We start from the raw sequence: 55500 nt of genomic DNA, 5'->3' as shown, positions 1-55500 counted from the left end.
CGGCTACGCCGGCGCGAACAACGACAACGCCGCCGTCCAGGCGTTCGTCGCGACCGCGAACGCCGCCGGCGCCCCGACCGTCTCGGCCACCAACACCGTTGCGAGCGGGGGCGGCGGCTTCACCGGCGCCGCCTGCCCGTCCCTTCCCTGATCCAGGAGCACCTGTGGCTGAACCCTTCCTCGGCGAGATCCGCCTGATGTCGTTCGTCTTCCCGCCGCGCGGCTGGGCACTGTGCAACGGCCAGCTCCTGCCGATCAACACCAACCAGGCGTTGTTCTCGCTCCTCGGCACCATGTACGGCGGCAACGGGACGACGAACTTCGCCCTGCCCGACCTGCGTGGCCGGGTCCCGATCCACGTCGGGCAGGGGCACACCCAGGGCGAGCGGGCCGGCGAGCAGGCACACACCCTGACGATCAACGAGATGCCGCAGCACCTCCACCGGGTCCGGGCCTCGAGCGCGGCGACGGGTGGCACGGCGGCGCCCGCGGGCAAGTACCTCGGCGGCGGCAACAACGTCTACCGCGACGCCGGTGCGTCGACGACCCTCAGCGGCGAGACGGTCGCGAACGTCGGCGGCAGCCAGGCCCACCAGAACATGCAGCCCTTCGTGACGATCAGCTTCTGCATCGCCCTCGAAGGCATCTTCCCGAGCCGGGACTGAGGAGCACAGCGACGATGGCGCAACCGTACGTGGGCGAGATCCGCATGTTCGGCGGCAATTTCCCGCCCCAGGGCTGGGAGTTCTGCGAGGGTCAGCTGATCGCGATCAGCGAGTACGAGACCCTCTTCAACCTCATCGGCACGACCTACGGCGGCGACGGCGAGTCCACCTTCGCGCTGCCGGACCTCCGCGGGCGCGTGCCGATCCACCAGGGGGGCGGCTTCATCCTCGCCGAGACCGGCGGGGTCGAGGAGGTGACGCTCACCAGCGCGCAGATCCCCGTGCACTCCCACCCGCTGCGCGCGGTCAGCGGGCTGCCGGGCAACCAGGTGAGCCCGGCGGGCAACCTGCCGGCGATCTCCTTCAACGTCGTGCCCTACCTCAACGACGCCACGACGGGGGCCTTCGACCCCGCGGCCGTCACCCCGGCCGGGGGCAGCCAGCCGCACACCAACTTCCAGCCCTACCTGTGCATCAGCTTCATCATCTCGATGTACGGCATCTACCCCTCCCCGAGCTAGGAACGAGCCCCATGGCAGACCCGTTCGTCGCCGAGATCCGGATCTTCGGCTTCAATTTCCCACCCCGGGGCTGGGCCTTCTGCGACGGCCAGCTGATGCCCATCTCGCAGAACACCGCGCTCTTCTCCCTGCTCGGCACGACCTACGGCGGCGACGGCAAGTCCACCTTCGCGCTGCCGAGCCTCCAGGGCAGCGCCCCGATGCACCCCGGGCAGGGGCCGGGGCTGAGCCAGCACTACCTCGGTGAGCAGGGCGGGTCGCAGACCGTCACGCTGCTGGAGTCGGAGATGCCGGCCCACACCCACGCGCTGCGGGCGAACACGATCGACCCCGCCGACACCAGCACCCCCGGCACGAGCGCGACCTTCGCGCCCTCGACGGGCGGGACGCTCTACCAGGCCGCGGCCGACACCGAGCTGGCGCCCACGGCGCTCGCGCCGGCCGGCGGGAGCCTGCCGCACAACAACATGCAGCCCTACCTGACCCTCAACTTCTGCATCGCCCTGCAGGGCGTGTTCCCAGCGCGGCACTGACCGTGGGTTCCCCGACCGCCTCCGTCCTCGACCGGGTCGAGCTGCGTCCCGTCGTGGCCGGTGACCTGGAGGACCTCGTCGACCTGTACGCCGCCGGGCGGGCCGCCGAGCTCGACCAGGTCGCCTGGCCGCCGGGCCAGCGCGAGGCGTTCGTCCGGATGCAGCACGACGCCCAGGACCGCCACTACCGTGCCGCGAACCCGGACGCCACCTTCGACGTCGTCGAGGTGGAGGGCCGGTTCGCGGGGCGGATCACCCTCGACCGGCGGGTCGACGACATCCGTGTCGTCGACCTGGCCCTGCTGCCGCCGTACCGCGGGCGGGGGATCGGGGGTGCGCTGCTCACCCGGGTGCTCGCCGAGGCGAGCGCGACCGGGCGCACGGCGAGCATCCACGTCGAGGTGCACAACCCGGCGCGACGGCTCTACGCGCGGCTCGGGTTCCGGCCGGTCGAGGACCGCGGCGTCTACCTGCTGATGCGCTGGACGGCGTCAGGCGAAGGCGGCCTCGTAGCGCCCGGGGCCGACCGGGACCAGGAAGAGCGCGGTCTCGCCGATCTCGTCGTGGCGCACCTGCCAGGTCCCCTGGGCCAGTCCCTCGGGACCGCTGAAGACCAGCGCGAACTGCTGTCGGACGCGCCCGTCGGGCGCGGGGGCACCGGGCTCGGCACCGAGCGTCGCCTCGTCGAGGGTCAGCGCGACCCGCTCGCTGCCGGGCAGGCCGACGTCGAACCGGTCGCCGACGAGCCCGGCGAAGTCGTCATGGGTGAGCCACTCCACCCGCCCACCGTAGCGGGGCACGACGCCCCGAGCAGGAGGAGCTGATGTCCGACCTCACCCGCCGCACCGTGATCGGTGCGAGCGCGACCGGCCTCGCCGCGACCGTCGTCGCCGGCGCGGTCGCCGAGCCCGCGCAGGCCACGCCCGTGGGTGGCGCCGGGCCGGTGACGCGGCGCTTCACCTCCGGGCACGCGCTCTACCGCCGCGGCCGGTTCCTCAAGCGCCGCGGATCGGCCTTCTGGGTGACCGGCACCGGGGTGCGGCTGACCATGAAGCTGGTCAAGGTCAGCGACATCAGCGGCGTGAGCCGCGGCTCGCTGCGCAGCTTCGAGCTGACCTTCCGCGCCGCCCGCAAGGGTCCGGTGCAGGGCACCTACACGCTGAGCCGGAAGGGCTTCGCCGCGACGTCGCTGTTCCTCGTGCCCACCGGCGCCGACCGGCGGACCTACCGAGCGGTGGTCAACAACCGCTAAGCACTAGCCTTGGCGGGTGAGCACCCGGGCCCAGCAGCACACCGCCGACGTCGTCGCGCGGGAGCAGGTGACGCCTCACCTGGTGCGGCTCACCCTCGACGTACCGGGCTTCGTCTCGACGGGCATCGCCGACGAGTGGGTGGGCCTGGTGGTGCCCGGGCAGTTCCAGAGCCGCTACTACACCGTGCGCTCCCTCGCCGGCTCGACGATGGTGCTCGACGTGGTCGTGCACCCGGTCGGGCTCGTCACCGAGTGGGCCTCCGGGGACCCGGTCGGCCAGCAGGTGACGTTGACCGAGGCCAAGGGCTCCTTCCTGCCGCCGGTCGACGCGGGCTGGCTGCTGCTCGTCGGCGACCTGACCGCGCTGCCCGCGATGGCCCGGATCGCCGTCGAGCGCGGCGCCGCGACGCCGACCCGGATCGTGGCCGAGGTGCCCACCGACTCCCGCGTCGAGGGCTACTTCCCCGACGGGGTCGAGGTCACCTGGCTGCCCACCGACGGCGCGAGCCGGCTCGCCGAGGTGGTCGAGACGCTGGAGTTCCCCGAGGGCCCGGGCTACTTCTGGATGGCGGGGGAGTCCGCGCAGATGCGGGCGATCCGCAAGCACCTCATGCGCGAGCGCAAGCTCCCGAGCACCCACTACGACGTGATGGGCTACTGGCGCTCGGTCGCCCAGCGCCAGCCCCGCGCCGTGGACCCGGGCCCGATCTGGCGCGCGGGCAAGGCCGCGGGCAAGTCCGACGAGGAGATCTGGGCCGACTACGACGCCGCACAGGAGGCCGACCGGTGAGCGAGCACGACGACGACTTCGACGACGACCTGGACGACGAATTCGACGAGGACTTCGGGGCGCTGCCCCCGCCGGCGGCGCCGGTGTTCTCCGGGGGCGACGTGCCGGAGGGCTACCGCAGCGGCTTCGCCTGCTTCGTGGGCCGCCCCAACGTCGGCAAGTCCACGCTGACCAACGCCCTCGTCGGGCAGAAGATCGTCATCACCTCCGACAAGCCGCAGACCACCCGCACCGTGGTGCGCGGCATCGTGCACCGCCCCGACGGCCAGCTCGTCCTCGTCGACACCCCGGGCCTGCACCGCCCCCGCACCCTGCTCGGCGAGCGCCTCAACGACCTCGTCAAGACCACCTGGGCCGAGGTCGACGTGGTCGCCGTGTGCTTCCCGGCCGACGAGAAGATCGGCCCCGGCGACCGGTTCCTGGTCACCGAGCTGGCCAAGGTCCGGCGGACGACGAAGATCGCGATCGCCACCAAGACCGACCTCGCCAGCCCCGAACGGATCGGCGAGCACCTGCTCGACATCGCCGAGCTGGGCCGCGAGACCGGCACCGAGTGGGCCGAGATCGTGCCGGTGTCCTCGGTCGGCGGCGACCAGATCCCGCTGCTCGGCGACCTGCTGGTCGCGCTGATGCCCGAGGGACCGCCGCTCTACCCCGACGGCGACCTCACCGACGCCCCGGAGGAGGTCCTCGCCGCCGAGCTGATCCGCGAGGCCGCGCTCGACGGCGTCCGCGACGAGCTGCCGCACTCGATCGCCGTGGTCGTGGAGGAGATGGGCCTGCGCGAGGACCGTCCGGAGGACAAGCCGCTGCTCGACATCCACGCCAACCTGTACGTCGAGCGCGACTCGCAGAAGGGCATCATGATCGGCAAGAAGGGCGCCCGGCTGCGCACGGTCGGCACGGCGGCCCGGCAGCAGATCGAGGCCCTGCTCGGCGTGCCGGTCTACCTCGACCTGCACGTCAAGATCGCCAAGGACTGGCAGCGCGACCCGCGCCAGCTCCGCAAGCTCGGCTTCTAGCCGACCGGAGGCGCAGGGAGGCGATGCTCCGCGTGCCGGCGGGCTTGCCGCCAGGCGGAGGCAGGACCTACGCCAGCCAGCTGCGGCGCGGCAGCGCGGCGCGAGGCCCGAGCGACGCGCTCGCGCCTAGTCGGGAGCCCAGCAGCGGCCGAACGCCTGTCCCATGCCCCACTGCTCCTTGGTGGGCCACTCGTAGCCCCACTCGAAGGTGAGCGGGTCCTCGGCGACGTCGGCACCGGCGTCCTCGCACTGGGTCCGCCCGGCGGCACGGACCTTCTTCTCGCCCGGGTAGGCGCCCTCGGGGAAGACCACGACGTCGATCGCGCGCCAGGAGTGCTTGGCCGAGCAGAGCACCCGCTCGAACTTCTTGTCGTCGGGGGCGGCGGTGCCGCACATGGCGTAGCGGTCGCGGGTCGCGGGCTTGCCGAGCACGCCGCGCAGGCCGGCCTTGAGCTCGGCCAGGTTCGAGGTGCCGGCGAGGACGACGGCGTCGCAGCGGTACCAGTCGGCACCCGCGTCGGAGTCCTCGACGGTGGGGGTGAACCAGACCGGGCGGATCATCGACAGGCGCAGGCTCTTCACGCTCCCGCCGACGTACGACGTGAGGGCCTTCGGGCACGCCGTGGCGACCTGCTGCTGCACCCGGTCGGAGTCGACCGCGAGCAGGTGGCCGTCGACGAGGGCGTCGATCCGGCCCACGGCGACGGTCTCGCTGGTGTGCGCCGCGCCGCAGGCCACCGGCTTGCTCTCCGAGGTGGGGGCGACCGCGGTCTCGTAGGGGAGCTGGTAGCAGGCGCCGACCTTCGGTGCGGCCGGCGGCATCGGGGCCGGGGTCTGGGTGGCGCTCGGCTTGGTGTCCTTCTTCTCCGGCTCCTCGCCGCTGCACGCGACGAGCGTGGTGGCGAGGCCGAGGGTGAGCACGGCGAGCAGCCCGCGGCGCAGGGCCGTCGGGGTCGTCAGGTGGGGGGTGGAGCGCATCTCGGCTTCTCTACTTCGTCGTCTTGGCCCAGCACACCGAGCGCCGGATGCCGGCCTTCCACTCCGCCTGGTGGAAGAAGGTGAATCCGTACTCGAACTCCGCCGGGTAGTTCAGCCAGGCCTTCACCGATGCGGCGCAGAAGGAGCGGGTGCGGCTCTCCATCACCCGATCGCCGGGGTAGGCGTCGTCGGGCTGGCCGAGCTTGACCGTGGTCACCGCCCGCCACTCGTGCTTCTGCGAGCAGGGCACCTTCTCGCCCTGGGCGACGGAGGGCCCGGTGGCGCAGGCCAGCCAGCTGTTGTCGGGGCGGCCGGACAGCATGCCGCGCGCGGTCGTCGGCAGGGCCCGGTACGCCGGGCTGGCGGAGTTGCCGCCGATCACGTCGCAGCGGTACCACCGCGCGCCCTTGGACCACGCCTTCTCCGAGGGCCGGAACCAGGCCCAGCTCACCGTGGTGCGCAGCACCAGGCTCTCGTCGGCGCCGACGAACTCGGCGAACTTCGTCGAGCAGGTGCGGTAGGCGTAGGTGCCGAGGTCGGTGTCGTCGTAGTCGGCGTCGTCGTAGTCGGCGGGGAGCTCGCCGACGGCGTACGTCTCGGCGGTGTGCCGGCTGGTGCAGTCGATGGTCGCCGTGGCGTTGGCGGGCTTGGCGACGTCGTCGGGGGACAGGTCACGGCACACGCCGGTCGTCGGCAGGGTGGTCGCGTCGACCAGGTCGGGGTCGGTGTTGCCGCCCTGGTCCTCCGAGCCGCAGCCGCTCAGCGCGGCACCGAGGAGACCGAGGCAGACGACGGCGACGGCATGGCGCAGCCTCATCGTCGCCTCCCCTCTCGTCCCGCCCCCGGGTCTGCTCACGTCAGCAGTGCCGCGATCGTAGCGCCCAGCTCATAGGCGGCGGACCGCGAGGCGTCGTCCACCTCGCCGAGGACGCCGAGCACGTCGTACCCCTGCTTCCAGCCGAGCGCGCCGACGATCGACTGCACCGAGCGCTGCGCACCGGTGAGGTCGTAGCGCCCGTGCAACCAGAGGCCGTACGGGCGCCCGGCGGTCGCGCCGGCGCCGCCGGCCGGTGCGCCCGAGGGGTCGAGCGCACCGCCGACGGCGAGGAAGGTGGAGTCGAAGAAGTGCTTGAGCGCGCCGCTCATGTAGCCGAAGTTGGCGCTGGTGCCGAGCAGGTATCCGTCGGCCGCGAGCACGTCGTCGGCGCTCGCCTCCAGCGCCGGACGCACGACCACCTCGACCGTCCCGGCCGCCTGCACGTCCGGGTCGTTCGCGCCCGCGACCACCTGCTCCAGCAGCGCCTTCAACGAGCCGCTGGGGGAGTGGTGGACGACGAGCAGGCGGGCCATCGCTCCAGGCTAGACCGGACCGTCAGACCGCGGCGGGGAACCGCTCCCACACCCGGTGCGTGCCCATCAGGTCCTGCACCTGGGCGAGCACGGCGGGACCTTCGCTCCCCGTCACCACCCCGGGTACGTCGTCGGTGAGCCCCACCGCGGTGAGCGCGTCGATCCCGGCGCCCCACGCGCCGACCACCTTGGCGTGGCGGTAGGCCTCCTCGAGCAGCAGAACCACCCGCGGGTCGAGGCTCGACGTGCCGGCGGCACCGGCCTTGGCGTCGCGGGCCGGCAGGGCGTCCGGTGCGGGCGGCGGGCTGCCGGCGAGCAGCACGACGTCGAGCTCGACCGAGCGGACCGTCGCGAAGGTGCGCTGCACGTCCAGGTCGCCGACCTTGCCGCCGTGCGGCGCGACGAGGAGCGGCACCATGCCGGCCTCGTCGATCGCGGCACGCACCGCCTCGACGTCGGGCAGGTCGCCGGCCGGGTCCACGACGATGCCGACCACGCGGCCGTCGCCGGGCCACGGACCGCCGGCGAGCTGGGAGAGCACCGGGCTCGGCACCACCTCGCCGGCCTCCTCGGTCGGGTCCGGGGCGGGCAGGCCCAGGGCGGTGGCGACCTCGCCGCACAGCCGCTCGTCGATGTTCGCGAGCGCGAGCAGCTGGCGCTCCTTGATCGTCTGCTCGTAGCACTTGCCCAGCTCGAAGGCGTAGGCCCGGATGATGTGCTCCTGCTCGACCGGGCTCATGCTCGCCCAGAACAGCCGGGCCTGGCTGAAGTGGTCCTCGAAGCTCGCGGGGTTGGCGCGCACCTTCGCCCCCTCGACCGCGCGGGCCACCTCCACGAAGGCCCGGGCCTGCTCGTCGCCGAGGTCCCCGCCAGCCATGAAGGGACAGCCGCCGTCGAGCGAGTTCGGGTGGTACGGCGCCACCCCGGCATGGACCGCGTGCTGGTGGAAGCCGTCGCGGAGCATGTCGTTGACCGGTGCGTGCGTGCGGTTGACCGGGAGCTGGTTGAAGTTCGGGCCGCCGAGACGGCTGAGCTGCGTGTCGACGTACGAGAACAGCCGGGTCTGGAGCAGCGGGTCGTCGGTGACGTCGATCCCGGGCACGAGGTGACCGACGTGGAAGGCGACCTGCTCGGTCTCGGCGAAGAAGTTGGTGGGGTTGCGGTCGAGGACCATCCGGCCGATCGGCTGCACCGGTGCCAGCTCCTCCGGCACGATCTTGGTCGGGTCGAGCAGGTCGATGCCCTGGAACACCTGCTCCTCGGTGTCCTCGAAGACCTGGATGCCGAGCTCCCACTCGGGGCGGGCGCCCGCCTCGATCGCGTCCGCGAGGTCACGGCGGTGGAAGTCGGGGTCGAGGCCGCCGATCAGCTGGGCCTCCTCCCAGGTGAGGGAGTGGACACCGAGCTTGGGCTTCCAGTGGAACTTCACCAGCGAGGTCTCGCCCTCGGCGTTGGTGAGCCGGAAGGTGTGCACCCCGAAGCCCTCCATCATCCGGTAGGAGCGCGGGATGCCGCGGTCGGACATGTTCCACAGCGTGTGGTGCTGGGCCTCGGTGTGCAGTGAGACGAAGTCCCAGAAGGTGTCGTGCGCGCTCTGCGCCTGCGGGATCTCGCGGTCCGGGTGCGGCTTGCCGGCGTGCACGATGTCGGGGAACTTGATGCCGTCCTGGATGAAGAAGACCGGGATGTTGTTGCCGACCAGGTCCCACACGCCCTCGTCGGTGTAGAACTTCGTGGCGAAGCCGCGGGTGTCGCGCACGGTGTCGGCCGAGCCGCGGCTGCCGAGCACGGTCGAGAAGCGCACGAACACCGGTGTCCGCTTGCCCTCGGCGAACAGGCCGGCGTACGACACGGTCGAGGCGGTGCCGTAGCCCTCGAAGTAGCCGTGCGCCCCGCTGCCGCGCGCGTGCACCACGCGCTCGGGGATCCGCTCGTGGTCGAAGTGGGTGATCTTCTCGCGCAGGTGGTGGTCCTGCAGCAGGGTCGGGCCGCGCTCGCCGGCCTTGAGCGAGTGGTCGGTGTCGCGCAGCCGGGTGCCGGTCGAGGTCGTCAGCCAGCGCCCCTGCTGGGCGCGCGCCGAGGGTTCGGCGCCGGTGTCGGCACCTGTCGCCGTACGCGCCGCGGGTGCGCCCTGGTCGGGCTTGGGCGGCAGCGGCTCGACCGGCTCGGTCGGCTCGGCGAGGTCGGGGGCCTGCGCGGCGGGTACGCCGGGGATCGTGCTCATGGAGGATCTCCTCGAGGTGGGGGTCACCGGCCGGTACCCGTGGCCCGGCGGTGGAGTCCGGGTCCTGTTAGAGTGATCTCGTCATGATGCGAGCCCTGCTTCTTAGCGGCCGCAGCGAGGTCTGACCAGCCGGACCCCCTCGCTGCGGAGGAAGTTGCGCGCCCGGCGCTCCGTCTCATTCCTGAACCAGCCGAGGTAGTCATGACCCACCAGCGCGTCACCGTCCCGCAGCAGAAGCCCAGCGGGATGCCCTTCCACCGCTACACCGCCTTCGAGCCCGTCACGGTGCCGGACCGGACCTGGCCCGACCAGAAGATCACCCGCGCCCCGCGGTGGCTCTCCACCGACCTGCGCGACGGCAACCAGGCGCTCATCGACCCGATGAGCCCCTCGCGCAAGATGAAGATGTTCGAGCTCCTGGTGAAGATGGGCTACAAGGAGATCGAGATCGGCTTCCCGGCCGCGAGCCAGACCGACTTCGACTTCGTGCGCCAGCTCGTCACCGAGGACCGGATCCCCGACGACGTACGGGTCTCCGTGCTGACGCAGGCCCGCGAGGACCTCATCGCCCGCACCGTGGAGTCGCTGCAGGGCGCCGACAAGGCGACCGTGCACCTCTACAACGCGACCGCGCCGCTGTTCCAGCGGGTCGTCTTCAACGTGACCGAGGCCGAGTGCATCGCGATCGCGACCCGCGGCACCGAGTGGGTGATGAAGTACGCCGAGCAGCTGCTCGCCGGCACCGACTTCGGCTACCAGTACAGCCCCGAGATCTTCACCCAGACGCCCACCGACTTCGCGCTCGAGGTGTGCGAGCGGGTCTCCGACGTGTGGCAGCCGGAGGAGGGCCGGGAGATCATCCTCAACCTGCCCGCCACGGTGGAGATGTCCACCCCGAACACCTACGCCGACCAGATCGAGTACTTCGGCCGCCACCTCTCCCGCCGGGCGCACTCGGTGATCAGCCTGCACCCGCACAACGACCGCGGCACGGCGGTCGCGGCCACCGAGCTGGCCCTGATGGCCGGCGCCGACCGGGTCGAGGGCTGCCTGTTCGGCCACGGCGAGCGCACCGGCAACGTCGACCTGGTCACCCTCGGGATGAACCTGTTCAGCCAGGGCATCGACCCGCAGGTCGATTTCTCCGAGATCGACGAGATCCGCCGCACGGTGGAGTACTGCACCCAGCTGCCCGTCCACCCGCGCCACCCGTGGGCCGGCGACCTGGTCTACACGGCGTTCTCGGGCTCCCACCAGGACGCGATCAAGAAGGGCCTGGAGGACCTCGACCGGATCGCCGCCGAGCAGGGCAAGCCGGTCAACGAGGTGGCCTGGGAGGCGCCGTACCTGCCCATCGACCCCAAGGACGTGGGCCGCACCTACGAGGCCGTCATCCGGGTCAACAGCCAGTCCGGCAAGGGCGGCGTGGCCTACGTGCTCAAGGCCGAGCACAGCCTCGACCTGCCGCGCCGGGCGCAGATCGAGTTCAGCCGGGTCATCCAGCAGCACACCGACGCCCAGGGCGGCGAGGTGACGCCGGAGGCGATCTGGGACATCTTCCGCAAGGAGTACCTCGACCGCGAGGAGCCCTACTCGCTCGTCGCGTTCTCCTCTACCACCGACCAGGACGGCGACGACCGCCAGGAGGTCAACCTGCGCGTGCGTGGTGAGGAGCAGACCTTCACCGGCATGGGCAACGGCCCGGTGGCGGCCTTCGTCGACGGGATGCGCCAGGCGGGTGCCGACATCCGGGTGCTCGACTACGCCGAGCACGCGCTGTCCTCGGGCGGCGACGCCCTCGCGGCGGCGTACGTCGAGGCGGAGATCGCCGGCGAGATCGTGTGGGGCATCGGCATCCACCACAACATCGTCACGGCCTCGCTGCGTGCGGTGGTGTGTGCGGCCAACCGGGCGCAGGCGATCACGATCCCCTCGACGGGCCGCTGAGCATGGGTCGCGCCGCGCTGGCCTCCGAGCAGGTCGGGCAGGTCCTCGTCGAGGGCCGGCGCGGCCGCGACCGCCTCGAGTTCACCGAGTACGGCGCCGGGGAGGCCTGGGTCGTCCTGCTGCCGCCGCTGCTGGTGCCGCGCAGCGTGCACGACCACGCGGCGCGCACGCTCGCCGCGGCGGGCCTGCACGTGCTCGTGCTCGACCCGCTCGGCCACGGCGGCTCGGACCGCCCGGCCGACCCGCTGTCGTACTCGATCACCGCCTTCGCCGAGCAGGTCGTCGCGCTGCTCGACGCCGTCGGCGCCGCCCGTGCGGTCGTCGGGGGCAGCTCGCTGGGCGCCAACGTCGCGCTGGAGGTGGCCGTCCGCGCGCCCGAGCGGGTCGCGGGGCTGCTGCTCGACGGGCCGGTGCTCGACAACGCGCTGACCGCGCAGCTGGCCGTCCTCGGCCCGGCCATGTACGCCGCCCGCTTCGCCCCGCTCCCGCTCAGCCTGCTGCGCCTGGCCAGCCGGCCGGTGCCCTCCCGGCTGCTGCCCGCCTGGCTGCGGCTGGCCCGCGAGACGCTCGACCAGCGCCCCGGGACCGTCGCGGCGGTGATCCACGGCGTGCTCTTCGGCCGGCTCGCTCCGACGCCGGCGGAGCGGGAGGCGATCACCGCGCGCACGCTGGTGCTCTCGCGCCCGCGCGACCCGTTCCACCCGGCCGGCGACGCCGAGCAGCTCGCCCGCGAGATCCCGGGCGCGGTGCTGGAGCGGGCCGAGATGCCGCTGGAGTGGCGGCGCCGGCCCGAGCGCCTGGACCTGGTGGTGGCCCGGTTCGCCCGCGAGTGCTCGCGCGGCTCGCTCCGGGCGCGTCGTACCCGTAGTTCCTGATCTGACAACTCCTGGCAGCGCGCCGGCCCGTCCTGGCGTAGGGTCCGCGCCATGACCACGCTCCGTCGCCTCGTGGCGACCCTCGGACTCGTCCCGTCCCTGCTGCTCGGCACCGCCGGCCTCGCCTCCGCGCAGAGCTGGTCGGGCGGTGACGCGAGCGGCGACGTGCTGCGGGTGACCGGCGACAACTCGCTGCTGGCCGTCGTGCGGCCCGAGGGCCGGATCGCCGAGCCCGGCCGCGTGCGCGGTGACGTGGTGCGCACCTCGGTCAGCCACACCCGCACCAAGGTCGTCATCCGGATCACGATGCGCGCCGTCCCGACGGGGGACTGGATGGGCATGACCACGATCCGCACGCCCAGCACGTCGTACGACCTGTTCCACATGCGCTTCGACCGCCACAGCTGGACGTCGCTCACCAAGACCCACGGCAACGGCCGCGAGCTGTCCTGCAAGGCAAAGTCGTCGCGGCTCGACGGGCGCGCGCTGATCCTCACCGTCTCGCGCGCCTGCCTCGGCAAGCCGCGCGTGGTCCGGGTCGGGGCCGGCGTCGCCGCCGTCGCGCCCGGCGTCCGGCTGGCCTACGTCGACGACGCCAACCGCCGGGGCGCCTACGCCGACATCGCGCACCTGCAGCTCTCCCCGGTGCTGCGTCGCGGCTGATCTCCGATCTGACAACTCATGTCAACTCGCCTGCTGAGATCGGTTAAGGTGCGGCCCATGAAGAGCATCCGTCGCCTCGGCGCGACCCTCGGCCTGGCCACCGCCCTCCTCGTCTCCTCCGCCGGCGTCGCGTCGGCCCAGAGCTGGTCCCTCGCCGACCCGGTCGGCGACGTGGTCACCATCCACGAGGACAACTCGGTCAGCTACGCCCCGAGCCGGGCCCAGGGCGACGTGGTGCGCACCACCGTCAGCCACACCCGCACCACGCTCGTCGTCCGGCTCCGGATGCGCGCCCTGCCGCGCGGGGACTGGAGCGCCTTCGCCGTCGTCCGCACGCCCAGCACCTCCTTCGACCTGACCCAGGTCAAGATCGGCGGCACCCGCGGTTTCGTGCTCACCAAGACCAATGGCGGCAAGGTGGTCCGCTGCGCCGGCAAGTCCGCCCGCTTCGACCGCACCGCCCTCGTGCTCACCGTCCCGCGCTCCTGCCTCGGCAAGCCGCGCACGGTCCGGGTCGGGGCCGGAGTCGCGCTCTTCGAGGGCGAGAGCGTGGTCCACGGCGACGACGCCCTGCGCCGCGCGCTCGGCGAGGACCTCCGCCTCTCCCCGCCGATCCGGCGAGGCTGAGCCGGCCGGGAGCCACCCCTGCCACCGGGGTGGCTCCCGGATCTCCCACCGCCCGGGCGGCACAATGGGCAGGTGGTTCTCTACCGTGACGAGGCGATCGTGCTGCGCACCCACAAGCTGGGTGAGGCCGACCGGATCATCACGCTGCTGACCCGCGAGAACGGCCGGATCCGGGCGGTGGCCAAGGGCGTGCGTCGCACGACCTCGCGGTGGGGGTCGCGGCTCGAGCCGTTCACCCACGTGGACCTGCAGCTCGCGCACGGGCGCAACCTCGACACGGTCACCCAGGCCGAGACCCGGGGGTCCTACGCCGCCCCGATCGGCTTCGACTACGACCGCTACACCGCCGGCACCGCGATGCTGGAGACCGCCGAGCGGCTCGTCGTGGAGGAGCGGGAGCCGGCCCGTCAGCAGTTCGCGCTGCTGCTCGGTGGGCTGAACGCGATGGCCGCGGGGGAGCGCCGCCCCGGCCACGTCCTCGACTCCTACCTGCTCCGCGCGCTCGCCATCGCCGGCTACGCCCCGGCGTTCGTCGACTGCGCGCACTGCGGGCGCCCGCCGGTGACCGCGACCGGTGAGCTGGGCAGCCACCGGTGGTTCAACCCGTCGATGGGTGGCGTGCTGTGCTCGACCTGCCGGATCCCCGGCTCGGCCACACCCGCGCGGGAGACGCTGACCCTGCTCGGTGCCCTGCTGGCCGGCGACTGGCCGGTCATCGAGGCCGCCGAGCCGCGGCACGTCAAGGAGGCCAACGGCCTGGTCGCGGCGTTCGTGCAGTGGCAGCTGGAGCGGGGCCTCCGCTCGCTGGCGTACGTCGAGCGCTGACACAATCGGCACCGTGAGCCGCTCCTCCCGTCGTACCCGTGCCGAGGCCGCGCGCCGCGCCACCCCGCTGCCGCCGACCCCGCACCCCTCGGGCGCCCGTCCCCCGGCGCTGCCGCCGGAGCTGGTGCCGCACCACGTCGCGATCGTGATGGACGGCAACGGCCGCTGGGCCAAGGAGCGCGGCCTGCCCCGCACCCGCGGGCACGAGGAGGGCGAATCCAGCCTCTTCGACGTCGTCGAGGGCGCGATCGAGATCGGCGTGAAGGCGGTCTCGGCGTACGCCTTCTCCACCGAGAACTGGTCGCGCAGCCCCGACGAGGTGAAGTTCCTGATGGGCTTCAACCGCGACGTCGTACGACGCCGCCGGGAGGAGATGCACGAGCGCGGCATCCGGGTGCGGTGGGCCGGGCGGGCGCCCAAGCTGTGGAAGTCGGTGATCGACGAGCTGCGCACGACCGAGGAGCTGACCCAGCACAACGACGTGCTGACCCTCACCATGTGCGTCAACTACGGCGGCCGCTCCGAGCTCGGCGACGCCGCCCGGGCCCTGGCCCGCGACGTGGCCGCCGGCCGGGTCAACCCGGACCGGGTCGACGAGCGCACCCTGGGCCGCTACCTCTACGTCCCCGAGCTCCCCGACGCCGACCTGATCTGGCGGACCTCGGGGGAGCAGCGCCTGTCGAACTTCATGCTCTACCAGGCGGCGTACTCCGAGCTCGTCTTCACCGACGTGCTCTGGCCCGACGTGGACCGGCGGCACCTGTGGCAGGCGATCGACGAGTACGCGCGCCGGGACCGGCGCTACGGCGGAGCGGTCCCCAACCAGGTCTGAGCCCGACCGTGCGCTGACGGCAGGCCGGGAACGGCCCCGGCCCGGAGCCGGAGGGAGCGAGGCACGAGCGACCGGAGGCGGAGGGGGGCCGTCCCCGGCGCCGTCCGGCCTGCCGCCAGGCGGACCCGCCTGCTACGCAAGCCAACAGCGAGCGCGGCAGCGCGGCGCGAGGCACGAGCGACGCGCTCGCGCCATCAGCTCAGTGCTCGTCGTAGTGCGAGCCGTGGGCGGCGTGGCGGTGCCCGTCGTGGACGTAGTCCACGTGGTCGTCGTGCGGTACGGCGAGGTGACCGCACCCCGGTCCGTGGTCGTGCGGGTGCTCCGCGCAGGCCTCGTGCGCGTCCGGCTCCCCGGTGGGGAAGGGCTCGCGCAGGCGCGCCCGGTGGCGGGTCCAGATGCCGATCGGCCAGGCCACGGCGTAGCAGGCCAGGGCGAGCAGGACGATGGTCGGACCCGGCGCCACCGTCGCCTTGTACGACGCGAAGGTGGCCACCACGAGCCCGCCGACCGAGGCGAGCACGCCCAGCGCCATGGCGGCGGCGATGGTGGCCCGGAAGGAGCGGGTGAGCTGCTGGGAGGTGGCGACCGGGACGACCATCAGCGCGGAGACGAGGAGCAGCCCGACCGTGCGCATCGCGACCGTGACCGAGACGGCGGCGAGCACCGCGACGAGCACGTTGTAGGCGCGCACCCGCAGTCCCGCGACCCGGGCGAACTCCTGGTCCTGGGCGACGGCGAAGAGCTGGGGGGCCAGGCCGAGGCACAGCGCGATGACGGCCGTGGCGAGCACCATCGTGGCGATCACGTCGGAGACGGACATCGTGGTGAGCGAGCCGAAGAGGTAGGTGTTGAGCGAGGCGGCGCTCTGGCCGCCGAGGCCGCTGAGGAAGATGCCACCGGCGAGGCCGCCGTAGAAGAGCAGCGCGAGGGCGACGTCGCCGTTGGTCTGGCCGCGCTCGCGGATCAGCTCGATGAGCAGCGCGCCGAGCACGGCGACCAGGACCGCCGTCCACACGGGGGAGGCGCCGGTGAGCAGGCCGAGCGCGATGCCGGTGACGGCGACGTGACCGATGCCGTCGCCCATCAGGGCCAGGCGGCGCTGGACGAGGAAGGTGCCGATCGCGGGCGCGGCGAGGCCGGTGAGCAGCGCGGCGATGAGCGCGCGCTGCATGAACGGCAGCGAGAACAGCTCGATCGGGCTCATCGCTCGCCTCCGCGGTGGTCGACGCTCCGGTCGACCGGAGACGCGACGCCGGGGACGTGGTCAGCCGGCCGCGGCGCGTGGTGGTGGTGGTGCGTGTGCGGCTCGCCGAGCCAGGGCTGGTGCACCTCGTGGTCGCGCAGCGGCGGGCCGTCGTAGACGACCCGGCCGTCGCGCATCACGACCGCTCGGTCGACGAGGCGCTCCAGCGGCCCGAGCTCGTGGGCGACCAGGACGATGGTCGCGCCGCGCTCCTTGAGCCGGGCGAGGGTGTCGGCGAGGACGTGCTGGTTGGGCAGGTCGACGCCCGCGGTGGGCTCGTCGAGGAAGAACAGCTCGGGCTCACCGGCCAGGGCGCGCGCGATGAGGACGCGCTGCTGCTGGCCGCCGGACAGGTTGGTGACGGCGTCGCGGCGCCGGTCGGCGAGGCCGACGACCTCCAGCGCGTCCTCGATCGCGGCCCGGTCGGCGCGCGAGAGCGGGCGGAGCAGGCGGCGCCGGGTCAGCCGGCCGGCGGCGACGACCTCCCACACCGACGCCGGTACGCCGGCCGCGGCCGTCGCGCGCTGCGGCACGAAGCCGACCCGGGACCACTGGCCGAAGTCGTCGAGGGGGGTGCCGAACAGGCGCACCTCGCCCGCGACCAGCGGGCGCAGCCCGACCAGGGTGCGCACCAGGGTGGACTTGCCGGAGCCGTTGGCGCCCATGAGCGCGACGAACTCGCCGGGCTCGACGGCGAGGTCGATACCGCGCAGGACCGGCCGGCCGCCGAGGGCGACGGTCCCGCCGGTGAGGGAGACGGCCGCTGTCATCGGCACCCGTTGGCGGTCTGCAGCGCCTTCAGGTTGGCCTGCATCAACGACAGGTAGTCCTCGCCGGAGGACGCGTCGGAGAGTCCCTCGATCGGGTCGAGGACGCCGTTGGTCAGGCCGAGGTCGGAGGCGATCCCCTTGCCGAGGGCGGGCTTGAGCGGCTCGCTGAACACCGTGGTGATGCCCTCCTCCTTGATCAGGTCCTGCAGCTTGCCGAGCGCGGCCGCCGTCGGCTCGGCGTCGGGGGAGAGCCCGACGATCGAGGCGAGGTGGAGGCCGTACTTCTCGAGGTAGCCGAAGGCGTCGTGCGAGACCACGATCGTGTCACGCGCGCAGTCGCGCAGGCCAGCGGTGTACGACGCGTCGAGCGACTCCAGCCGCGTGCGCAGCGCCGCGGCGTTCTTCTCGTAGTCGTCGGCGTGGTCCTCGTCGAGGCCGGCCAGCTCCTTGGCGACGGCGTCGGCGACGGTGGCCACGCGCAGCGGGTCCTGCCAGAAGTGCGGGTCGAGGCTGCCGTGGTCGTGCTCGTCGTGGCCCTCCCCCTCGCCGTGCTCGCCGTGCTCCTCGTGCTCCTCGGCGGACTCGTCCACCGGGCGCAGGCTGGCGAGGGCGGCGACGTCGAGGGTGTCGCCCTGGGCGTTCTGCGCGACGGCGTCGTCGACGGCGGGCTGGAAGCCGGCCTGGTAGAGGACGAGGTCGGCCGAGGCGATCTCGGCGGTCTTCTTCACGTCCAGCTCGAGGTCGTGCGGCTCGGTGCCGGGCTGGGTGAGCAGCTCGACCTCGGTGCCGGTGCCCTCGGCGACCTGCTCGGTCAGCCAGGCCAGCGGGTAGAAGGCGGCGGCCACGGTGAGGTCGCCGCTGCCGCCGCTCGCCGAGCCGCTGTCCTCGCTGAACGCCGAGCACCCGGAGGCGAGCACGGCGAGGGCGGACAGGGCGGCGAGACCGGAGAACGAGCGCATGAGAATCATTCTCAACTGCGCTCGCCTCCCGGTCAAGTCGGCGGCGTCACCCCGCGACGGGCTCCAGGCGGGCGGGGACGTACTTGTGCCACGGCGTGCCGGCCAGCCAGTCGCGGTGCCGGGTCGAGGTGAGCTCGTTGGGCGCGACGCCGGGCGTGCCGTCCGGGTGCGCGATGCCGAGGCCGTTGGGCAGCGAGACGTGCCCGCGCTGCAGGCTGTCGGTGACCTCCACGGTCGCGACCGCGCTGCCCGCCTCGGTCACCACGCGCAGCACGTCGCCGTCCGTCACCGACAGGCTCCCGGCGTCCTCCGGGTTGATCCGCAGCGCGCCGCCGGCGTCCCGCCGGCGCCAGGAGGGGTCGCGGATGATGGTGTTCGCGGTGAACGCGCGTCGTTCGCCGGCCGACAGCACGTACGGGAACTCCGTGGTGGTCCACGAGCTCGGCTCGTCGGCCAGCGCCCGCATCCGGTCGATCAGCTCGGGGATCTCCAGGGTGAAGCGGCGGTCGGGACGACGGACGTAGTCCCACGCCTGCTCGTGGTCGTCGCGGGTGAACACCACCGCCTCGCCGGTCAGGATCCGCTCGAAGAGCGCGTTGCCCGGCTCGAAGCCGGTGCCGGTGAAGCCGGCGCGCGCCACCGAGGCGGGCTGGTTCATCGCGCAGAGCTGGGCCACGCCCCACAGCGCTGCCGTGCCGCGTGCGGTTCCGAGCGTCGGCCCGAGCGTCTCGTGGAGGACGAAGCCGGCCAGGCCCATCAGCCGCGGGTCGGCCGTCACCGCGGCGAAGAACGCCTCGGCGTACGACGTCAGGCCGGCCCGCGCCGCGGTCCGCAGCGGAGCCAGCGTCGACTCCTCGACCGCGTCGAGCGCGCGCAGCACCCGGGCGTAGACCTCCGGCTCCGCGAGCGTGCCGGGCAGCGGGTCCATCAGCGGGGCCCGCAGGTGGAAGACGTTCTCGGGGAAGTCGACGTTGAAGAAGGTGCACTCCCACTTCTCGAACTGGGTGGCGGCCGGCAGCACGTAGTCGGCCTCCTGCGCGGTCTCGGTCATCGCGATGTCGATGACCACGCTCAGGTCGAGCGTGCGCATCGCCCGCCGGAAGCCGGCCGAGTCGGCCAGCGAGTGCGCCGGGTTCGTGCTGTCGAGCCAGAGTGCCCGGAACCGGTCGGGGTGGTCGGTGTCGATCTCCTCGGCGATCGAGTTGCAGGGGACCAGCCCGGAGATGATCCGCGCCCCGGTGACCGGGGTGACCTTCGCGCCGCCCCCGCCGCCCCCGCCCGCGAGCGCCGCGAACGTCGAGTGCAGGAACATCCCGCCCTTCTTGGCGAAGTTGCCGGTGAGGATCCACAGCATCTTGTTGAGGTAGGAGCTCAGCGTGCTGTGCGGTGCCTGCTGGATGCCGAGGTCCTCGTAGGTGCAGGCGCTCTCGGCGCTCGCGATCCGCCGCGCGGTGGCCCGGATCAGGTCCTCCGCCACCCCGCACCGCTCGGCGTAGTCGGTCACGTCGACGGCGCGGTACGCCGCGAGGACCGGCTCCGCGCCGGTGGTGTGCTCCTCGACGAAGGCGTGGTCGACCAGGTCCTCCTGCACGAGCACCGCGCCGAGGGCGGCCAGGCACCAGGCGTCCGTGCCGGGCCGGACCTGGAGGTGGACGTCGGCCATCGCGGCGGTCTCGCTGCGCCGCGGGTCGATGACCACCATGCAGCGGCCCGGGTCGGCGGCCATCTCCTTGAGCACCGGGCGGGTGCGCGGGAAGGAGTGCGACTGCCAGGGGTTCTTGCCGACGAACACCACCACCTCGGCGTGCTCGAAGTCGCCCTTGGTGTGCCCGCCGTAGAGCCGCCCGTCGACGTACATCTCGCCGGTCTTCTCCTGGGCGAGCGCGTTGGACCTGTAGCGCACGCCGAGCGCGGCCTGCAGGGCCTGGCCGTAGCCGGCGCCGAGGTGGTTGCCCTGCCCGCCGCCGCCGTAGAAGAAGATCTTGTCGCCGCCGTGCTCGTCGCGGATCGCCGCCAACCGCGCCGCGATCTCGGTGATGGCGGTGTCCCAGTCGATCTCCTCGTAGCCACCGTCGGCGCGGCGCCGCAGCGGGCTGGTCAGCCGCGGCGTGCCGTTCTGGTAGCGGTCCAGGCGCAGCGGCTTCTCGCACGTGTAGCCGGCGGAGGAGGGGTGCTCCTTGTCGCCGCGGATCTTGACGAGGCGCCGGTCCTCGACCTGCACCTCGATCCCGCAGTTGCACTCGCAGAGGATGCAGGCGGACTTCTGCCAGGTCGCGGTCACGGGTGCTCCTGTCGCCGGATTATGATGACCTTCATAATCCGGGTCGGCGGGGGAGCCGTCAAGGGCGCCGCGCCTGCGTAGAGTGCGCGACGTGCTCGTCGTGAACCGCTTCCGTGCCGGGGAGGACCCCGCCGCCCTCCGTGCCGACCTCGAGACCGTCCACGCGCTGCTCGCCGCCGCCCCCGGCTACGTCGACGGCCAGGTCGGGCGCAACCTCGACGACCCCGATCTGTGGCTGCTCAGCACCCGGTGGGAGAACGTCGGCGCCTACCGGCGCGCCCTGTCGTCGTACGACTTCAAGCTGCACGGGATGCCGCGGCTGGGCCGGGCGATCGACGAGCCGGGCGCCTACGAGCCGGTCGAGCCGAATACGGTGCTGAACGTGGCCGGGTCTCGCGTAACCTAGGAGACTGCTCCCGCGAGTCAAGACACACCACGCCCGACAGCCAGCCGGGCTCGTCCCATAAAGGATCCTTCCGTGGCCAAGCCGCCCCCGTCCACCGTCGACCACGTCGTCTCCCTCGCGAAGCGCCGAGGCTTCGTCTACCCCTGTGGAGAGATCTACGGCGGCACCCGCTCGGCCTGGGACTACGGCCCGCTCGGCGTGGAGCTGAAGGAGAACATCAAGCGCCAGTGGTGGCGCTCGATGGTGCAGAGCCGCGACGACGTCGTCGGCCTCGACTCCAGCGTCATCCTGCCGCGCCAGACCTGGGAGGCATCGGGCCACGTCGCGACGTTCAACGACCCGCTGACCGAGTGCCTCTCGTGCCACAAGCGCTACCGCTACGACCACCTGCAGGAGCAGTACGCCGAGAAGAAGGGCATCGACGACCCGGACACGGTCGACCTCAAGGACGTCGCCTGCGCCAACTGCGGCACCCGCGGCGCGTGGACCGAGCCGCGTGAGTTCTCCGGCATGCTCAAGACCCACCTCGGCGTCATCGAGGACGAGTCGGGCCTGCACTACCTGCGCCCCGAGACCGCGCAGGGCATCTTCCTCAACTTCGCCAACGTGGTCACCTCGCAGCGGATGAAGCCCCCGTTCGGCATCGCCCAGATCGGCAAGAGCTTCCGCAACGAGATCACGCCGGGCAACTTCATCTTCCGCACCCGCGAGTTCGAGCAGATGGAGATGGAGTTCTTCGTCAAGCCGGGCGAGGACGAGGAGTGGCACCAGTACTGGATCGACACCCGGACCGCCTGGTACACCGACCTCGGGATCGACCCCGACAACCTGCGCCACTACGAGCACGCGAAGGAGAAGCTGTCGCACTACTCCAAGCGGACCGTCGACATCGAGTACCGCTTCCAGTTCGCCGGCTCGGAGTGGGGTGAGCTGGAGGGCATCGCCAACCGCACCGACTTCGACCTGTCGACGCACGCGGAGCACTCCGGCAAGGACCTGTCGTACTTCGACCAGGCCAACAACAACCGCTACGTGCCCTACGTCATCGAGCCGGCAGCCGGTCTCTCGCGCAGCCTGATGACGTTCCTCGTCGACGCCTACGCCGAGGACGAGGCCCCCGACACCAAGGGTGGCGTCCGCAAGCGCACCGTGCTGCGCCTCGACCCGCGCCTGGCGCCGGTCAAGGTCGCCGTGCTGCCGCTGAGCCGCAACGAGGACCTCAGCCCCAAGGCCCGCGCCGTGTCCAGCGAGCTGCGCGCGCTGTGGAACATCGACTTCGACGACGCCGGCTCCATCGGCAAGCGCTACAGCCGCCAGGACGAGATCGGCACGCCCTACTGCGTGACCATCGACTTCGACACCCTCGACGACCAGGCGGTCACCGTCCGCGAGCGGGACACCATGTCCCAGGAGCGGGTCGCGCTCGACAAGCTCACCACCTACTTCGCCGAGCGGCTCGTCGGATGCTGAGGGACCGCATCCGGCCGGTGCTCGCCGTGGGCGTGGCGCTCGCGGTGGCGAGCGGGCTGGCCGGGTGCGGTTCGGGCGACGAGGACGCGGCCACGTCGAAGCCGAAGCCGTCGGCGTCCACGAGCGCGCCCGCGACCTACCTGGAGGTTCCGGACGGGGTCACCCTCACCGAGCCGGGCACCGCGCTGACGCTCGGCCAGGCGGGGGTGGTCGCCTTCGAGCGCCGCCAGGACCAGGTCGGCGTGCTCTCGGTGGTCGTCGAGCGGATCGAGCGGACGTCCTTCGCCGAGTCCTTCCCGGGGTGGAACGTCGACGCGACGACGGCGGCACGCACGCCGTACTTCGTCCGGGTGAAGGTCACCAACACCGGCGACACCGACCTGGGCGGGATGCGCCTCGACAACGTGCTGTGGGCCGACGACGGCACCACCCGCGAGGCGCCGAACTACTACACCGCCCAGCAGCAGCCGTTCTGCAACGGCGGCCCGCTGCCCACGGCCTTCGCGGCCGGCGCGACCGCGCAGCTGTGCCAGGTCTACTTCCTCGCGCCCGGGCGGACCCTGCAGCACATCTCGTTCCTGCCCTTCGGCGGCCTCGACGCGGTCACCTGGAGCGGCCCGGTCGGCAAGGTGACCAAGCCCGCCACCAAGAAGCCCGGGAAGAAGCCCGCCAAGAAGGGCGGCCGGCCGGTCGTCCCCCGCTCCACCCCCTCCGCGTCGTGACCGGGCTGCGCCTGGGCTCGCTGGAGGTGCCCACGCCGGTGGTGCTGGCGCCGATGGCCGGGATCACCAACGCGGCCTATCGCCGGCTGTGCGCCGAGCACGGCGCCGGGCTCTACGTCTGCGAGATGATCACCAGCCGCGGCCTGGTGGAGGGCGACGAGACCACGAAGCGGATGCTCGTCTTCGACGAGCTCGAGACCGTCCGCTCGGTGCAGCTCTACGGCACCGACCCGGTCTACGTCGGCCAGGCCACCAAGATCCTCTGCGAGGACTACGGCGTCGCGCACGTCGACCTCAACTTCGGCTGCCCGGTCCCCAAGGTCACCCGCAAGGGCGGCGGTGGTGCGCTGCCTTGGAAGCGCAACCTGCTCGGCCGGATCCTCCAGGAGGCGGTGGCCGCCGCGGCGCCGTACGACGTCCCGGTGACCATGAAGACCCGCAAGGGCCTCGACGAGGACCACCTGACCTACCGCGACGCCGGGCGGATCGCCCAGGACACCGGGGTCGCCGCCATCGCGCTGCACGGGCGGACCGTCGCGCAGGCCTACTCCGGCGAGGCCGACTGGGACGCCATCGCCGACCTGGCCGCGTCGGTGGACATCCCGGTGCTCGGCAACGGCGACATCTGGGAGGCCGCGGACGCCGTACGGATGGTGGAGCAGACGGGCGTCGCCGGCGTCGTCGTCGGCCGTGGCTGCCTGGGCCGGCCGTGGCTGTTCCGCGACCTGGCCGCCGCCTTCTCCGCCGACGGGCCGGCGGAGACCACGTTGCCGACCCTCGGCGAGGTGAGCGCGATGATGCGCCGGCACGCCGAGCTGCTGTGCGAGCACATGGGGGAGGAGCGGGGCTGCAAGGAGTTCCGCAAGCACGTCACCTGGTACCTGAAGGGTTTCCGGGCGGGCGGCGAGCTGCGTCGTTCGCTCGGCCTGGTCGACTCCCTGGCCGCGCTCGACGGGCTGCTCGCCGAGCTCGACCCGAGCGAGCCGTTCCCGGTCTCCGAGCTGGGCGCGCCCCGCGGACGGCAGGGTGCGCCGCGGCACAAGGTGGTGCTGCCGGAGGGGTGGCTCGACGACACCGACGGCCTGTGCGAGGGCGGATCCGTCGTCCTGGAGGACGCGAACGAGACCACCGGAGGGTGAGCCGTCTCACCCCTCGGCGCGGGTTGTTGATTCGTTGACGACTCTCGGGGTGTGCTTCACTCGCACGATGCCCCGGCTCCGGCCGAGGCTCTCGGGACGACCTGCAAGCAACAGCAAAGGAATCAGCGCGTGGCCACCAGCCACAAGCGGGAAACCGCGCGACGTACGCCCCGAGCCGCCGTCCTGGCCGGCTCGCTGGCCGTCCTGGCGACCGGTGCGGTCGTCTCCGCCGGAGTGATGAGCTCCCCGGCCCCCGACCGCGACCTGCTCGCCGTCGACGGCAACCGCGCGGCCGGCTCCGTCCAGGACGCCGCCCCGCGCGAGCTGCCGATCATCTCGCGCAGCAGCGATCGCTCCGCCGACGCGATCGGCAGCAAGGTCGACCGCCTGATGGCGAGCACCGCCACGGCCAAGGCCGTCGCCGGCGCCGACGCCAAGCGGTGGACGACCGACGCCCTCAACCTGTGGACGCGCCCGGACAAGTCCGGCAAGAAGGTCGGCGAGGTCGAGGAGGGCGAGAAGGTCTTCCTGACCGGCCGCACCTACGGCGGGCGCGAGGAGATCGTCGTCGGCGGCAAGGCCCGCTGGGTCACCACCGGCCACCTCTCCGACGAGAAGCCGCTGGCCATCGACGCCTCCTGCACCAACGGCACGAGCGTGCCCGCCGGCGTCAGCCCGAACATCAAGAAGGTCCACCAGGCCGTCTGCGCGAACTTCCCCGAGGTCTCGACCTACGGCACGTTCCGCGGCGACGGCGAGCACTCGCAGGGCCTCGCGGTCGACATCATGACCTCCGGCGCCCGGGGCTGGGAGATCGCCGAGTTCGTGCGCGCCAACTACGCCGCGCTCGGCGTCAACTACGTGATCTACTCGCAGAAGATCTGGTCGGTCGACCGGTCCGGTGAGGGCTGGCGGGGGATGTCCGACCGCGGCTCCACCACGGCCAACCACTACGACCACGTGCACGTCACGACGTACTGACGCTGCCAGGCAGCCCACTCGATAGGGTCGCCGGGTGGACCAGGTGGAGGCGCGCTACGACGAGCACGCCCGCGAGCGCGTCGTCCCCGAGCCGCCGAAGCGGGTCGAGGCGCCCGAGCGGCTCGCGTTCGAGCGGGACCGGGCGCGGGTGGTGCACGCGGCGTCGTTCCGGCGGCTGGCCGCCAAGACCCAGGTGGTGGGACCGCAGAGCGACGACTTCGTCCGCAACCGGCTCACCCACAGCCTGGAGGTCGCCCAGATCGCGCGCGACCTCTCCCGCGCGCTGGGCACGCACCCGGACATCACCGAGACCGCCGCGCTGGCCCACGACCTCGGGCACCCGCCGTTCGGGCACAACGGGGAGCGGGCGCTGGCGGCGCTCGCCGCGGACTGCGGCGGCTTCGAGGGCAACGCGCAGACCCTGCGGCTGCTGACCCGGCTGGAGGCGAAGACGACCGACGCCGGGCTCAACCTGACCCGGGCGACCCTCGACGCGTGCACGAAGTACCCGTGGGGCCCGGAGGCGGCGAAGGACGGCAAGTTCGGCGTCTACGACGACGACCGCCCCGCCTTCGACTGGGTGCGCCGGGGCGCGCCCGCCGGCCGGCGGTGCGTCGAGGCGCAGGTGATGGACCTCGCCGACGACGTGGCCTACTCGGTGCACGACGTCGAGGACGGCATCGTGGCCGGCAAGATCGACCTCACCCGGCTGGACGAGGCGGGGGTGTGGGAGACACTGCGGTCCTGGTACGACCCGGACGCCACCGACGACGCGCTCGACGCGGTGCTCGCGCGGCTGCGGTCGGTGGGCAGCTGGCCCGCGGCGTCGTACGACGGCCGGCGGGCCGGGCTCGCTGCGCTGAAGAACCTGACGAGCGACCTGATCGGCCGGTTCTGCGGGGCGGTGCAGCAGGCGACCTTCGCGGCGTCGCAGGGGCCGTTCGTGCGCTACGCGGCGGACCTCGTCGTACCGGAGGAGACGTGGGCGGAGATCACCGTGCTGAAGGCGGTGGCGGCCCACTACGTCATGCAGGACGCCACCCGGGTGGCGCTCCAGGTGCGCCAGCGCGACCTGCTCGCGGAGCTGGTCGCGGCGCTGCTGCGGGACGAGGGCACGGACCTCGACGAGGCGTTCGCGGAGGACTGGAAGCAGGCGCGCGACGACGCCGCCCGGACCCGGGTCGTGATCGACCAGGTGGCCTCGCTGACCGACGCCAGCGCGGTGGCCTGGCACCGGCGTCTCGTTGTCACCGGATCCGAGAACCCCTGACAACGAACGACCGGCCGCAACCACGAGGGTTGCGGCCGGTCGGTTGCCGACAAGCGGTGCGGCGAAGGGTCAGCCGGTGACCGGGACGTGCGACTCGACCGGGGTCGGGGTCGGCGCGTCGGTCTCGGTCGGGGTGGTCGGACCGGTGTCCGTGGTGACGTTGCCACAGGTGGCCGAGGAGACCGTCAGCTCGACCTGGTCGAGCAGGTTGACGTAGAGCGCGTCGACGGTGAAGGTGCCGTCGGCGTTCTTGGTCTGGCGGTTGGCCGTGATGGTCAGCAGGCCCGGGATGGAGACCGAGGCGTTCGGCTTGGTCACGTCGATGTCGACGGGCAGGCCGAGCGCGGTGAGGTCGGTGAGCTTGGTGGTGCCGGTGTCACCGTTGCACTCCGCGATGACGGCGCCGGCCGCGACCAGCTTGTCCTTGCCAGCGAGGACGTCGCACAGACCCAGCAGGTCGAGCGGAGCGAGCTTCGAGAGGTCGATCGCGCCGAGCAGGCTCAGGTCGAGCGGGGTGCCGTCGGTGGCGTTGCTGACCTGGCCGAGCAGGCCACCCAGGGTGGAGAGCACCGGGGTGAGCACGCCGTTGACCGCGCCGGTGACGGGGTCGATCGCCTGGACCAGCGTGGTGCACGCGGCGCCGAGCTGGGTGGTCAGGGCCGGCGGCAGCTGCGAGAGCAGCCCGTCGCCCACGCCGAGGTCGGTCACGCTGGAGGTGGCCTTGCCGTTCTCCGCGCTGACGTTGATCACGCCGCCGCTGGCGACCGGGTTGCTGGGCAGCCCGATCAGCGAGTCGGTGACGACCTTGCCGTCGGTGGACTCGACGGCGGGGAGCGGCTCGATCACGGCGTTGTCCGCGATGTTGAGCTCCAGGCCGAACGCCGACGACGGCTGGCCCGCCGCCGTCGCCGAGCCGCCGCCCAGCACGGCAAAGGCGGTGGCGCCGGTGACCAGCACGACCGCGCCGGTGGCCGAGGCCAAGATCCTCGTCTTCTTCATGGGGTTTCCCTTCATCTTCATCTCTTGTCGGCAGAGCGAGTCTGGCGTCTGGGGTCAGGCCTTGTCGACCATGACGGTGGTTCCGGTCGGGATCGTGCGGAGCAGGGCGAGCGCGTCATCGGGCACCCGCACGCAGCCGTGGCTGATCGACTTGCCGAACACCGAGGCGTCCGTCCAGCCGTGCAGGGCCACCGTGCCGGGGCCGCCGCCGTAGGAGTCGAGGGTGTCGCTGTGGCTGCCCAGCGGCAGGATCACCGGCGAGAAGGGCTGCTTCTCGTCCGAGATCTGCCCGAGCACGAAGGTGCGTCCGACCGGGGTCGGCGTCGCGGGCGCGCCGATCGCCACCGACCAGGTGCCGACCTTGCTGCCGCGCTCGAAGAGCTCGAGGGTGTGCGACTCCAGGTGCACCTTCACCAGGAACCGGCTGTGAGCCTCGGTCAGGTCGCGCGAGCGCAGCCAGCCGGTGGAGCCGTTCGGCTTGGAGGGCAGCAGCACCTGCACCCAGTCCTGGTTGCGGGTGATCACCGGCAACCAGGTGTCCCCGAACTGCTTCGGGCCGATCTTGGCGAACGCCGTGCCGTTCGGGCCGTCGTAGAGCGCCTGCATCCGCTTCGGATGCACCACCGTGCCCTTGGGGATGCGGTCGGGGCGCGGGTCCTTGGGCGCGGCCTTGATGACCGTCTTGGTCGAGCTGAGCTTGAGCGCCGTGAGGTCGACCTTCTCGGCGACCTTCGCCGGCTCGGCCGGCTTCGGCTTGTCCTCGTCGGTGTCGCGGAACACCAGGAACAGGGCCGAGATGGCCAGCAGTGCGGCGATGACCGGCACGGGCCAGCTGGCGCGCGTGCGCGCAGACGGCTGCTCCACTCCCGGTCCCTCCCCGTACGTCCATGCTGGTTCCCACTCTCCGGCTGTCACACCGCTCCCGTGTGCCAAACGACCTGAGTGGGACTTAGGTCACGCGTGAGAATAGGGGAACCTGACAATTTGTGGCGAACGGTCTCCCCGCGTGGACGCCGCGGGGTCGTCAGTAGGATCCAGGGCATGGCCGGACGGATCCGTGACGAGGACATCGCCGCGGTCCGGGAACGGGCCCGGATCGACGACGTGGTCTCCGGCTACGTCACCCTCCGCAACGCCGGCGGCGGCTCGATGAAGGGGTTGTGCCCCTTCCACGACGAGAAGTCCCCGTCGTTCCACGTGACGCCCTCGCGCGGATTCTTCCATTGCCTGGCCGGCGAGACCCGGGTGCTGACGTGGGACGGGCCTCGCGAGATCCGCGAGCTGGCCGGCGGCACCCACCGGATCCTGGGCGCGCGCGGCGACTGGATCGAGGCGCCGTTCCGGTCCTACGGCGTGCAGCGGCTGCACCGGATCGTGGTCACCCGCAACCGGCAGCGCAAGGAGCTCTACGCCACCGACGGGCACCGGTGGTTCATCCGTGCCGGCGCGGGCGACCGCGGCTCGCGCGAGGTGCTCACGACCGATCTCAAGCGTGGCGCCCGGTTGGTGGCGAAGTTCCCCCGCTCCCGGATCCGCCGTACGACGCCCTCGCCGTTCGGCATCGCCCACGGGTTCACCTACGGCGACGGCACCCGCAACGGCACCGGCTCGATGGCGCTCATCTGCCCGCCCAAGGACGCGGCGATGCTCAAGTGGTTCCCCAACAGCCACACCTCGGACCGTGGCGACGGCAACCTGCTGGTCCACCACCTCCCGAAGTTCTTCAAGGAGCGCCCCTCGCTCGACGAGTCGGTGCCCTACCTCTACGGCTGGCTCGCCGGCTACTTCGCCGCGGACGGCTGCGTGGCCGCGGACGGCACCGTGATCATGAACTCCGCCGACCGCGAGGACCTGGAGTACTTCCGGACCGTGTGCACCCGGCTGGGCATCGCGACGTACGGGATCACCGCCCAGACCCGGCTCGGCCTGGGCCGCGAGCCGTCCGAGCTCTACCGCATCCATCTCGTCAACGAGGACCTCGAGGAGGACTTCTTCCTGCTGGACGCCCACCGCGAGCGGTTCTCCGGCAACGCCAAGGCGTTCGCCCGGCGCGGATGGGTCGTCGAGAGCGTCGAGGAGACCGACCGCGTCGAGGAGGTCTTCTGTGCCGAGGTCGAGGACGGGCACGCCTTCACGCTCGAGGACAACATCCTCACCGGCAACTGCTTCGGTTGCCAGGAGGGCGGCGACGTCTTCACCTTCTTGATGAAGATCGACGGCCTCAGCTTCGGCGAGGCCGTCGAGCGGATGGCCGACAAGTACGGCGTCCACCTCCGTCGTGACGAGACCGGGCACGACGACCGGCCCAAGGGCCCGCAGCGGCGGCGGCTGGTCGAGGCGCACGCCGTGGCCCAGGAGTTCTACGCCGAGCAGCTCGGCACGCCCGACGCCCTGCAGGCCCGGCAGTTCCTGGCCGAGCGCGGCTTCGACCAGCAGGCGGCGCTGCACTTCGGGGTCGGCTTCGCGCCGCGGGACGGCGAGGCGCTGTGGCGCCACCTGAGCGGCCGCAAGTTCACCTCCGAGGAGGCGATCGCCGCGGGGCTGGTCGCGATCGGCCGGTCCCACTACGACAAGTTCCGCGGCCGGCTGTTGTGGCCGATCCGGGAGACCAACGGCGACACGATCGGCTTCGGCGCGCGCCGGATCTTCGACGACGACCGGATCGAGGCGAAGTACCTCAACACCGGCGAGACCTCGATCTACAAGAAGAGCCACGTCCTCTACGGCATCGACCTGGCCCGCAAGCCGATCGCGCTCAGCTCGCAGGCCGTCATCGTGGAGGGCTACACCGACGTGATGGCGTGCCACCTCGCGGGCGTCACGACCGCGGTGGCCACCTGTGGCACGGCCTTCGGCGACGACCATGCCCGGGTGCTGCGCCGCTTCCTCGACGACCACGCCGAGCTGCGCAGCGAGGTCGTGTTCACCTTCGACGGCGACGAGGCCGGCCAGAAGGCCGCGCTGCGCACCTTCGAGGGCGACCACCGCTTCGTCGCCCAGACCTACGTCGCCGTCGCGCCCGAGGGGATGGACCCGTGCGAGCTGCGGATCAAGGAGGGCGACGCCGCGGTGCGCGAGCTGGTCGCCACCCGCCGCCCGCTCTACCGCTTCGTCCTCGAGAACGTCATCGGCCGCTACGACCTCGACCGCGCCGACAGCCGCGTCGACGCGCTGCGCGCCGGCGCCCGCCTGGTGGCGAGCGTGCGCGACAGGTCCAAGGTCGACGCCTTCGCCCGCGAGCTCGCCGGCATGGTCGGTGTCGACATGGAGCAGGCCCGGGCCGAGGTACGACGTGCCGCCGCTCGCGGCAACGCGCCCGAGCGCTCCACCTCGCGCGAGCGCGGAGGCCCGCCGCCGGCGGAGGCACCGGCTCCGCGCACCAACGTCCCCGACCTGCGCGACCCTCGCTTCGGCATCGAGCGCGACACCCTCAAGCTCGTGCTGCAGCACCCGATCGCGATCGGCCGCACCAGTGCGGACATCGGCGCCAACGACTTCACCCACCCGACGTACCGCGCGGTGTGGGAGCTGGTGGCGGCCGCGGGCGGTGCCGCTGCCGGGCAGAGCGACCCGGGCTGGGTCACCAAGGTGCGCGACGGCGCGACCGACCCCGCGGTGTCCTCGGTCGTCAGCGCGCTCGCGGTGGAGCCGATCACCACCAACCGGGAGATCGACGCGACGTACGTCGCCACCCACCTGTTCAAGCTGCAGGAGCTCACCGTGCTGCGCCGCATCGACGAGGTGAAGTCGCGACTGCAACGCACCAACCCGGTGGAGAACGAGGCGGAGTTCAACCGGATGTTCGGCGAGCTGGCGGCGCTGGAGCAGCACCGCCGGACGCTGCGCGAGAAGATCGTGGGCTCCGGCTCGTGAGCCCGCTGCGCCGCCCACGGGTCGACGTGGCGCCGGGGGAGCGGGTGCTGGCCGCGGCCGGCCCGGTCGCGGGCACCCGCGACGCGCTCTACCTGCCCACCCGGGTGCCGTGGGAGCAGGTCGCCGCCGCCGACTGGGACGCCGAGCAGCGCACGCTCACCGTCACCGAGGTCGGCCGCTTCGGCGAGGAGCAGCCCGTCCACGTCGTCGCGCTGGAGGAGGCGGGGCGGCTGCTGCAGCTGGTCCGCGAGCGGGTGACGGCGAGCATCGCGCTGCAGCGGCACGTGCCGGTGCGTGAGCGGGCCTCGGTCCGGGTGCTCGCCCGGCAGGCGCCGGGCCGGCGCGGGGAGCTCGCCTGGTTCGTCGAGTACGACGCCGCGCTCGACCCCGCCGACCCCGAGGTGGATGCCGTGGTCCAGGCCGCCCTGGCGGTCGCCCGGGCCGACATCGGCGGCTGACCACGTTCCGGGGCACCTCGATTTCGGGCCGCCGGTGCGGCCTTGCTAGTGTTTCCCCGCTGCACGACCCCCGGGTCGGCGCCGGCATTCCCCCGTAGCTCAACTGGCAGAGCATGCGACTGTTAATCGCAGGGTTATTGGTTCGAGTCCAATCGGGGGAGCCACCAAGCCCCGTCGGTCCTACCGGCGGGGTTTCGTCGTCTCGGTGACCACGCGCAGGCGCAGCCCGGGGTGACGGGCGCCGACCGCGCGGAACAGCCCGACCGGGTCCTGCGGCCCGGGGCCGAGCCGTACGTGCACGGTCAGGCCGCCGTCGTCCCGCTCCAGCCGGACTGGCTCCATGCCGGCCTCGCGCGCCAGCGCGCGCACCGAGCGTCGTACGGCCCACCCCCCGAGGATCTGCACCCGGCAAGTCTAGACAGGGCCGCCCTGCCCCGCCATCTCCGGCCGGGGGCGCCAGGAAAACCCGCGCAGCGCGGACGGAAGCAACCGAAATGCCGTTTCGAGCGTCTGTGAAACGTAGGGTGACGCTTCGGTCATCGGGAGAGGGAGTGCATGCGCGCGTCGGTCGGAAGGGCGTGGGGAGCGGCCGTCGCCATCGGGGTGGTCGCCTGCCTCGCGCTGGTGCTCATCGCCCACGCGGGACGGTCCCACCCCTCGGGCAAGCCGGCGGAGCCCGAGTTCTCCGGGCCGGTGCCGACGGCCGTCGCGACCGGCACGAGCACGCAGCCGACGACGCTGCCGAAGCGCCCGAACGTCGTGCTCGTGATGTCCGACGACATGCGCACCGACGACCTGGCCTTCGCGCCCAACCTGCGCAAGCTGATCGCCCAGCACGGGGTGACCTTCGAGAACTCCTTCTCGCCCTTCCCGCTGTGCTGCCCGGCGCGCGCGTCGTTCATGACCGGGCAGTACGCCCACAACCACCACGTGTGGTGGCACGACCCGCCCTACGGGTACGGCGCCTTCGACGACTCGCGCACCATCGCCACCTCGATGCACGACGCGGGCTACCGCACCGGGTTCATCGGCAAGTACCTCAACCGCTACGGCCTGGCCCGCTCCAAGGTCACCGACGAGCCGTCCGCCCGCTACGTCCCCAACGGCTGGGACGACTGGCGCGCCGCGGTGGAGCCGCCGGGTGACTCCGACATCCACGGCAACACCTACGACTACATGGACACCCCGTTCAACGTGAACGGCGAGATCGACAACCGCTATCGGGGGGTCTACCAGAGCGACGTGATCGGCGACTTCTCCGTCGACATGGCGAAGCGCTTCGCACGGCGCCAGCAGCCGTTCTTCATGTACGTCAACTACGTCGCGCCGCACCACGGCGTGCCCAACGCCCCCGACGAGCCGGACGTGGTCCACGACGAGGACGGCCACGAGCTGAGCGTGGTCACGCCCGCCGTACCGGACTGGGTGAAGGGCAAGTTCGACAAGCGGATCACCCGCGCCTCCGGCATCGCCAAGACCGGGGAGCCGGTCGAGACCGACGTCAGCGACAAGCCCAAGGCGCTCCAGCAGCGCTACCAGCCCGAGGGCGAGGAGGCGAAGGACGCGCTCCTGTACGCCACCCGCCGCCGTGCCGAGGCGGTCTACGTGATGGACCGCAACATCGCCCGGCTGGTGGCCGAGCTCCAGCGCTCGGGGGAGTGGGAGAACACCGTCTTCGCCTTCACCTCCGACAACGGGATGCTCATCGGCGAGCACGGCCTGGGCATGACCAAGGTCCGGGCGCACGAGCCGTCGCTGCGGGTGCCGATGCTCGTCACCGGTCCGGGCCTGCGCACCGCGCAGAAGAGGTACGACCCGATCACCACGGTCGACCTCACCGCCACGATCCTCGACCTCGGCGGCGCCAAGGCCCCGCACCTGGCCGACGGCACCAGCCGGGTGAAGACCCTCGTCGACGGCGACCAGGGCTGGACCACGCCGGTGGTGACCGAGGCGGTCTTCACCGCGCGGGGCCGCGACCCCCTCTTCACCGACCTCCGTACGACGATCGGGATCCGGACCAGCCGCTACTCCTACACCCGCTACCGCGGCGGGGACGCCGAGCTCTACGACCTGGCGAAGGACGCCCGCGAGGACACCAACGTCGCCGACGACCCGGCGTACGCCGCCGTGCGGAAGGCGCTCGACGACCTCTGGCCGCGGGTCAAGGACTGCAAGGGCCGCCAGTGCGTGCCGAGGATGGCGCCCGAGCTGTCGGCCGCGCCGCCGCAGAACGCCCGGGACACCGACGCGTACTGGACCGCCTTCGAGGCGGCCTACGGCTGGTAGGTCAGCTCGACGAGCCCTGGCTCGGCTGGTCTTGCTGCGGGGCGTCCTGCTGCGGCGCCTGCTGCTGGGGACCGGGGCCGCCGTCCCGACCGCCGCCGGGGCCGGGGAAGCCGCCACCGGGTCCGGGCCGCCGGTCCATCCAGTGCTGCCTGGGTCCGTCGTCGTGGCCGTCCGTGGCGAGCAGCGTCGTACCGACACCGGCGCCGGCCCCGACGATGAGGCCGGCCAGTGCGACCGCGAGCACCGCGCGGAGGTTGAAGGCGCGTTCGCGCCAGCGGACCTTCGTCGGGACGGGTCCGGCCGCCGGCAGCGGTGCGGCGGGGGCGGCCGTCGCTGCCGGCGGGGCAAGGGGGGCGGTCTCGGCGGCGGGGTCGGCCGGGTCCGCGGGCGAGCCCGGCACGGGGTTCTGGTTCTCGCTCATGTCCCGAAGCGTCCCGCGCTCGGCTGTGGGGAGCCTGTGGCGCAGCGATGGAAGTCCTATCCGTGTGCACAAGCGGCACACAGCAAGGTCACAGGTTGGTGGCAGAGTGTGAAGCCATGACCGAGACCGCCACCCGCCCCGACGGAACCCCGCTGCGTGCCCTCGTGGTCGATGACGAGGTGAACATCGCCGAGCTCGTCGCGATGGCGCTGCGCTACGAGGGCTGGGCCGTCGAGACCGCGCACACCGGCGGCGAGGCGGTCGCCGCGGTCCGCGGGCAGGGGCCGGACGTCGTCGTGCTCGACATGATGCTGCCCGACTACGACGGCATGGAGGTGCTGCGCCGGATCCGCGCGGACGACCCGAGCGTGCCGGTGCTCTTCCTCACCGCGCGCGACGCCGTCGAGGACCGGGTCGCCGGTCTCACCGCCGGCGGGGACGACTACGTGACCAAGCCGTTCTCGCTGGAGGAGCTGGTCGCCCGTCTCCGGGCACTGGTACGACGCGCCGGCACCGCTGTCGAGCAGAGCCGCTCCACCCTCGTGGTCGGCGACCTCGTCCTCGACGAGGACAGCCACGAGGTCACCCGCGCGGGCACCGAGATCAACCTGACCGCGACCGAGTACGAGCTGCTGCGCTACCTGATGCGCAACCCGCGCCGGGTGCTGAGCAAGGCGCAGATCCTCGACCGGGTCTGGAACTACGACTTCGGCGGCCAGGCCAATGTCGTCGAGCTCTACATCTCCTACCTGCGCAAGAAGATCGACGCGGGCCGGGAGCCGATGATCCACACCATGCGGGGCGCGGGCTACGTGCTCAAGCCGGCGCTCTGATGCGTCACCTCGTCCCGCGTTCGCTCACCTCGCGCCTGGTGGTCACCGCGGTGACCCTGGTCGCGGTGGTGATCCTGCTGATCGGCGTGGTGACGACGCTGGCGATGCGGTCCTACCAGATGGACCGGCTCGACCGGGACGTGAGCGAGGCGGTCCGGCGTGCCGACGGCCCGGCCGGCGCGGGCCTGCCGGTCGTCCCGCCGGGTGACGGGGGAGCCGTGCAGGGACGGCCCCGCTTCGGCCAGCCCGGCCAGGTCACGCTGCTCTACGACGACGCCGGCTCTGCGCTCGGCTGGATGATCCCGACCGGTGCCGAGTCCGCCGAGGCGACGCTGTCCGCGAAGGTCGCCGAGGTGCTGCGCGAGGACGGCGCCGCGACGCCGCACACCGTCGACCTGCCCGGCCTCGGCAGCTATCGGATCGTCGCCGACGAGACGCGCTCCGGCGTCACGGCGGTGGTCGGCCTGCCCACCGAGGACGTCGACGACGCCACCACCTCCCTCGTCCGGTGGGAGGCGGCGCTGGCCCTGCTCGGCATCCTCGCCGCCGCGGCGGCCGGCACGGCCGTCGTACGACGACAGCTGAGGCCGCTCACCGAGGTCGCCGCCACCGCGCACGCGGTCGCGGAGCTGCCCCTGGAGTCCGGGGAGATCGGGGTGACCGAGCGGGTGCCCGAGCACCTGACGGACCCGCGCACGGAGGCCGGCCAGGTGGGCCTGGCGCTCAACCAGCTGCTCGCGCACGTGGAGTCCTCGCTCTCGGCGCGGCACCGCAGCGAGCAGCAGGTGCGGCAGTTTGTGGCCGATGCCTCGCACGAGCTGCGCACCCCACTGACGACGATCGCCGGCTACACCGAGCTCGCCCGGCGCCAGGGCGACGCGGAGACCGCGTCGGTGGCGTTGGCGAAGGTCCAGGAGGAGGCGGTCCGGATGACCGCGCTCGTCGAGGACCTGCTGCTGCTCGCCCGGCTCGACGCCGGCCGGCCGCTCGCGGAGGAGCCGGTCGACCTCACCCGGCTGCTGCTGGAGGCGGTCGACGACGCCCGGGTGGTCGACCCCGGGCACCGCTGGCAGATCGCGCTGCCCGACGACGGGGAGCCGATCGAGGTCGCCGGCGACGGTCACCGCCTGCATCAGGTGGTCACCAACCTGCTCGCCAACGCGCGCAAGCACACCCCCGCCGGCACCACCGTCACCGTGACCGTCCGCCCCGACGGCTTCGACGTGCACGACGACGGCCCGGGCTTCCCGCCGGACCTGGTCGGCACCGCCTTCGAGCGGTTCACCCGCGGCGACGCCGCCCGCCACCGCTCCGACGGCATCGGGCTCGGCCTGGCCCTGGTGCAGGCGATCGTCGCGGCCCACGGCGGCACGGTGGCCTTGGCGAGCGAGCCGGGCGACACCGTCGTACGGGTCCGGCTGCCGCGCTGACGCCGCTCACAGGCAGCTCATAGGGCAGCCAGACGGCCGGCACAGACCGGGCCGACAGGGTCGGTCCCGTGATCAGAAAGCTGATGTCCCGGGTGCGCCGCCCGCGGCGCCTCGTGCTCGTCCTCTCCGCCCTCGTGCTGCTCTCCGCGGCCTCCGGCGCGTGGTTGCTGCTGCGCGGTGGCGAGCCCGCCGCGGCGGCGTCCACCACGGCCACCGTCTCGACCCAGACGCTCAAGCAGACGGTCACCGCGAGCGGCACCGTCGCCGCGGGGACGACCGACGAGCTGTCCTTCGACGTCAGCGGCACGGTCACCCACGTCTACGTCGATCCGGGCGACACCGTGAAGAAGGGCCAGCGGCTCGCGGCGGTCGACGACGACGTGCTCCAGGCCCAGCTCGACGCCGCCGAGAGCGCGCTCACCGCGGCCCGGACGGCGCGCTCGGAGCACCTCTCCGACGGCGCCTCCGACGAGCAGGAGGCCGCGGACGAGGCCTCCGTGCTGGCCGCCGAGTCCAGCCTCGCCGAGGCGCAGGAGGCCGTGGACGGTGCCGTGCTCCGCGCGACCATCGCCGGCACCGTCACCGACGTCGGCCTCGAGGTCGGCGACAAGGCCGGCTCCGGCTCGGGATCGACGGGCGGCAGCAGCCAGCCCAGCGGCTCCGACACCTCCGCCAGCACCTCCAGCGGAGCGATCACCGTCGTCTCCACCGGCCGCTACGTGGTGGACGCGACCGTCGCCAGCAGCGACGTGGCGAAGGTGAAGAAGGGCATGCAGGCCGAGATCACCGTCAGCGGCATGGACGACACCGTCTACGGCACGGTCACCGAGGTGGGCCTGGTCGCGGAGACCGACTCCTCGGGCGCCGCCGCCTTCCCGGTGACCGTCACGGTGACGGGCAAGCGCGACGACCTCTTCGCCGGCACCTCCGCGGACCTGGCGATCGTGACCAGCCAGCGCGCCGACGTGCTGACCGTCGACAGCCGGGCGCTGAAGACCGACGGCGACACGACGTACGTCGACAAGGTCACCGACACCGCGTCCGGCGCCACCACGAAGACCGTGGTGAAGACCGGCGAGGCCGCCGGGATGGTCACCGAGGTGACCTCCGGGCTGGCCGAGGGCGACGTCGTGGAGGTGCCCGGCTTCGCCGGCCCCGGCGGCAGCGGTGGCGACCAGGACATGCAGCAGCGGATGCAGGAGCGGATGCAGGACGGCGGGGGCTTCCCCGGCGGCGGCACCCCGCCGGGCTTCTCGGGCGGTGGCCGGTGAGCGCCATCATCGAGCTGGAGGGCGTCCGCAAGACCTACCGCTCCGGCACCGTCGAGTTCGAGGCGCTGCGGGGGATCGACACCACGGTCCGCGCGGGGGAGTACGTCGCCGTGATCGGCCCCTCCGGGTCGGGCAAGTCCACGTTGATGAACCTGCTCGGCTGCCTCGACGTCCCCACCGAGGGCCGCTACGTCCTCGCCGGCGACGACACCTCCCGGCTCGACGAGACCGCGCTCGCCGCGATCCGCAACCGCCGGATCGGGTTCGTGTTCCAGCAGTTCCACCTGCTGTCGTCGATGACCGCGCTGCGCAACGTCGAGCTCCCCCTCGTGTACGCCGGCGTCGGCCGCGCCGAGCGCCGCGACCGCGCCGCCGCGGCCCTCGCCAGGGTCGGCCTGGCCGACCGGCTCGACCACCGCCCCGGCGAGCTCTCGGGTGGCCAGCAGCAGCGCGTCGCGGTGGCCCGTGCCCTGGTCACCGAGCCCGCCCTGCTGCTCGCCGACGAGCCCACCGGCAACCTGGACTCCCGCTCGACCGGCGACGTGCTCGGCCTCTTCGACGAGCTGCACGCCGCCGGGCGCACGATCGTGCTGATCACGCACGAGCCCGACGTCGCCGCTCGGGCCGGGCGCAACCTCGTCATCGACGACGGCCTGATCACCGAGGACCGGCTGACGGCCGCGGTGACTGCCCGATGAGCTGGTGGGAGACGGTCCGCTCCGGCCTAGCCGCGATCCGGGCGCACCGGCTGCGCTCCTCGCTGACCGTGCTCGGCATCGTCATCGGCATCTCGTCGGTGATCCTCACCGTCGGCCTCGGTCAGGGCGCGCAGCAGGAGGTCGAGGACCAGATCGACGCCCTCGGGTCGAACCTGCTCATCGTCTCGCCCGGCAGCAGCACCGACAGTGCCGGCCAGCGAGGCGGCTTCGGCTCGGCCTCGACGCTGACCTTCGCCGACGCCTCCGCGATCGCCGACCCCTCGGTGGTCCCGGACGCGGCCGCGGTGGCGCCGACGACCTCGTCCTCGGTCTCCCTGGTCAACGGCAGCACCAACTGGACCACCTCCCTCGTCGGTACGACGACCGCCTGGCTCGACGTGCGCAGCCGCGACCTGTCCGCCGGCCGGTTCTTCACCGCCGACGAGGCCGCCTCGGGCGCCGCGGTCACCGTGATCGGCGCGGACACCGCCTCCGAGCTGTTCGGCCGGCAGAGCCCGGTCGGGCAGCAGGTCACGGTCGACGGCACCCGGCTGACGGTGATCGGCGTGCTGACCTCCTCCGGCGCCTCGTCGAGCGGCACGAGCGAGGACGACCAGGCCGTCGTACCGGTGGGGACGGCGAGCCGGCTGACCGGCAGCACCACCGACACGGTCTCGACGATCTACGTCGAGGCGCGCAGCGAGGAGACCCTCGCGGCGGCGTACCAGGAGGTGCAGGCGCTGCTCGCCAACCGCCACGACGTGCCCACCGCCGACGCGGACTTCTCGATCGCCACCCAGGACTCGCTGGTGGAGACCGCCAACGAGACGAACCGGACGTTCACCGTGCTGCTCGGCGGTGTCGCCGGCATCTCGCTCCTGGTGGGCGGCATCGGCGTCATGAACATCATGCTGGTCTCGGTCACCGAGCGGATCCGCGAGATCGGCCTGCGCAAGGCGCTCGGCGCCGCACCGCGGGTCATCCGCCGGCAGTTCCTCGTCGAGGCGTCCCTGCTCGGGCTCACCGGTGGCGTCGTCGGCGTGCTCGTCGGCGTCGTCGGCGCGCAGGTCCTGCCGCACTTCATCGACCAGACCGTCGCGATCTCGGCGCTGGCGACCGTCGCCGCCCTCGCCACCTCGCTCGCCCTCGGCGTCGGCTTCGGGGTCTACCCCGCCGGCCGCGCCGCCCGACTCACCCCGATCGACGCACTCCGCAGCGAGTGACGCACCCGAAGGAGAACTCCATGACCCGCACCTCCCTGGCCCGGCCCGTCGGCGCCGTCACCTGTGGCCTCGCGCTCGCCGCGCTGCTCGTCGGCTGCGGCTCCGACGACGCCACCGGCACCGCACCCGCGGCGTCCGGCACCTCCGCCGCCGCGCCCGGCAACGGTGGCCCCGGTGGCGGCGGGATGCCCGGCACCTCCGGCCTGATCGCCGCGGTGGACGGGACGACCCTCCAGGTCCAGAACCAGATGACCGGCCAGGTCGCGGTCACCGTCACCGGCAGCACGAAGGTCACCGACCAGGCGGCGGCGACCCTCGCCGACGTCACCGCCGGCGCCTGCGTCGTGGTCCGTACGGCGGACAGCGGGTCCGCCTCCGCCGGCACCGACAGCGCCCCGACCGCGGTCACCGCGTCCTCCGTGGCGGTCTCGGCGGCGACCTCCGACGGCTGCGCGGGCGGTTTCGGCGGCGGTCCCGGCAACGGGCAGCGGCCGACGGGCCTGCCCACCGACATGCCCTCGGACCTGCCGACCGACCGGCCCTCCGACGGCCAGGGCCGGGGCGGGCGACCGGGTGGCTTCGGCACGGTCGGCGAGGTCAGGTCGGTCTCCGCCAGCGGGTTCGTGGTGGAGGGGCCGAACGGCGACGTCACCGTCACGGTCGGCTCCGCGACGACGTACACGAAGCAGGTGGCCTCGACCACGAAGGCGCTCACCGAGGGCCGCTGCGTGCGGGTCCAGGGCGATGCCGACGACACCGGTGCCGTGACGGCGTCGACCGTCCAGGTCAGCGACGCGGAGGACGGCCAGTGCGCGCGCTGATCAGGTCCCGCCGGGTCGCCCTGCCGCTGGCCGCGCTGGCGCTCGCCGGCACCGGGGTCGCGGCGTACGGCGCCGTCGGCGACGACGGCCCGAGCTATCGGACCGTCAGCGCCGGGATCGGCTCGGTCGAGCAGGAGCTCACCGTGTCCGGGACGATCGCGCCGAGCGGCAGCTCGGACCTCGCCTTCGGCACCGGCGGGACGGTCGCGCAGGTGAAGGTCGCCCAGGGCGACGAGGTCGGGCAGGGCGACGTGGTCGCCGTGCTCGACCGGGCTTCGCTGCGCGCCGCCGTCGACGAGGCGGGCTCGAGCCTGGCCTCGGCGAAGGCGCAGCTCGCCGAGGACCGGGACGCGCAGACCACCGCGGTCAGCACGGCCGCGACGACCACGACGACGAGCACCACCGCGCGGGCGACGACCGCCACGACGGCACCGAGGAAGCAGTCCGCCGACCCGCAGCTGGCATCCCAGCAGGACGCCGTGCTGAAGGCCCAGACCGCCGCCGGCACCACCCTCGCGGCCGCCGAGAAGGCGCTCGCGCAGCAGCAGACGGCCTGCGCCGACCCGGTCACCACGACCGGGCCGACGGCGAGCGCCACCCCCGCCGACGGTACGACGGACGCGCCCACCACCAGCGCCACGACGAGCGCCGTGCTCAGCGAGGAGTGCAGCGACGCGCTCACCGCCGTGCAGTCCGCCCAGACCGCCGCCGGCGCGGCGCAGAGTGCTCTGCAGAAGGCATTGACGACCCTCAGCGGCACACTGACGAAGGCGCTCGCCTCGACGCAGAGCCAGCCCACCGCGTCGGCACCTGCCGCGTCGGCGCCCGCTGCGTCCGCACCGGCCGCCTCCACGCCCAGCGCCGGCCGCGGCGTCACCGCTGCGACGCTCGCCCAGGACCAGGCCGCCATCGACCGCGCCGCGGCCGAGCTCGCTTCGGCGAAGGCGGACCTGGCCGGCGCCGTGGTCCGGGCTCCCGCCGACGGCACCGTGGTCTCGCTCGCGGTCGCGCAGGGCGATGACGTCTCCGCCGGCGACACCGTCGCCACCGTCGTCGCGCCGGGCCTGACCACCGTGACCGCCGAGGTGAGCGCCACCCAGGCGGCCCAGCTGAAGGCCGGCCTGGACGTGGAGGTCACCCCGGCCGGGGCGACGGAGGCCCTGCCGGGCGCGGTCGGCCGGGTCGAGCACGTGGCGACCAGCAGCACGACGAGCGACTCCGACCCGACGTACACCGTCGAGGTGGTGCTCGACGAGCGCGACCTCCAGCTCGCGGCCGGGATGCGTGCATCGGTGGCCGCCGTCGTCGGCTCTGCCCAGGACGTCGTCGTGGTGCCCGCCTCGGCCGTCAGCAACGGCACGGTCACGGTGGTGGAGAACGGCACCGCACGACGGGTGCGGGTCAGCACCGGCATCGTCGGCGCGACGGAGATCGAGGTGACCGACGGGCTCGCGAAGGGCGACGAGGTGGTGCTCGCCGACCTCGACGCGGACCTGCCCTCCGGCGACAGCACCCAACAGGGCCCGGGAGGCTTCGGGGGAGGTGGCTTCTCCGGCGGTGGCGCGCCGCCGTCAGGCTTCCGGATGCGCGGCTGACAAACCCCTGGCGCGAGGGCACCCCGGTGGGTCACCCTGCGGGAGTGAGCACGTGGACGAGCGCGGTGTGGTCCGGCGAGGAGTTCCTCGCCGGCCTGCGCGCCTTCGTCACCGCGGCGGTGGGCGAGCCGCTCGCGATCGAGCCGGTGGGGCGGCAGCCGTGGTCGGCGGTGTGGCGGGTGCGCACGGCCGCCGGGACGTCGTACGTCAAGCAGAACTGCCCCGGCCAGGCCCACGAGGCACGCCTCGTCGCCGAGCTCGCCCTCCTCGCGCCCGACCAGGTCGTGCCGGTGCTCGCCGCCGACCCGGAGCGCGACCTGCTGCTCACCGCCGACCTCGGGCCTACCCTGGCCGACCTCGGCCGGGCCGGAGACGTCGACACGTGGTGCCGGGTGGTGGCCGAGTCCGCCGCGCTGCAGCGACGCCTCGTCGCCACCGGGGTCACCACCCCGCTCGCCGTGCTGACCCCCTGCGACGCCTCGACGTACGTCGCCGACGCGGTCGGCCGCCTCGCCGCCCTCGCGCCCGACGACCCCCGGCGGCTCGACGCGGACGTCGCGCACCGGCTCGAGCGGCTGCTGCCCACGATCGACCACTGGGCCGACGAGGTCGAGGACCTCGACCTGCCGCTGACGCTGGTCCACAACGACCTGCACGCCGGCAACGTCGTGCCGCTCGACGGGACGCTGCGTTTCTTCGACTTCGGCGACGCCCTCGTCGCCGACCCGCTCGGCAACCTCCTGCTGCCGCTCGTCGCGGCCCAGCGCGAGCTGCGCGCTCCCGACGACGACCCCCGCCTGCGCCGGATCGCCGACGCCGGGCTCGAGGCGTGGAGCGACCTCGCGCCGATGCCCGCGCTCCGGGCCGCGCTGCCCGCCGCGCTCCAGCTCGGCCGGCTGGCGCGGGTGGAGTCCTGGCGACGTTGCGTCGCGTCGATGACCGACGCCGAGCGGGCCGACCTCGGCTGGGTGCCCGCGCGCTGGCTCGGGATGCTCCTCGACGATCCGCCCGTCGGCGCTACGCCGACCGCGGCGCGTACATGATCACCGCGACACCCACCAGGCAGACCAGGGCGCCGAGCACGTCGTACCGGTCGGGACGGAAGCCGTCGGCGACCATGCCCCACAGCAGCGAGCCCGCCACGAACACCCCGCCGTACGCCGCCAGGATCCGGCCGAAGTGCGCGTCCGGCTGCAGCGTCGCCACGAACCCGTAGGCCCCCAGCGCGATCACCCCGGCCCCGATCCACAGCCAGCCGCGGTGCTCGCGCACGCCCTGCCAGACCAGCCAGGCGCCACCGATCTCCGCGACCGCCGCGGCGAGGAAGAGGGCGGTCGAGCGCAGCGTGTCCATGGGGTGATCCTCCCAGAGGCGCGGCTCAGGGGGTCGGGACCAGGTCGGCGACCAACGCCGCGACCCGCTGCCGGATCTCGTCCCGGATCGGCCGGACGGCGTCGATGTCCTGCCCGGCAGGGTCGTCGAGCTGCCAGTCCTCGTAGCGCTTGCCGGGGAAGAACGGGCACGCGTCGCCGCAACCCATCGTGACCACGACGTCGGACTCCTGGACCGCCTCGGTGGTCAGCACCTGCGGGGTGGCGGAGGTGATGTCGATGCCCTCCTCGCGCATCGCCGCCACGGCGACCGGGTTGATCTCCGCCGCCGGCACCGAGCCCGCGGACAGCACGGTGACCCGGTCGCCCGCGAGGTGCCGCAGGTAGCCCGCGGCCATCTGGGAGCGGCCGGCGTTGTGCACGCAGACGAAGAGGACGGTCGGCTTGCCGGTCATGGGGTCTCCTCGGTGGTCGGATAGAGCAGCCGCACCAGTCCCAGCGCGAGGGCGCCTCCGGCGACCTGGGCGAGGAGGAACGGCGGGACGGAGCCGGGTGCGATGCCGGCGAACGTGTCGGAGAACATCCGGGCCACGGTGACGGCGGGGTTGGCGAAGCTGGTGGAGCTGGTGAACCAGTACGCCGCCGTGATGTAGCCCGCCACGGCGTAGGCGACCGTGTCCGTGCGGCCCGACCGGACACTGCCGAAGATGATCACCACCAGCCCGAGGGTCGCGACGACCTCGGCCAGCCAGAGGTGCCCACCGCTCCGCTCGGTGCCGGACAGCGAGACCGCGTCGAGGTCGAACATCAGGTTGGCGAGCACCACCCCGACCAGCCCGCCGACGACCTGGGCGACCACGAGGGCGGCGGCCGTGGTCGTGGAGAGGAGGCCGAGGGCGCGCTCCACGAGCGTGACGACCGGGTTGAACGCCGCCGACACCGGCTGCAGCGCGAGGATCAGCGCCACCAGTGCGGCACCCGTCACGAGGCTGTTCTCCAGCAGCTGCAGGCCGGTGTCACCGGGGGAGAGGCGGGAGGCGGCGATCCCGGAGCCGACGACGGCCATCACCAGGAACGCCGTACCGACCAGCTCGGCGGCGGCCCGGCGGCCGAGCTCAGCGTTCACCGGCGACCCCGCCGATGAGCGCGCCCAGGTCGGCCAGCGCGCTGCGCCGGATCGCGTAGTAGACCCACACGCCCCGCTTGCTGCGGTCGAGCAGGCCGACCTCGTGGAGGACCTTGAGGTGGTGGCTGATCGTCGGCTGGGAGAGGTCGAAGGCGTCGTTGAGGTCGCAGACGCAGGCCTCGCCGTCCGCGTGCGAGGCGACCAGCGACAGCAGCCGGAGCCGGACCGGGTCGGCCAGCGCCTTGAGCAGCGGCGCGATGCGCTCCGCCTGGTCGCTCGACAGCGGCTCCTGGGTGAGCGGCGAGCAGCAGGCCACGGCCTCCACGGGAGTGAGGACCGGCAAAGACTTAGACATACATCTATGTTGACATCCGTCTATGTCTGGGAGCAAGGTGGGCTCGCCAATACATCGACATCCATCGATATCCGAGGAGAAGCCCATGAACCGCGTCCAGCTCGCACTCAACGTCGAGGACCTCGACGCCTCGATCGCCTTCTACAGCCGGCTGTTCGGCACCGAGCCCGCCAAGGTCCGGCCCGGCTACGCCAACTTCGCCATCGCCGAGCCGCCCCTCAAGCTGGTGCTGATGGAGAGCCCCGGCCGGGGCGGCTCGCTCAACCACCTCGGCGTCGAGGTCGGGGACGTGGCGGCCGTCGACGCGACCCAGATCCGCCTGTCCGCCGAGGGACTCGCCTCGGCCGACGAGCGGGGCACGACCTGCTGCTACGCGACCCAGGACAAGTTCTGGGTCGAGGGCGCACCCGACGGCGAGCGGTGGGAGGTCTACACCGTGCTCGCCGACAGCCCGACGTTCGACGCGGTGGGCGACGACGGCGCGGTCTGCTGTGGCGCGTAGGTCCGGCCGCACTAGGGTGGGCGCGCACAGGGGGCGGTAGCTCAGTCGGTCAGAGCAGAGGACTCATAATCCTTGGGTCGTGGGTTCGAGCCCCACCCGCCCTACATGTTCGCGGTTTCGCGCCGCCTAGAACCGCTCGCGTAGCAGGCGCACGCCGGTTCGACTCTCCCATTTCCTGATTCGCTTACCGACCGGCCAATGTTCGACCCGCCTACGGTCCAAGCCCACCCGCAATTGAGCCTCTACCTCCTTTGCCCCGACATAGATCCCGGTCTCGGTCGTAAGCATGTAAGCCAGCGCTTGCACCGCGTCGTGACCATTGCAGAAGGTGAGCAGGCGGCACGCACTACATCCCTCTGATGTGTGAGGGCACGAGACGATGCCGGGACTGGCCGCTAGAACGCCTTGAACTTCATCGCGCGTCCAGCCGATCACGCCGCCCATGGCGTTCGCAACTAGGTCTAGCGTCAAGTTCGTGGCTGACGGGAGCTGTGCTCGCAGGTCGTCAGGGCGTGCCACCCGTCGATGCCCGGAATGTGGATCGGTAAATCTCACGCGCAAGGCGCATGACCTAGCGGCGTCCCTGACGACGCTGCACATCGCTGCCAGATTCAACGCGCGCTCTAGCGTTCGCTCGGCTACGGACTCGATGGCTGATAACTCGTAATGGACGGCGCTGAGAAAATCGATGGCCACTCGGTCAAAAGCATCCAGCGAAAAGAGAAGGTCTGCTTCGAGGTCTCGATGACATGTGACCGCTAAGTCGTGCATGCCCTTCCGATTATCGGGGGTGTCATTGTCGCAATCCATCAGGAAGAACATTTTCTGATCAAATCCACTGCCTACGAGCCCGTCGTAGGCTTCAAGGAGCACAGACTTGCCGTGCGCAGGCACAATTCTCACCGTGGGTGCGAGGATATGCATCAGAGCTCGTCTGTCAGTATGGCCTTCGACGATTAGAATACTGTGAGACGCGGGCAGGGCTCGCGCCATCTGCTTAAGGCTCTGGCCGAATCCACCAGTCGGGAATCGGAGGTTCATCGGGCCAGGTCGTCAAGCGACCGCTCCAACTCGGAGTGATTTGCAAGAATCACGGGTGAATGAGTGGCCATCAAGAACTGGAGGCCCGACGCGGAACCCATTTGCGAAAGATCTTCGATAAGCGTATCTTGCCACAACACGTGAAGAGAGATTTCGGGCTCGTCGATTATGACGAGCGTATTTGGCGCGGTTCGGAACAGGATTTCGTATGCCATCACGGCCATCTGCTGCTCGCCGGAGCTCAGGTCCCCCGGTGCGATGCTCCCACCCTCGGAGAGATCAATCCTGACGCCGAGGCGCCGGTTAAGAGTTATTGATTTGGGAGCGAATCGGCGATCAAGAAACTCTTTGTAGGTCGTAAGGCGAAGGGCGAGGTCCCCGAGAACGCCGAGCTTTTTGAGATTCGCCTCCATGATTCGCGCTACGACAGCGCGTACGCGGGGATCCTCAAGGTCAGATGGCTCAATCTTGGGGTCGTAACGCTCGGCGCGGTCGAGAAGGCCCACTGAACGCAGTCGCTCTCGCTCGATATCCACGTCTTTGACCAATTTGGACACGCGGCTTTGGCTGACGCTTTTTGACTGGCGCATAGCGTCGACCACGTCGCGTGGAAACGTGCGGTCGTGCTCCTGCGAAACTCGCGCGTACTTGGAATCTGCGTCTTGAATTCTAGATGCGATATCCGAACTTGCGTGGTCGATAGAGCGACGAGCGCCACTTCGGGACGATCCGCGTCGCGGCCCAGGTGGTCGGCGAGACGTGCTCGAAAGCACGCCCGGGCGCTGAGGCTCGACGATTAGGCGCTGGTCGGAGATGAACAATACGGCAAACTGGCTCTGCAGATCCTTGAACCAGTCCGGTGGTGGCATTCGGCGGGGCTTCGAACTCAAGTCTCGCAGTCGGTCCCGAACCTCCGCAAATTCCGAGTAGGTCACTCGCTCCGGAGCGTGACGCATGAATTCTGTCATGAAGTCTTCGACGTCGTCGGGAAATTCGTTGATGATTTCTCGTGCCCACTGTGGAAGTGTTTGAAGTTGAGAGTCCCAGCTGATATCGATGAGTGTGCTGTGTTCGCCCCAGGTTAGCGCGAGAGTTTGAGTTTTGCGGTCTCGGACCAGACTAAAGGGATGTGTCGACTCAAAGTCGATGCGAAGTGCATTCAAAGGTGCGTTAGCGAGAGTATCAATATCCGCTCGGGCGATGGCGTTGATCAGTCGCAAGATTGTTGACTTTCCCGTGCCATTCGAACCGGTGAGGACGGTAGGTCTCGTCGAGTCGAGGTTGATCGTGTAGTCGTGACTACCGAAGAGTCCTTCAACAACGACGGCGCGTAGGCGCTCACTGGTACTCATGGCGCACAGCCTAGAGCGTGGTCAGTCTTGCCAGGCACAAACGACCTTACGTATCGTGCCTAGTTCGCGGCGGCCGCGCCGAACTCCATGTCGTCGGGGTGGGCGACGATGCACAGCGCCCGCTCCCAGTCCTCGGTGAGCGGCTCCAGCGGCTCCGGCTGCGTCATCCCCCGAGGATGTCAGACTCCGAGCGCCACGAGGAGGGTGCCGAGGGCGAGCAGCACGAAGGTGCCGCCGTGGAGCAGGATCGCGAGCGAGGGGATCTGCTTCTCCGCGACCCGGATCTCGGCGGGGTCACCGGGCTCGAGGACGCCCTGGTTGCGGGCGGGCCGGTCGACGTAGGCGCTGCCGCGCATCGTCTTGACCCCCATCACCGCGCCGCCGCTGGCGGTGAGGAGCAGCGCCACGAAGGTGGCCCACGCGAAGCCGGTGCGGTCGCTCACCATGAAGCCGACCCAGATCGCGAGCGTCACGACGGCGGCGAGCGGGTGCACGAAGGCCACCAGGTCGGGGATCCGGGTCGCGCGGGCGTTGCTCGACCACTGGCCCGCTCCCAGCACCGATCCGTACATGTAGCTGCCCACCAGGAGCTGGAACACGAAGAGGAAGGTGACGAGGACGGCCATACGCCGAGCGGTACCCGGCCCGGGTCACCTCACCCGTTCCAGCAGGCCCACGGCGTCGTGCGGCGCGTGCCCCTCGGCGTCGTTGTCGAAGTAGACGAAGACGTCGGCGACCTCGGACCACGCCCGGCAGCGCTCGGCCCACCGGTCGAGCGCGGCCGGCGAGTAGCCGGAGTGGTAGAGCCGGGGCGAGCCGTGCAGCCGCACGTGCACCACGTCGCTGGTCACCGCGTCCGCCTCGGGCCACTTCCCGCCGGTGTCCGCCACGACGCAGCCGATGTCGTGCTCGCGCATCTGCTCCAGCGCCGCGTCGGTGCAGAAGCCGGGGTCGCGGAACTCCAGCACGTGGCGCACCGCCCCCTCCACCTCGTACGTCGTCACGGCCCGGTCCTCGGCCAGCCGCTCGTCGTGGCGCGCGGCCAGCGCGGCCGCCTGCGCATGGGTGCGCGGCAGCAGGTCGTAGAAGTCGCGCATCAGCGCGGCGTCGTAGCGCAGCGTCTCGGGCAGCTGCCACAGGACCGGGCCGAGCTGGGGGCCGAGCGCCAGCACGCCGGAGGCGAAGAAGTTGGCCAGCGGCGCCTCGACGTCGCGCAGCCGCTTGAGGTGGGTGATGAAGCGTCCGCCCTTCACCGCGAGCACGAAGTCGTCGGGCGTGGCCTCCCGCCAGCTCCGGTACGACGAGGGCCGCTGCAGCGAGTAGAACGAGCCGTTGACCTCGACCGAGGTCAGCCGGCGGGAGAGGTGCTCGAGCTCCCGGCGGCGCGGCAGCCCCGCCGGGTAGAAGTCGCCGCGCCAGCCGTCGTACGACCACCCCGACGTGCCGACCCGGATCTCGCCCATGGCGGGGCGGTGCCCGGGAGGAGGGAAAAGCACACCACCCCGGCCGGGCTCACGCGAGCCGGCCGGGGCGGTGTGATGAGTGGGGTCAGCGCCAGACGACCGGCTTGCCGTCGAACTGGTCGTAGCCGGCGTCGTCGGCGCCGCCGCTGAACTGCACGCCGTCGACGACCGAGCCCTTGGTGGCGAGCGCGGGGACGCAGCCCTTCGCGGTGTCACCGGCCTTGGCGTCGTACTCGAAGCCGTTGTCGTTGTCGCACGGCGCGAAGTCACCGATGACGATCAGGCTGCCGGCCTTGGTCTCACCGGTGAGACCGTCGAAGTCGCTGCCGGGCGTGTAGCCGCCGAAGCCCTCCGGGCCGGTGGACAGGATCTTCATGTCGAGCTGGATGTAGAAGGGCGTGTAGTCGGCGGCCTTCTTGACCTTCGCGGCCTCCAGGTCGGCGCTGGTGCCCTGCTTGATGCCGGTCACGGTCACCTCGACGGTGGCGGTGCCGTCGGTGCCGTAGGTCAGCGGCAGCACGGCCTTGTCGCCGATCTTCAGCTCGGTGCCGGGGGCGGTCACGTCGCCGACGGGCGCGGTGCCCTCCGTCTCGGTGCTGGCCGACTCGGTGGCCTCGGAGGTCTCCTCCGTGGGGGTCTCGCTGGCCGAGTCCGAGGTGGTCGCCTCGGTGGTCGGGTCGTCCGACGCGGTCGGCTCGTCGTCGTTGCACGCGCTGAGCGCGAGGACGGCGAGGAGGGCGGTGGGCAGGGCGAGCTTGACGGACATGGGTTCCTCTCCCGGGGTGACTGAGGTCGAGGGGTTGTTTCCCCGCACCGGTGCGTCCACACCTCTCCTTCCGTGATGTGGCCCATGCCACCCGTACGCTGCGGTGCGTGATCAAGTACCTCGGCTCCAAGCGGACGCTGGTGCCGGCGCTGGGGGAGATCGCGGTCGCGGCCGGGGCCCGCACGGCCGTCGACCTGTTCACCGGTACGACGCGGGTGGCTCAGGAGCTCAAGCGCCGGGGGCTGTTCGTGACGGCGGCCGACCTGGCGTCGTACTCGGCGGTGCTGGGGGAGTGCTACGTCGCCACCGACGCCGACACCGTCGACCTGGCCGCGCTCGACGCCGAGCTCGCGCGGCTGGCCGCGCTGCCCGGGCGGCGCGGCTACTTCACGGAGACCTTCTGCGAGCGCGCCAGGTTCTTCCAGCCCCGCAACGGCGAGCGGGTCGACGCGGTGCGCGACGCCATCGAGCGCGACCACCCGCCCGGCAGCCCGCTGCGGGCCCTGCTGCTCACCAGCCTGATGCTCGCCGCCGACCGGGTCGACTCCACGACCGGCGTGCAGATGGCCTACCTCAAGGACTGGGCGCCGCGCTCCTTCGGCGAGCTCGACCTGCGCCGTCCCGCACTGCTGGCTGGTCCGGGCGCGACGGTGACCGGTGACGTGCTCGCCACGGTGGACGCGCTGCCGCCCGTCGACCTCGCCTACGTCGACCCGCCGTACAACCAGCACCGCTACTTCGCGAACTACCACATCTGGGAGACCCTGGTCCGCTGGGACGCCCCCGAGCACTACGGCGTCGCCTGCAAGCGGGTGGACGTGCGCGATCGCCGCAGCGTGTTCAACAGCCGGCGCACCATGCCGGGTGCGCTGGCCGACGTGCTCGCCCGCCTGCGCGCCGAGGTCGTGGTGGTGTCCTACAACGACGAGTCGTGGATCAGCGCGGAGGAGATGACCACCTCGCTGCGCGACGCCGGCCACCGCGAGGTCGCCGTGCTCGCCTTCGACCGCAAGCGGTACGTCGGCGCCCAGATCGGCATCCACGGCCCCACCGGCCAGCGGGTCGGTGAGGTGGGCCGGCTGCGCAACGTGGAGTACGTCTTCGTCGCCGGTGACCCCGACCGGGTCGAGGCGGCCGCCGCGGCCGGGACCGGCGCTACGGCCGGCGAGCCGATGCGCCTGCGATGAGCAGGCGCTCGCCGCGCTGGACCAGGCGCAGCGTGATGTCCTCGGTCCGTCGTACGCCGCCGGGCAGGGAGTAGCGGTAGGTGTAGCTCACCGACATCGCCTCCGGGTCGGGTGTGACGGCGAGGACCTCGGGGTCGTCGATGGCCGTCCAGACCTCGCGGTAGCGCGGGCTCTGCTGCTGGTAGTCGCGGGTCAGCAGCGTGAAGCCGCGCCCGGGGTCGGCACTGGCGATCCGCACGTAGTCGCGGGCGAAGCGCTCCAGCTCCGCGGCACCCACCGGCTCCGCCGACCGGGTCGCGCTGGGCTGCCCGCGCGGCGTCGGCGTCGCGCTGGTGCGGGGCTCCTCGGTGCGCGGGCCGCGCTCCGGCTCCTCGGAGCCGGTGAAGAGCAGCGCCGCGCCGAGCAGGCCGAGCCCGACGATGACCGCCGCGCCGGCGATCGCCAGCACCGGGCCGGACGGGCGCCGCGCGGGGGCCGCCGGCACCACCCGGGCGCGCAGGTAGTCCGCCGTCTCCGCCATCGTCGGCCGCTCGCGCGGGTCCGCGACCAGGGCCAGCTCGATGAGCGGTGCCAGCCAGCCGGTGCCGCGCGTCCCGCTCGGCGCGGCCGATCCGGTGGTGACGTAGCCCAGCACCGCGGCCAGGGCCCACACGTCGTCGGCCTGCGGGTGCGGGCGCAGGCCGGCGCTCGGGTCGGGGGCGGCGTACGACGGGTCGGGCGCCAGGTCGGTGCGGTCCACCAGCGAGCCCCGGCCCTCGTCGTCCACCCGGACGGCCGCGGGCGAGACCGCGCCGTGCGCCCGGCCCTGTGCGTGCAGCGCCGCCAGCGCGTCCGCGACCGGCAGCAGCAGTCGCGCCGCGTCGTCCGGGGACAGCACGCCCCGGGTGCGGACCCGGTCGGTGAGCCGGGCGTCGTACGCGCTCACCGGGCCAAGGTAGTCCTAGGAAACGTCTCCGGCCCCGGAGATGAGCAGCTTGCCGCCCTCCCGGACGAGGTGGAGGGTGACGGTCTCGGTGCGCTTGCCCTGCTTCGCGAAGTGGTAGCTGTAGGTGTAGGTCACCGTCATCGCGGCGGGGTCGGCGCTGATGTCGAGGATCTTCGGCTTGCTCATCTGGCCCCAGAAGTCGGCGTACTTCGGGCTGGTGCGCTGGTAGGCCGGCGTCAGCATCGAGAAGCCCGCGTCCGGGTCCGTGCTGGCGGTGCGCACGTAGTCCTCGGCGAAGGTCTGCAGGTCCGCGGCGGTCGGCGCCTTGTCGGCCGCCGCCGGCGTGGTCGACCTCGTCACCGGCGGCCGGCTCCCCGCCGTCGGGTCGGTGCCGTCGTCGCCACCCTGGAGCGCGAGCACCGCCACGAGGGCGAGCGCCGCCGCCACACCCAGGCCGGCGGCCGCGACGCGCACCGGGAACCGTCGTACCGGCCTCCGGGCCGGCGGCGGAGGCGGAGGCGGCGGTGGGAAGGCCGGCATCGGCGCCATCGCCATCGTCTGCTCCGCGAGGCCGCCCCGCAGCTCCAGCGCGTCGCGGACCGCGGCCATGGTCGGGCGCTGCGCGGGGTCGCGGGCCATCGTCGCGGCGAGCAGCGGCGCCAGCCAGCCCGCCTCCGCCACCAGCGGCGGATCCTCGTGGACGATCCGGTAGACCACCGAGAGCGGACCGTTGTCGGCCTCGTCACGGTGGTACGGCGGCCGCCCGGTCAGCAGGTGCACCAGGGTCGCGCCGAGCGCCCACACGTCGCTGGCGGGGGTGGCCTGCTCGCCGGTCGCGACCTCGGGGGCGAGGTACGCCGGGGAGCCGGTGATCAGCCCGGTGCGGGTGAGCGTGGCGTCGTCGGTGCTGCGGGCGATCCCGAAGTCGGTGAGCTTCGCGCCACCCTCGCCGGGGGCGAGGATGTTGGAGGGCTTGATGTCGCGGTGGACGATCCCCAGCGCGTGCGCCTGGGCGAGCGCGTCGGCCACCGGGGCCAGCAGCCGCGCCGCGTCGTCGGCGGACAGGGCCCCCGCCTCGCGGACCACCGCGGAGAGCGCCGGGCCGTCGACGTGCTCCATGACGAGCCAGGTGCCCTCGTCGTCGGTGACCAGGTCGTAGACCGCCACCACGTGCGGGTGCGCGACCTGGGCGGCCAGCTTGGCCTCCCGCTCGGCGCGCACGCCCTGCTGGTCGAGCCCGGCGGTCGCGACGGTGCGCTTGACCGCGACGGGTCGGTCCAGCACCTCGTCGTGCGCGAGCCACACGGCTCCGCTCGCACCCTGGCCGATGGCGCGCCGGAGCGTGTAGCGGCCCCCCACTGATCGCTCGTTCATGGTTCTTGCAAGGTACCCGCGTCGCCCCACGTGAACCCATTGCTCGCGGGTGTGATGGATGCGGCACTCTTGGACGCGGGAAACTCCCAGCACCACCTGAACCGAAAGGTACGACGTGTCCGTCGACCCCACCCTCCTCGACGATCTCGCGTGGCGCGGCCTCCTGGCCGAGTCCACCGACCGCGACGCCCTGCGCGCGGCGCTCTCCGAGGGCAGTGTCCGGTTCTATGTGGGCTTCGACCCCACCGCCCCGAGCCTGCACATGGGCAACCTCGTGCAGATCGTCACCGCCATGCGCCTGCAACGGGGCGGGCACACGCCGTACGCCCTGGTGGGGGGCGCGACCGGCATGATCGGCGACCCCCGCGACTCCGGCGAGCGCACGCTCAACTCCCTCGACACGGTCCAGGAGTGGACCGCGCGGGTCCGCGGCCAGATCGAGCCGTTCCTGTCGTTCGATGGTGAGAACGCCGCGACGATGGTCAACAACCACGACTGGACCGAGGGCCTGTCGGTGATCGACTTCCTGCGCGACATCGGCAAGCACTTCCCGGTCAACCGGATGCTGGCGCGGGAGACGGTCAAGCGGCGCCTGGAGTCGGGCATCAGCTACACCGAGTTCTCCTACGTGCTGCTCCAGTCGATGGACTTCCTCACCCTCTTCCGCGAGCACGGCGTCACCCTCCAGTTCGGCGGCTCCGACCAGTGGGGCAACCTCACCGGCGGCGTCGAGCTGATCCGCCGGGCCGAGGGCGGCCACGCGCACGCCTTCGCCACGCCGCTGATCACCAAGGCCGACGGCACCAAGTACGGCAAGACCGAGGGCGGGGCGCTCTGGCTCGACCCGGAGCTGATGGCGCCGTACGCCTTCCACCAGTTCTGGCTCAACGTCGAGGACGAGAAGGTCGGCGAGCTGCTGCGCGTCTTCACCTTCCTCCCGCGCGAGGAGATCGAGGCACTGGAGGCACGGCACGCGGAGAAGCCCTTCCTGCGGGAGGCGCAGAAGGTGCTCGCCGACGAGGTCACCACGCTGGTCCACGGCGCCGCCGAGACCGAGAACGCCAAGAACGCGGCGGCGGCGCTCTTCGGCGGGGGAGACGTCACCGCCCTGTCGGCCGCCACCGTGGAGGCCGCGCTCGGCGAGGCGGGCGCCTACGACGTCGACGGCTCGGCCGGCCTGCCGGACATCGTCGAGCTGCTGACGCTCACCGGGCTCGCGGCGTCCAAGGGGGAGGCGCGTCGTACGGTCACCGAGGGGGGCGCCTACGTCAACAACGTGCGGGTCGACGACCCCGCGCACGTGCCCGCCGCCGAGGACCTGATCGCCTCCTCGTGGCTGGTCCTGCGGCGCGGCAAGAAGCGCTTCGCAGGCGTGCGGGTGCGCTGATCGCGGCCCTCCTTGGAGGGTCGGTCGCGCCGCTGAGAAGCACGATCGGAACGGTGTGGCCCGGGTCACGTCGTTCCGATTTGTGCTTCTGCGGGGGAGTGCGTAATGTTCTCTGTGTCGCCGGGTGCGGCGGGAAGCAAGACGGCGGTCAGCCGGAGGGCTTCCGGCCCCGCGACCACAGCTTCGGACCAAGGTTCGAGTGCTGGTCGGAAAAGCAAGCCTTGCAGGTTTGGCACGGACCAGGACGAACGACTAAGGTTTCGCAGCGCACATCAGCTCGAAGATGATCCGGCAACGGTGAGCTTCGAAGCGTGTGATGTTTGAGAACTCAACAGTGTGTCATGCATAGATTGTTTGTGACGTTTGTGTGCATTCGATCGTGGCCATCTTTTGGTGGTTGTGGTTGGTGCTTGTCAATGAAATGATTCTGTGGAC

Annotated in this window: 57 protein-coding genes, 2 tRNA genes and 2 pseudogenes (1 of these 61 only partly in view); 37 read left to right on the top strand and 24 right to left on the bottom strand. The window is 72.1% G+C overall.

What is annotated here, in order from left to right; all coding sequences use genetic code 11:
• The 5 genes and pseudogenes from MRBLML1_RS21315 to MRBLML1_RS23275 form a co-directional block, all read left to right on the top strand.
• Positions 1-151 carry the end of an Ig-like domain-containing protein gene (locus tag MRBLML1_RS21315; RefSeq protein WP_364519860.1) on the top strand. 4799 nt of this gene lie to the left of the window's left edge, so the window shows 151 of its 4950 coding nt (coding positions 4800-4950); its start codon lies beyond the left edge, outside the window; its stop codon occupies positions 149-151.
• A gap of 13 nt (positions 152-164) precedes the next feature.
• The gene (locus tag MRBLML1_RS21310; RefSeq protein ID WP_364519858.1) at positions 165-665 is read left to right on the top strand and encodes a phage tail protein; all 501 of its coding nucleotides are present in this window, start codon (positions 165-167) and stop codon (positions 663-665) included.
• A gap of 14 nt (positions 666-679) precedes the next feature.
• Positions 680-1186 carry a phage tail protein gene (locus MRBLML1_RS21305; protein ID WP_364519856.1) on the top strand — a complete coding sequence of 169 codons (507 nt, stop codon included), beginning with the start codon at positions 680-682 and terminating at the stop codon, positions 1184-1186.
• Positions 1187-1197: 11 nt separating this feature from the next.
• Positions 1198-1719 carry a phage tail protein gene (locus MRBLML1_RS21300; protein ID WP_364519854.1) on the top strand — a complete coding sequence of 174 codons (522 nt, stop codon included), beginning with the start codon at positions 1198-1200 and terminating at the stop codon, positions 1717-1719.
• A 2-nt stretch (positions 1720-1721) separates the two neighbouring features.
• Positions 1722-2168 (top strand): annotated as a pseudogene (locus tag MRBLML1_RS23275) (GNAT family N-acetyltransferase); the annotation flags it as partial.
• Positions 2169-2210: 42 nt separating this feature from the next.
• Here the strand turns inward: MRBLML1_RS23275 and MRBLML1_RS23270 are convergent.
• Entirely contained in the window at positions 2211-2498 is a 288-nt protein-coding gene (locus MRBLML1_RS23270; protein WP_414691299.1) for a DUF6916 family protein, read from the bottom strand.
• 44 nt (positions 2499-2542) lie between these two features.
• On the opposite strand from MRBLML1_RS23270, the gene MRBLML1_RS21290 reads away from it, so the two are divergent.
• Genes MRBLML1_RS21290 through era form a run of 3 tightly spaced genes read left to right on the top strand, consistent with a single transcriptional unit; the run spans position 2543 to position 4783 of the window.
• The gene (locus tag MRBLML1_RS21290) at positions 2543-2971 is read left to right on the top strand and encodes a DUF6916 family protein (protein WP_364519850.1); all 429 of its coding nucleotides are present in this window, start codon (positions 2543-2545) and stop codon (positions 2969-2971) included.
• A gap of 16 nt (positions 2972-2987) precedes the next feature.
• Positions 2988-3761, top strand: a complete 774-nt coding sequence (locus MRBLML1_RS21285; protein ID WP_364519848.1) for a siderophore-interacting protein — start codon at positions 2988-2990, stop codon at positions 3759-3761.
• On the top strand, positions 3758-4783 hold the full coding sequence (gene era / locus MRBLML1_RS21280; protein WP_414691294.1) for a GTPase Era: 1026 nt from the start codon (positions 3758-3760) through the stop codon (positions 4781-4783). Before MRBLML1_RS21285 ends, era begins: the two co-directional genes overlap by 4 nt.
• Before the next feature lie 126 nt (positions 4784-4909).
• On the opposite strand, the gene MRBLML1_RS21275 is transcribed toward era, so the two are convergent.
• The 4 genes from MRBLML1_RS21275 to MRBLML1_RS21260 are packed head-to-tail and all read right to left on the bottom strand — an operon-like array spanning position 4910 to position 9335.
• Positions 4910-5761: a septum formation family protein gene (locus MRBLML1_RS21275; RefSeq protein ID WP_364519846.1), complete on the bottom strand. Its 852-nt coding sequence runs from the start codon at positions 5759-5761 to the stop codon at positions 4910-4912.
• A 10-nt stretch (positions 5762-5771) separates the two neighbouring features.
• The gene (locus tag MRBLML1_RS21270; RefSeq protein ID WP_364519844.1) at positions 5772-6578 is read right to left on the bottom strand and encodes a septum formation family protein; all 807 of its coding nucleotides are present in this window, start codon (positions 6576-6578) and stop codon (positions 5772-5774) included.
• Positions 6579-6613: 35 nt separating this feature from the next.
• The gene (locus tag MRBLML1_RS21265) at positions 6614-7111 is read right to left on the bottom strand and encodes a flavodoxin family protein (protein WP_364519842.1); all 498 of its coding nucleotides are present in this window, start codon (positions 7109-7111) and stop codon (positions 6614-6616) included.
• 22 nt (positions 7112-7133) lie between these two features.
• Entirely contained in the window at positions 7134-9335 is a 2202-nt protein-coding gene (locus tag MRBLML1_RS21260; RefSeq protein ID WP_364519840.1) for a catalase, read from the bottom strand.
• A gap of 201 nt (positions 9336-9536) precedes the next feature.
• Between MRBLML1_RS21260 and leuA the strand changes: the two genes are divergently transcribed.
• The 6 genes from leuA to MRBLML1_RS21230 all read left to right on the top strand — a co-directional run bounded on the left by leuA (position 9537) and on the right by MRBLML1_RS21230 (position 15104).
• Complete coding sequence (gene leuA, locus MRBLML1_RS21255) at positions 9537-11282, top strand: 2-isopropylmalate synthase (RefSeq protein WP_364519838.1); 1746 nt, start codon at positions 9537-9539, stop codon at positions 11280-11282.
• Positions 11283-11284: 2 nt separating this feature from the next.
• Positions 11285-12157, top strand: a complete 873-nt coding sequence (locus MRBLML1_RS21250) for an alpha/beta fold hydrolase (RefSeq protein WP_364519836.1) — start codon at positions 11285-11287, stop codon at positions 12155-12157.
• Positions 12158-12208: 51 nt separating this feature from the next.
• On the top strand, positions 12209-12820 hold the full coding sequence (locus MRBLML1_RS21245; RefSeq protein ID WP_364519834.1) for a hypothetical protein: 612 nt from the start codon (positions 12209-12211) through the stop codon (positions 12818-12820).
• A gap of 57 nt (positions 12821-12877) precedes the next feature.
• On the top strand, positions 12878-13447 hold the full coding sequence (locus MRBLML1_RS21240; RefSeq protein WP_364519832.1) for a hypothetical protein: 570 nt from the start codon (positions 12878-12880) through the stop codon (positions 13445-13447).
• Positions 13448-13519: 72 nt separating this feature from the next.
• Positions 13520-14272: a DNA repair protein RecO gene (gene recO / locus MRBLML1_RS21235; RefSeq protein WP_364519830.1), complete on the top strand. Its 753-nt coding sequence runs from the start codon at positions 13520-13522 to the stop codon at positions 14270-14272.
• 13 nt (positions 14273-14285) lie between these two features.
• On the top strand, positions 14286-15104 hold the full coding sequence (locus tag MRBLML1_RS21230; protein WP_364519828.1) for an isoprenyl transferase: 819 nt from the start codon (positions 14286-14288) through the stop codon (positions 15102-15104).
• Positions 15105-15303: 199 nt separating this feature from the next.
• On the opposite strand, the gene MRBLML1_RS21225 is transcribed toward MRBLML1_RS21230, so the two are convergent.
• From MRBLML1_RS21225 to MRBLML1_RS21210, 4 genes are read right to left on the bottom strand one after another with little or no spacing between them, the layout of a single operon-like run.
• On the bottom strand, positions 15304-16308 hold the full coding sequence (locus MRBLML1_RS21225) for a metal ABC transporter permease (RefSeq protein WP_364519826.1): 1005 nt from the start codon (positions 16306-16308) through the stop codon (positions 15304-15306).
• A complete protein-coding gene (locus MRBLML1_RS21220) occupies positions 16305-17117 on the bottom strand; it encodes a metal ABC transporter ATP-binding protein (protein WP_364519824.1) in 813 nt (270 codons plus the stop codon). The genes MRBLML1_RS21225 and MRBLML1_RS21220 overlap by 4 nt, the downstream gene beginning before the upstream one ends.
• The gene (locus tag MRBLML1_RS21215) at positions 17114-18076 is read right to left on the bottom strand and encodes a metal ABC transporter substrate-binding protein (RefSeq protein ID WP_364519822.1); all 963 of its coding nucleotides are present in this window, start codon (positions 18074-18076) and stop codon (positions 17114-17116) included. The genes MRBLML1_RS21220 and MRBLML1_RS21215 overlap by 4 nt, the downstream gene beginning before the upstream one ends.
• Before the next feature lie 46 nt (positions 18077-18122).
• A complete protein-coding gene (locus MRBLML1_RS21210) occupies positions 18123-20357 on the bottom strand; it encodes a molybdopterin-dependent oxidoreductase (protein ID WP_364519820.1) in 2235 nt (744 codons plus the stop codon).
• 91 nt (positions 20358-20448) lie between these two features.
• Between MRBLML1_RS21210 and MRBLML1_RS21205 the strand changes: the two genes are divergently transcribed.
• The 6 genes from MRBLML1_RS21205 to MRBLML1_RS21180 all read left to right on the top strand — a co-directional run bounded on the left by MRBLML1_RS21205 (position 20449) and on the right by MRBLML1_RS21180 (position 26345).
• Positions 20449-20763, top strand: a complete 315-nt coding sequence (locus tag MRBLML1_RS21205; protein WP_364519818.1) for an antibiotic biosynthesis monooxygenase family protein — start codon at positions 20449-20451, stop codon at positions 20761-20763.
• Positions 20764-20835: 72 nt separating this feature from the next.
• On the top strand, positions 20836-22233 hold the full coding sequence (locus MRBLML1_RS21200; RefSeq protein ID WP_364519817.1) for a glycine--tRNA ligase: 1398 nt from the start codon (positions 20836-20838) through the stop codon (positions 22231-22233).
• Positions 22227-22955 (top strand): hypothetical protein, encoded by a 729-nt coding sequence (locus MRBLML1_RS21195; RefSeq protein WP_364519815.1) that lies wholly within the window; start codon positions 22227-22229, stop codon positions 22953-22955. Before MRBLML1_RS21200 ends, MRBLML1_RS21195 begins: the two co-directional genes overlap by 7 nt.
• Positions 22952-24094 (top strand): tRNA dihydrouridine synthase DusB, encoded by a 1143-nt coding sequence (dusB, locus tag MRBLML1_RS21190; RefSeq protein ID WP_364519813.1) that lies wholly within the window; start codon positions 22952-22954, stop codon positions 24092-24094. Before MRBLML1_RS21195 ends, dusB begins: the two co-directional genes overlap by 4 nt.
• Positions 24095-24223: 129 nt before the next feature.
• Positions 24224-25075 (top strand): mucin-2 protein, encoded by an 852-nt coding sequence (locus tag MRBLML1_RS21185; RefSeq protein WP_364519811.1) that lies wholly within the window; start codon positions 24224-24226, stop codon positions 25073-25075.
• A 43-nt stretch (positions 25076-25118) separates the two neighbouring features.
• Positions 25119-26345, top strand: a complete 1227-nt coding sequence (locus tag MRBLML1_RS21180; protein WP_414691298.1) for a deoxyguanosinetriphosphate triphosphohydrolase — start codon at positions 25119-25121, stop codon at positions 26343-26345.
• 69 nt (positions 26346-26414) lie between these two features.
• On the opposite strand, the gene MRBLML1_RS21175 is transcribed toward MRBLML1_RS21180, so the two are convergent.
• Together MRBLML1_RS21175 and MRBLML1_RS21170 are read right to left on the bottom strand one after the other, a co-directional pair.
• Positions 26415-27344, bottom strand: coding sequence for a choice-of-anchor P family protein (locus MRBLML1_RS21175; protein WP_364519807.1), 930 nt, complete (start codon positions 27342-27344; stop codon positions 26415-26417).
• A 54-nt stretch (positions 27345-27398) separates the two neighbouring features.
• On the bottom strand, positions 27399-28208 hold the full coding sequence (locus MRBLML1_RS21170) for a L,D-transpeptidase family protein (RefSeq protein ID WP_364519805.1): 810 nt from the start codon (positions 28206-28208) through the stop codon (positions 27399-27401).
• 177 nt (positions 28209-28385) lie between these two features.
• Here MRBLML1_RS21170 and MRBLML1_RS23265 point away from each other — a divergent pair.
• The 4 genes and pseudogenes from MRBLML1_RS23265 to MRBLML1_RS21155 all read left to right on the top strand — a co-directional run.
• Positions 28386-28571, top strand: a pseudogene (locus tag MRBLML1_RS23265) (CHC2 zinc finger domain-containing protein); the annotation flags it as partial.
• Between the two features lie 384 nt (positions 28572-28955).
• Complete coding sequence (gene dnaG, locus MRBLML1_RS21165; protein WP_414691297.1) at positions 28956-31217, top strand: DNA primase; 2262 nt, start codon at positions 28956-28958, stop codon at positions 31215-31217.
• Positions 31214-31675, top strand: a complete 462-nt coding sequence (locus MRBLML1_RS21160) for a hypothetical protein (protein ID WP_364519800.1) — start codon at positions 31214-31216, stop codon at positions 31673-31675. The genes dnaG and MRBLML1_RS21160 overlap by 4 nt, the downstream gene beginning before the upstream one ends.
• 88 nt (positions 31676-31763) lie before the next feature.
• Positions 31764-31839: transfer RNA gene (locus tag MRBLML1_RS21155), tRNA-Asn, on the top strand.
• Between the two features lie 16 nt (positions 31840-31855).
• Here MRBLML1_RS21155 and MRBLML1_RS21150 read toward each other — a convergent pair.
• Positions 31856-32080: a hypothetical protein gene (locus MRBLML1_RS21150; protein ID WP_364519798.1), complete on the bottom strand. Its 225-nt coding sequence runs from the start codon at positions 32078-32080 to the stop codon at positions 31856-31858.
• Between the two features lie 150 nt (positions 32081-32230).
• On the opposite strand from MRBLML1_RS21150, the gene MRBLML1_RS21145 reads away from it, so the two are divergent.
• Positions 32231-33964, top strand: coding sequence for a sulfatase family protein (locus MRBLML1_RS21145; protein WP_364519796.1), 1734 nt, complete (start codon positions 32231-32233; stop codon positions 33962-33964).
• A gap of 1 nt (position 33965) precedes the next feature.
• Here the strand turns inward: MRBLML1_RS21145 and MRBLML1_RS21140 are convergent, their stop codons facing one another.
• Positions 33966-34385, bottom strand: coding sequence for a hypothetical protein (locus MRBLML1_RS21140; protein WP_364519794.1), 420 nt, complete (start codon positions 34383-34385; stop codon positions 33966-33968).
• A 116-nt stretch (positions 34386-34501) separates the two neighbouring features.
• Here MRBLML1_RS21140 and MRBLML1_RS21135 point away from each other — a divergent pair, with 116 nt between their 5' ends.
• The 8 genes from MRBLML1_RS21135 (at position 34502) to MRBLML1_RS21100 (ending at position 43299) form a co-directional block, all read left to right on the top strand.
• Positions 34502-35218 carry a response regulator transcription factor gene (locus tag MRBLML1_RS21135; protein WP_364519792.1) on the top strand — a complete coding sequence of 239 codons (717 nt, stop codon included), beginning with the start codon at positions 34502-34504 and terminating at the stop codon, positions 35216-35218.
• The gene (locus tag MRBLML1_RS21130) at positions 35218-36648 is read left to right on the top strand and encodes a sensor histidine kinase (protein ID WP_364519790.1); all 1431 of its coding nucleotides are present in this window, start codon (positions 35218-35220) and stop codon (positions 36646-36648) included. The genes MRBLML1_RS21135 and MRBLML1_RS21130 overlap by 1 nt, the downstream gene beginning before the upstream one ends.
• A gap of 68 nt (positions 36649-36716) precedes the next feature.
• On the top strand, positions 36717-37919 hold the full coding sequence (locus tag MRBLML1_RS21125; protein ID WP_364519788.1) for an efflux RND transporter periplasmic adaptor subunit: 1203 nt from the start codon (positions 36717-36719) through the stop codon (positions 37917-37919).
• Entirely contained in the window at positions 37916-38617 is a 702-nt protein-coding gene (locus tag MRBLML1_RS21120; protein ID WP_364519786.1) for an ABC transporter ATP-binding protein, read from the top strand. Before MRBLML1_RS21125 ends, MRBLML1_RS21120 begins: the two co-directional genes overlap by 4 nt.
• The gene (locus MRBLML1_RS21115) at positions 38614-39840 is read left to right on the top strand and encodes an ABC transporter permease (RefSeq protein WP_364519783.1); all 1227 of its coding nucleotides are present in this window, start codon (positions 38614-38616) and stop codon (positions 39838-39840) included. The genes MRBLML1_RS21120 and MRBLML1_RS21115 overlap by 4 nt, the downstream gene beginning before the upstream one ends.
• 20 nt (positions 39841-39860) lie before the next feature.
• Positions 39861-40661, top strand: coding sequence for a DUF5666 domain-containing protein (locus tag MRBLML1_RS21110; protein WP_364519781.1), 801 nt, complete (start codon positions 39861-39863; stop codon positions 40659-40661).
• The gene (locus MRBLML1_RS21105; protein ID WP_364519779.1) at positions 40649-42256 is read left to right on the top strand and encodes an efflux RND transporter periplasmic adaptor subunit; all 1608 of its coding nucleotides are present in this window, start codon (positions 40649-40651) and stop codon (positions 42254-42256) included. The genes MRBLML1_RS21110 and MRBLML1_RS21105 overlap by 13 nt, the downstream gene beginning before the upstream one ends.
• Positions 42257-42300: 44 nt before the next feature.
• Positions 42301-43299 carry a phosphotransferase gene (locus tag MRBLML1_RS21100; RefSeq protein ID WP_364519777.1) on the top strand — a complete coding sequence of 333 codons (999 nt, stop codon included), beginning with the start codon at positions 42301-42303 and terminating at the stop codon, positions 43297-43299.
• Here the strand turns inward: MRBLML1_RS21100 and MRBLML1_RS21095 are convergent.
• The 4 genes from MRBLML1_RS21095 to MRBLML1_RS21080 are packed head-to-tail and all read right to left on the bottom strand — an operon-like array spanning position 43274 to position 45068.
• Entirely contained in the window at positions 43274-43609 is a 336-nt protein-coding gene (locus tag MRBLML1_RS21095; protein WP_364519775.1) for a YnfA family protein, read from the bottom strand. The two genes, MRBLML1_RS21100 and MRBLML1_RS21095, sit on opposite strands and share 26 nt — an antisense overlap.
• A gap of 25 nt (positions 43610-43634) precedes the next feature.
• Positions 43635-44042 (bottom strand): arsenate reductase ArsC, encoded by a 408-nt coding sequence (locus tag MRBLML1_RS21090; RefSeq protein WP_364519773.1) that lies wholly within the window; start codon positions 44040-44042, stop codon positions 43635-43637.
• Positions 44039-44713: an aquaporin gene (locus tag MRBLML1_RS21085; protein ID WP_364519770.1), complete on the bottom strand. Its 675-nt coding sequence runs from the start codon at positions 44711-44713 to the stop codon at positions 44039-44041. The genes MRBLML1_RS21090 and MRBLML1_RS21085 overlap by 4 nt, the downstream gene beginning before the upstream one ends.
• Positions 44703-45068 (bottom strand): metalloregulator ArsR/SmtB family transcription factor, encoded by a 366-nt coding sequence (locus MRBLML1_RS21080; RefSeq protein ID WP_364519768.1) that lies wholly within the window; start codon positions 45066-45068, stop codon positions 44703-44705. The genes MRBLML1_RS21085 and MRBLML1_RS21080 overlap by 11 nt, the downstream gene beginning before the upstream one ends.
• Before the next feature lie 85 nt (positions 45069-45153).
• Here MRBLML1_RS21080 and MRBLML1_RS21075 point away from each other — a divergent pair, with 85 nt between their 5' ends.
• Together MRBLML1_RS21075 and MRBLML1_RS21070 are read left to right on the top strand one after the other, a co-directional pair.
• Positions 45154-45570, top strand: a complete 417-nt coding sequence (locus MRBLML1_RS21075) for an ArsI/CadI family heavy metal resistance metalloenzyme (RefSeq protein WP_364519766.1) — start codon at positions 45154-45156, stop codon at positions 45568-45570.
• 30 nt (positions 45571-45600) lie between these two features.
• Positions 45601-45674 (top strand) — tRNA-Ile (locus MRBLML1_RS21070).
• Positions 45675-45696: 22 nt separating this feature from the next.
• On the opposite strand, the gene MRBLML1_RS21065 is transcribed toward MRBLML1_RS21070, so the two are convergent.
• The 5 genes from MRBLML1_RS21065 to MRBLML1_RS21045 all read right to left on the bottom strand — a co-directional run bounded on the left by MRBLML1_RS21065 (position 45697) and on the right by MRBLML1_RS21045 (position 50192).
• Entirely contained in the window at positions 45697-46563 is an 867-nt protein-coding gene (locus MRBLML1_RS21065) for a hypothetical protein (RefSeq protein WP_364519764.1), read from the bottom strand.
• Positions 46564-46607: 44 nt separating this feature from the next.
• Complete coding sequence (locus MRBLML1_RS21060; RefSeq protein WP_364519762.1) at positions 46608-47963, bottom strand: AAA family ATPase; 1356 nt, start codon at positions 47961-47963, stop codon at positions 46608-46610.
• 179 nt (positions 47964-48142) lie between these two features.
• The gene (locus MRBLML1_RS21055) at positions 48143-48589 is read right to left on the bottom strand and encodes a hypothetical protein (RefSeq protein ID WP_364519760.1); all 447 of its coding nucleotides are present in this window, start codon (positions 48587-48589) and stop codon (positions 48143-48145) included.
• Between the two features lie 24 nt (positions 48590-48613).
• Positions 48614-49426 (bottom strand): DUF72 domain-containing protein, encoded by an 813-nt coding sequence (locus tag MRBLML1_RS21050; protein WP_364519758.1) that lies wholly within the window; start codon positions 49424-49426, stop codon positions 48614-48616.
• Positions 49427-49511: 85 nt separating this feature from the next.
• Complete coding sequence (locus MRBLML1_RS21045; protein ID WP_364519756.1) at positions 49512-50192, bottom strand: hypothetical protein; 681 nt, start codon at positions 50190-50192, stop codon at positions 49512-49514.
• 107 nt (positions 50193-50299) lie between these two features.
• Between MRBLML1_RS21045 and MRBLML1_RS21040 the strand changes: the two genes are divergently transcribed.
• On the top strand, positions 50300-51379 hold the full coding sequence (locus MRBLML1_RS21040) for a DNA adenine methylase (RefSeq protein ID WP_364519754.1): 1080 nt from the start codon (positions 50300-50302) through the stop codon (positions 51377-51379).
• Here the strand turns inward: MRBLML1_RS21040 and MRBLML1_RS21035 are convergent.
• A complete protein-coding gene (locus MRBLML1_RS21035; RefSeq protein ID WP_364519752.1) occupies positions 51348-52304 on the bottom strand; it encodes a hypothetical protein in 957 nt (318 codons plus the stop codon). The genes MRBLML1_RS21040 and MRBLML1_RS21035 overlap by 32 nt on opposite strands.
• A 15-nt stretch (positions 52305-52319) precedes the next feature.
• Positions 52320-53678 carry a serine/threonine-protein kinase gene (locus tag MRBLML1_RS21030; protein WP_364519750.1) on the bottom strand — a complete coding sequence of 453 codons (1359 nt, stop codon included), beginning with the start codon at positions 53676-53678 and terminating at the stop codon, positions 52320-52322.
• Between the two features lie 115 nt (positions 53679-53793).
• On the opposite strand from MRBLML1_RS21030, the gene tyrS reads away from it, so the two are divergent.
• Complete coding sequence (gene tyrS, locus MRBLML1_RS21025) at positions 53794-55065, top strand: tyrosine--tRNA ligase (RefSeq protein WP_364519748.1); 1272 nt, start codon at positions 53794-53796, stop codon at positions 55063-55065.
• Positions 55066-55500: the final 435 nt, after the last annotated feature.

It is taken from the genome of Nocardioides sp. LML1-1-1.1, assembly GCF_040676175.1.
Taxonomy (GTDB): Bacteria; Actinomycetota; Actinomycetes; order Propionibacteriales; family Nocardioidaceae; genus Nocardioides.
The sequence above is the reverse complement of the archived record's forward strand: the minus strand, read 5'-3'. Positions and strand labels throughout refer to the sequence as shown.

Bases quoted from the DNA above. Each gene is read 5' to 3' on its own strand.
- MRBLML1_RS21305 (WP_364519856.1), top strand. From the start codon at position 680: ATGGCGCAACCGTACGTGGGCGAGATCCGCATGTTCGGCGGCAATTTC.
- MRBLML1_RS21300 (WP_364519854.1), top strand. From the start codon at position 1,198: ATGGCAGACCCGTTCGTCGCCGAGATCCGGATCTTCGGCTTCAATTTC.
- MRBLML1_RS21290 (WP_364519850.1), top strand. From the start codon at position 2,543: ATGTCCGACCTCACCCGCCGCACCGTGATCGGTGCGAGCGCGACCGGC.
- MRBLML1_RS21275 (WP_364519846.1), bottom strand. From the start codon at position 5,761: ATGCGCTCCACCCCCCACCTGACGACCCCGACGGCCCTGCGCCGCGGG.
- MRBLML1_RS21270 (WP_364519844.1), bottom strand. From the start codon at position 6,578: ATGAGGCTGCGCCATGCCGTCGCCGTCGTCTGCCTCGGTCTCCTCGGT.
- MRBLML1_RS21265 (WP_364519842.1), bottom strand. From the start codon at position 7,111: ATGGCCCGCCTGCTCGTCGTCCACCACTCCCCCAGCGGCTCGTTGAAG.
- MRBLML1_RS21260 (WP_364519840.1), bottom strand. From the start codon at position 9,335: ATGAGCACGATCCCCGGCGTACCCGCCGCGCAGGCCCCCGACCTCGCC.
- leuA (WP_364519838.1), top strand. From the start codon at position 9,537: ATGACCCACCAGCGCGTCACCGTCCCGCAGCAGAAGCCCAGCGGGATG.
- MRBLML1_RS21250 (WP_364519836.1), top strand. From the start codon at position 11,285: ATGGGTCGCGCCGCGCTGGCCTCCGAGCAGGTCGGGCAGGTCCTCGTC.
- MRBLML1_RS21245 (WP_364519834.1), top strand. From the start codon at position 12,209: ATGACCACGCTCCGTCGCCTCGTGGCGACCCTCGGACTCGTCCCGTCC.
- MRBLML1_RS21240 (WP_364519832.1), top strand. From the start codon at position 12,878: ATGAAGAGCATCCGTCGCCTCGGCGCGACCCTCGGCCTGGCCACCGCC.
- MRBLML1_RS21225 (WP_364519826.1), bottom strand. From the start codon at position 16,308: ATGAGCCCGATCGAGCTGTTCTCGCTGCCGTTCATGCAGCGCGCGCTC.
- MRBLML1_RS21220 (WP_364519824.1), bottom strand. From the start codon at position 17,117: ATGACAGCGGCCGTCTCCCTCACCGGCGGGACCGTCGCCCTCGGCGGC.
- MRBLML1_RS21215 (WP_364519822.1), bottom strand. From the start codon at position 18,076: ATGCGCTCGTTCTCCGGTCTCGCCGCCCTGTCCGCCCTCGCCGTGCTC.
- MRBLML1_RS21195 (WP_364519815.1), top strand. From the start codon at position 22,227: ATGCTGAGGGACCGCATCCGGCCGGTGCTCGCCGTGGGCGTGGCGCTC.
- MRBLML1_RS21175 (WP_364519807.1), bottom strand. From the start codon at position 27,344: ATGAAGAAGACGAGGATCTTGGCCTCGGCCACCGGCGCGGTCGTGCTG.
- dnaG (WP_414691297.1), top strand. From the start codon at position 28,956: ATGGCGCTCATCTGCCCGCCCAAGGACGCGGCGATGCTCAAGTGGTTC.
- MRBLML1_RS21145 (WP_364519796.1), top strand. From the start codon at position 32,231: ATGCGCGCGTCGGTCGGAAGGGCGTGGGGAGCGGCCGTCGCCATCGGG.
- MRBLML1_RS21140 (WP_364519794.1), bottom strand. From the start codon at position 34,385: ATGAGCGAGAACCAGAACCCCGTGCCGGGCTCGCCCGCGGACCCGGCC.
- MRBLML1_RS21135 (WP_364519792.1), top strand. From the start codon at position 34,502: ATGACCGAGACCGCCACCCGCCCCGACGGAACCCCGCTGCGTGCCCTC.
- MRBLML1_RS21130 (WP_364519790.1), top strand. From the start codon at position 35,218: ATGCGTCACCTCGTCCCGCGTTCGCTCACCTCGCGCCTGGTGGTCACC.
- MRBLML1_RS21115 (WP_364519783.1), top strand. From the start codon at position 38,614: ATGAGCTGGTGGGAGACGGTCCGCTCCGGCCTAGCCGCGATCCGGGCG.
- MRBLML1_RS21110 (WP_364519781.1), top strand. From the start codon at position 39,861: ATGACCCGCACCTCCCTGGCCCGGCCCGTCGGCGCCGTCACCTGTGGC.
- MRBLML1_RS21095 (WP_364519775.1), bottom strand. From the start codon at position 43,609: ATGGACACGCTGCGCTCGACCGCCCTCTTCCTCGCCGCGGCGGTCGCG.
- MRBLML1_RS21090 (WP_364519773.1), bottom strand. From the start codon at position 44,042: ATGACCGGCAAGCCGACCGTCCTCTTCGTCTGCGTGCACAACGCCGGC.
- MRBLML1_RS21080 (WP_364519768.1), bottom strand. From the start codon at position 45,068: ATGTCTAAGTCTTTGCCGGTCCTCACTCCCGTGGAGGCCGTGGCCTGC.
- MRBLML1_RS21075 (WP_364519766.1), top strand. From the start codon at position 45,154: ATGAACCGCGTCCAGCTCGCACTCAACGTCGAGGACCTCGACGCCTCG.
- MRBLML1_RS21065 (WP_364519764.1), bottom strand. From the start codon at position 46,563: ATGGCGCGAGCCCTGCCCGCGTCTCACAGTATTCTAATCGTCGAAGGC.
- MRBLML1_RS21060 (WP_364519762.1), bottom strand. From the start codon at position 47,963: ATGAGTACCAGTGAGCGCCTACGCGCCGTCGTTGTTGAAGGACTCTTC.
- MRBLML1_RS21055 (WP_364519760.1), bottom strand. From the start codon at position 48,589: ATGGCCGTCCTCGTCACCTTCCTCTTCGTGTTCCAGCTCCTGGTGGGC.
- MRBLML1_RS21050 (WP_364519758.1), bottom strand. From the start codon at position 49,426: ATGGGCGAGATCCGGGTCGGCACGTCGGGGTGGTCGTACGACGGCTGG.
- MRBLML1_RS21045 (WP_364519756.1), bottom strand. From the start codon at position 50,192: ATGTCCGTCAAGCTCGCCCTGCCCACCGCCCTCCTCGCCGTCCTCGCG.
- MRBLML1_RS21030 (WP_364519750.1), bottom strand. From the start codon at position 53,678: ATGAACGAGCGATCAGTGGGGGGCCGCTACACGCTCCGGCGCGCCATC.